45 protein-coding genes, 1 other RNA gene and 2 pseudogenes (1 of these 48 running past the window's edge) are annotated in these 57,671 nt (G+C 54.3%); 19 read left to right on the top strand and 29 right to left on the bottom strand.

What is annotated here, in order from left to right:
• Nucleotides 1–107 (top strand): IS3 family transposase (locus VMW13_07715; protein HUV44701.1); only part of this gene is annotated, 107 nt, incomplete at its 5' end.
• A gap of 341 nt (nucleotides 108–448) precedes the next feature.
• Here VMW13_07715 and ssrA read toward each other — a convergent pair.
• From ssrA to VMW13_07805, 18 genes are all read right to left on the bottom strand, one after another.
• Nucleotides 449–805, bottom strand: a transfer-messenger RNA (tmRNA) gene (ssrA, locus tag VMW13_07720).
• Nucleotides 806–845: 40 nt separating this feature from the next.
• Nucleotides 846–1,310, bottom strand: a complete 465-nt coding sequence (gene smpB, locus VMW13_07725; protein ID HUV44702.1) for an SsrA-binding protein SmpB — start codon at nucleotides 1,308–1,310, stop codon at nucleotides 846–848.
• 342 nt (nucleotides 1,311–1,652) lie between these two features.
• Complete coding sequence (locus VMW13_07730; protein HUV44703.1) at nucleotides 1,653–2,477, bottom strand: SDR family NAD(P)-dependent oxidoreductase; 825 nt, start codon at nucleotides 2,475–2,477, stop codon at nucleotides 1,653–1,655.
• 158 nt (nucleotides 2,478–2,635) lie between these two features.
• Complete coding sequence (locus VMW13_07735) at nucleotides 2,636–3,535, bottom strand: SDR family oxidoreductase (GenBank protein ID HUV44704.1); 900 nt, start codon at nucleotides 3,533–3,535, stop codon at nucleotides 2,636–2,638.
• 39 nt (nucleotides 3,536–3,574) lie between these two features.
• Nucleotides 3,575–4,723 carry a (Fe-S)-binding protein gene (locus VMW13_07740; protein ID HUV44705.1) on the bottom strand — a complete coding sequence of 383 codons (1,149 nt, stop codon included), beginning with the start codon at nucleotides 4,721–4,723 and terminating at the stop codon, nucleotides 3,575–3,577.
• Between the two features lie 70 nt (nucleotides 4,724–4,793).
• A complete protein-coding gene (locus tag VMW13_07745; GenBank protein HUV44706.1) occupies nucleotides 4,794–5,660 on the bottom strand; it encodes a CoB--CoM heterodisulfide reductase iron-sulfur subunit B family protein in 867 nt (288 codons plus the stop codon).
• Entirely contained in the window at nucleotides 5,653–6,240 is a 588-nt protein-coding gene (locus VMW13_07750) for a 4Fe-4S dicluster domain-containing protein (GenBank protein ID HUV44707.1), read from the bottom strand. Before VMW13_07750 ends, VMW13_07745 begins: the two co-directional genes overlap by 8 nt.
• Nucleotides 6,237–7,367, bottom strand: a complete 1,131-nt coding sequence (locus VMW13_07755) for a Coenzyme F420 hydrogenase/dehydrogenase, beta subunit C-terminal domain (protein ID HUV44708.1) — start codon at nucleotides 7,365–7,367, stop codon at nucleotides 6,237–6,239. The genes VMW13_07750 and VMW13_07755 overlap by 4 nt, the downstream gene beginning before the upstream one ends.
• A gap of 11 nt (nucleotides 7,368–7,378) precedes the next feature.
• The gene (locus tag VMW13_07760) at nucleotides 7,379–7,813 is read right to left on the bottom strand and encodes a hydrogenase iron-sulfur subunit (protein HUV44709.1); all 435 of its coding nucleotides are present in this window, start codon (nucleotides 7,811–7,813) and stop codon (nucleotides 7,379–7,381) included.
• 49 nt (nucleotides 7,814–7,862) lie between these two features.
• The gene (locus tag VMW13_07765) at nucleotides 7,863–10,880 is read right to left on the bottom strand and encodes an FAD-dependent oxidoreductase (protein ID HUV44710.1); all 3,018 of its coding nucleotides are present in this window, start codon (nucleotides 10,878–10,880) and stop codon (nucleotides 7,863–7,865) included.
• 27 nt (nucleotides 10,881–10,907) lie between these two features.
• On the bottom strand, nucleotides 10,908–12,887 hold the full coding sequence (locus tag VMW13_07770; GenBank protein HUV44711.1) for a CoB--CoM heterodisulfide reductase iron-sulfur subunit A family protein: 1,980 nt from the start codon (nucleotides 12,885–12,887) through the stop codon (nucleotides 10,908–10,910).
• A gap of 31 nt (nucleotides 12,888–12,918) precedes the next feature.
• Nucleotides 12,919–15,660, bottom strand: a complete 2,742-nt coding sequence (locus tag VMW13_07775) for an NAD(P)-binding protein (GenBank protein HUV44712.1) — start codon at nucleotides 15,658–15,660, stop codon at nucleotides 12,919–12,921.
• 278 nt (nucleotides 15,661–15,938) lie between these two features.
• Nucleotides 15,939–16,907, bottom strand: a complete 969-nt coding sequence (locus VMW13_07780; protein ID HUV44713.1) for a 2-dehydropantoate 2-reductase — start codon at nucleotides 16,905–16,907, stop codon at nucleotides 15,939–15,941.
• Between the two features lie 38 nt (nucleotides 16,908–16,945).
• Nucleotides 16,946–17,767, bottom strand: coding sequence for a class I SAM-dependent methyltransferase (locus tag VMW13_07785; protein HUV44714.1), 822 nt, complete (start codon nucleotides 17,765–17,767; stop codon nucleotides 16,946–16,948).
• Between the two features lie 30 nt (nucleotides 17,768–17,797).
• Nucleotides 17,798–18,364: a CARDB domain-containing protein gene (locus tag VMW13_07790; protein ID HUV44715.1), complete on the bottom strand. Its 567-nt coding sequence runs from the start codon at nucleotides 18,362–18,364 to the stop codon at nucleotides 17,798–17,800.
• Between the two features lie 147 nt (nucleotides 18,365–18,511).
• Nucleotides 18,512–19,324, bottom strand: a complete 813-nt coding sequence (locus VMW13_07795; protein HUV44716.1) for an acyl-CoA thioester hydrolase/BAAT C-terminal domain-containing protein — start codon at nucleotides 19,322–19,324, stop codon at nucleotides 18,512–18,514.
• Nucleotides 19,325–19,530: 206 nt separating this feature from the next.
• Nucleotides 19,531–20,655, bottom strand: coding sequence for an NAD(P)/FAD-dependent oxidoreductase (locus VMW13_07800; GenBank protein HUV44717.1), 1,125 nt, complete (start codon nucleotides 20,653–20,655; stop codon nucleotides 19,531–19,533).
• Nucleotides 20,656–20,662: 7 nt separating this feature from the next.
• Nucleotides 20,663–21,295, bottom strand: coding sequence for a histidine phosphatase family protein (locus tag VMW13_07805; GenBank protein HUV44718.1), 633 nt, complete (start codon nucleotides 21,293–21,295; stop codon nucleotides 20,663–20,665).
• Between the two features lie 276 nt (nucleotides 21,296–21,571).
• On the opposite strand from VMW13_07805, the gene VMW13_07810 reads away from it, so the two are divergent.
• Complete coding sequence (locus tag VMW13_07810) at nucleotides 21,572–22,225, top strand: class I SAM-dependent methyltransferase (protein ID HUV44719.1); 654 nt, start codon at nucleotides 21,572–21,574, stop codon at nucleotides 22,223–22,225.
• Nucleotides 22,226–22,273: 48 nt separating this feature from the next.
• On the opposite strand, the gene VMW13_07815 is transcribed toward VMW13_07810, so the two are convergent.
• Genes VMW13_07815 through VMW13_07825 form a run of 3 tightly spaced genes read right to left on the bottom strand, consistent with a single transcriptional unit; the run spans nucleotide 22,274 to nucleotide 25,026 of the window.
• On the bottom strand, nucleotides 22,274–22,921 hold the full coding sequence (locus tag VMW13_07815) for an SIS domain-containing protein (GenBank protein ID HUV44720.1): 648 nt from the start codon (nucleotides 22,919–22,921) through the stop codon (nucleotides 22,274–22,276).
• Complete coding sequence (locus tag VMW13_07820) at nucleotides 22,922–24,037, bottom strand: NAD-dependent epimerase/dehydratase family protein (GenBank protein HUV44721.1); 1,116 nt, start codon at nucleotides 24,035–24,037, stop codon at nucleotides 22,922–22,924.
• Nucleotides 24,038–24,048: 11 nt separating this feature from the next.
• A complete protein-coding gene (locus VMW13_07825; GenBank protein ID HUV44722.1) occupies nucleotides 24,049–25,026 on the bottom strand; it encodes a GHMP kinase in 978 nt (325 codons plus the stop codon).
• A 197-nt stretch (nucleotides 25,027–25,223) separates the two neighbouring features.
• On the opposite strand from VMW13_07825, the gene VMW13_07830 reads away from it, so the two are divergent.
• Nucleotides 25,224–26,075, top strand: a complete 852-nt coding sequence (locus tag VMW13_07830; protein HUV44723.1) for a PHP domain-containing protein — start codon at nucleotides 25,224–25,226, stop codon at nucleotides 26,073–26,075.
• Here the strand turns inward: VMW13_07830 and VMW13_07835 are convergent.
• On the bottom strand, nucleotides 26,072–27,127 hold the full coding sequence (locus tag VMW13_07835; GenBank protein ID HUV44724.1) for an NAD-dependent epimerase/dehydratase family protein: 1,056 nt from the start codon (nucleotides 27,125–27,127) through the stop codon (nucleotides 26,072–26,074). The genes VMW13_07830 and VMW13_07835 overlap by 4 nt on opposite strands.
• A gap of 252 nt (nucleotides 27,128–27,379) precedes the next feature.
• Here VMW13_07835 and VMW13_07840 point away from each other — a divergent pair, with 252 nt between their 5' ends.
• The 7 genes from VMW13_07840 (at nucleotide 27,380) to VMW13_07870 (ending at nucleotide 36,176) form a co-directional block, all read left to right on the top strand.
• Nucleotides 27,380–28,249: a decaprenyl-phosphate phosphoribosyltransferase gene (locus VMW13_07840; GenBank protein HUV44725.1), complete on the top strand. Its 870-nt coding sequence runs from the start codon at nucleotides 27,380–27,382 to the stop codon at nucleotides 28,247–28,249.
• Between the two features lie 39 nt (nucleotides 28,250–28,288).
• Complete coding sequence (locus tag VMW13_07845) at nucleotides 28,289–29,269, top strand: lysylphosphatidylglycerol synthase transmembrane domain-containing protein (GenBank protein HUV44726.1); 981 nt, start codon at nucleotides 28,289–28,291, stop codon at nucleotides 29,267–29,269.
• A 231-nt stretch (nucleotides 29,270–29,500) separates the two neighbouring features.
• On the top strand, nucleotides 29,501–30,931 hold the full coding sequence (locus VMW13_07850; protein HUV44727.1) for a 6-carboxytetrahydropterin synthase: 1,431 nt from the start codon (nucleotides 29,501–29,503) through the stop codon (nucleotides 30,929–30,931).
• Nucleotides 30,932–31,061: 130 nt separating this feature from the next.
• On the top strand, nucleotides 31,062–33,422 hold the full coding sequence (locus tag VMW13_07855; protein ID HUV44728.1) for a 6-pyruvoyl-tetrahydropterin synthase-related protein: 2,361 nt from the start codon (nucleotides 31,062–31,064) through the stop codon (nucleotides 33,420–33,422).
• The gene (locus VMW13_07860) at nucleotides 33,422–34,249 is read left to right on the top strand and encodes a hypothetical protein (protein ID HUV44729.1); all 828 of its coding nucleotides are present in this window, start codon (nucleotides 33,422–33,424) and stop codon (nucleotides 34,247–34,249) included. The genes VMW13_07855 and VMW13_07860 overlap by 1 nt, the downstream gene beginning before the upstream one ends.
• Nucleotides 34,234–34,845, top strand: a complete 612-nt coding sequence (gene xrtG, locus VMW13_07865) for an exosortase family protein XrtG (GenBank protein ID HUV44730.1) — start codon at nucleotides 34,234–34,236, stop codon at nucleotides 34,843–34,845. Before VMW13_07860 ends, xrtG begins: the two co-directional genes overlap by 16 nt.
• On the top strand, nucleotides 34,842–36,176 hold the full coding sequence (locus tag VMW13_07870; protein ID HUV44731.1) for a TIGR03111 family XrtG-associated glycosyltransferase: 1,335 nt from the start codon (nucleotides 34,842–34,844) through the stop codon (nucleotides 36,174–36,176). The genes xrtG and VMW13_07870 overlap by 4 nt, the downstream gene beginning before the upstream one ends.
• 107 nt (nucleotides 36,177–36,283) lie before the next feature.
• Here the strand turns inward: VMW13_07870 and VMW13_07875 are convergent, their stop codons facing one another.
• Nucleotides 36,284–38,152 (bottom strand): diguanylate cyclase, encoded by a 1,869-nt coding sequence (locus VMW13_07875; protein HUV44732.1) that lies wholly within the window; start codon nucleotides 38,150–38,152, stop codon nucleotides 36,284–36,286.
• A 662-nt stretch (nucleotides 38,153–38,814) separates the two neighbouring features.
• Between VMW13_07875 and VMW13_07880 the strand changes: the two genes are divergently transcribed.
• The 6 genes and pseudogenes from VMW13_07880 (at nucleotide 38,815) to VMW13_07905 (ending at nucleotide 45,623) form a co-directional block, all read left to right on the top strand.
• The gene (locus VMW13_07880; GenBank protein HUV44733.1) at nucleotides 38,815–39,450 is read left to right on the top strand and encodes an HD-GYP domain-containing protein; all 636 of its coding nucleotides are present in this window, start codon (nucleotides 38,815–38,817) and stop codon (nucleotides 39,448–39,450) included.
• Nucleotides 39,451–39,862: 412 nt separating this feature from the next.
• On the top strand, nucleotides 39,863–40,888 hold the full coding sequence (locus VMW13_07885; protein HUV44734.1) for a hypothetical protein: 1,026 nt from the start codon (nucleotides 39,863–39,865) through the stop codon (nucleotides 40,886–40,888).
• Nucleotides 40,885–42,834 carry a [Fe-Fe] hydrogenase large subunit C-terminal domain-containing protein gene (locus tag VMW13_07890; protein HUV44735.1) on the top strand — a complete coding sequence of 650 codons (1,950 nt, stop codon included), beginning with the start codon at nucleotides 40,885–40,887 and terminating at the stop codon, nucleotides 42,832–42,834. Before VMW13_07885 ends, VMW13_07890 begins: the two co-directional genes overlap by 4 nt.
• A complete protein-coding gene (locus VMW13_07895) occupies nucleotides 42,818–44,179 on the top strand; it encodes a sigma-54 dependent transcriptional regulator (GenBank protein ID HUV44736.1) in 1,362 nt (453 codons plus the stop codon). The genes VMW13_07890 and VMW13_07895 overlap by 17 nt, the downstream gene beginning before the upstream one ends.
• A 172-nt stretch (nucleotides 44,180–44,351) precedes the next feature.
• A pseudogene (locus VMW13_07900) lies at nucleotides 44,352–44,921 on the top strand (response regulator).
• A gap of 441 nt (nucleotides 44,922–45,362) precedes the next feature.
• Nucleotides 45,363–45,623: pseudogene (locus VMW13_07905) on the top strand (4Fe-4S binding protein).
• Nucleotides 45,624–45,893: 270 nt separating this feature from the next.
• On the opposite strand, the gene VMW13_07910 reads toward VMW13_07905, so the two are convergent.
• Nucleotides 45,894–46,676, bottom strand: a complete 783-nt coding sequence (locus VMW13_07910; GenBank protein ID HUV44737.1) for an EthD domain-containing protein — start codon at nucleotides 46,674–46,676, stop codon at nucleotides 45,894–45,896.
• 489 nt (nucleotides 46,677–47,165) lie between these two features.
• Here VMW13_07910 and VMW13_07915 point away from each other — a divergent pair, with 489 nt between their 5' ends.
• Nucleotides 47,166–48,446 carry a CoA transferase gene (locus VMW13_07915; protein HUV44738.1) on the top strand — a complete coding sequence of 427 codons (1,281 nt, stop codon included), beginning with the start codon at nucleotides 47,166–47,168 and terminating at the stop codon, nucleotides 48,444–48,446.
• A gap of 185 nt (nucleotides 48,447–48,631) precedes the next feature.
• Here VMW13_07915 and VMW13_07920 read toward each other — a convergent pair whose 3' ends face one another.
• The 3 genes from VMW13_07920 to VMW13_07930 all read right to left on the bottom strand — a co-directional run bounded on the left by VMW13_07920 (nucleotide 48,632) and on the right by VMW13_07930 (nucleotide 51,763).
• The gene (locus VMW13_07920) at nucleotides 48,632–49,888 is read right to left on the bottom strand and encodes a Glu/Leu/Phe/Val dehydrogenase (GenBank protein ID HUV44739.1); all 1,257 of its coding nucleotides are present in this window, start codon (nucleotides 49,886–49,888) and stop codon (nucleotides 48,632–48,634) included.
• 105 nt (nucleotides 49,889–49,993) lie between these two features.
• Nucleotides 49,994–50,764, bottom strand: coding sequence for an imidazole glycerol phosphate synthase subunit HisF (hisF, locus tag VMW13_07925; protein ID HUV44740.1), 771 nt, complete (start codon nucleotides 50,762–50,764; stop codon nucleotides 49,994–49,996).
• A 3-nt stretch (nucleotides 50,765–50,767) separates the two neighbouring features.
• Nucleotides 50,768–51,763, bottom strand: coding sequence for an NrpR regulatory domain-containing protein (locus VMW13_07930; protein HUV44741.1), 996 nt, complete (start codon nucleotides 51,761–51,763; stop codon nucleotides 50,768–50,770).
• Nucleotides 51,764–52,285: 522 nt separating this feature from the next.
• Between VMW13_07930 and VMW13_07935 the strand changes: the two genes are divergently transcribed.
• Both VMW13_07935 and VMW13_07940 read left to right on the top strand, forming a co-directional pair.
• Nucleotides 52,286–55,297 (top strand): hypothetical protein, encoded by a 3,012-nt coding sequence (locus tag VMW13_07935; GenBank protein ID HUV44742.1) that lies wholly within the window; start codon nucleotides 52,286–52,288, stop codon nucleotides 55,295–55,297.
• Nucleotides 55,298–55,641: 344 nt separating this feature from the next.
• On the top strand, nucleotides 55,642–56,496 hold the full coding sequence (locus VMW13_07940) for a UbiA family prenyltransferase (GenBank protein HUV44743.1): 855 nt from the start codon (nucleotides 55,642–55,644) through the stop codon (nucleotides 56,494–56,496).
• A gap of 224 nt (nucleotides 56,497–56,720) precedes the next feature.
• Here VMW13_07940 and VMW13_07945 read toward each other — a convergent pair whose 3' ends face one another.
• Both VMW13_07945 and VMW13_07950 read right to left on the bottom strand, forming a co-directional pair.
• Nucleotides 56,721–57,560: an MBL fold metallo-hydrolase gene (locus tag VMW13_07945; protein ID HUV44744.1), complete on the bottom strand. Its 840-nt coding sequence runs from the start codon at nucleotides 57,558–57,560 to the stop codon at nucleotides 56,721–56,723.
• 95 nt (nucleotides 57,561–57,655) lie between these two features.
• Nucleotides 57,656–57,671 carry the 3' end of a hypothetical protein gene (locus VMW13_07950; GenBank protein ID HUV44745.1) on the bottom strand. It continues 371 nt past the right edge of the window, so the window shows 16 of its 387 coding nt (coding positions 372–387); the start codon falls outside the window, past its right edge; its stop codon occupies nucleotides 57,656–57,658.

Consider the following 57,671-nt stretch of genomic DNA (forward strand, 5'->3'; position numbering starts at 1 on the left):
AGTATATCGAGGTCTTCTACAACCGGCAGCGCCGGCAGGCAAGACTCGGGTTCCTGTCACCGGTGGTCTACGAGCAAAGATACTATGCAGGACTGCTGGCGGCATGAATGGTTTGGTGTCCACTATTGACATCCGACGTCACACCGGCAGAAGAGGCTATTGGAGATGGAGCTTGAGTCGCTGGTAGTACCGGAGGCCAATGCTGCAGAGGAGGCTGGTAGGTTAGTGAGGGACATGCCCGGACTCTGGTCGAAGGCAGACCTTGAAGAGAGGCGGAAGCTCCTGATGGCGATGCTCGATGCGGTCTATTTTGATACAAAGCAGACGAAATCGGTGGTAGCAGTAAGGCCGAAGCCGCCCTTCCGGCCTGTCTTCCGGGTGGCGGCTTCGCGTGAGGGTTCCGATATTCGTATTATTAACGAGTCTCTAGATGGCTCTTCCGTGTTTCTGGTGGAGACGGGGGAGAGTCGAACTCCCCGTCCAGAAGAGACTACCCAGGATATCCTACAGGCATAGTCAACTCTTTGTTCTTACCCGGTGAGCCTCTGCTGACGGAGTCACGCCGGGCCAGTCGATTTTTCTTTCACCACCCTTATCGACGTCCGGGTAGTGGCACCTCGGCATTATTTCACCCAATCCCAACCCACCGAGGAGAGGCCGGGTTGGATGTGCTACCTTTCTTAGTTAGGCAGCGACTAGTACTGGTTCTTCGCCAGTTATGTTTTGCCACCTGTTTAATGAGGGTGATGGCAACCTCAGCCTGCAATCCTGTAGCATACCTCCCCTGTCGAAACCACGCGTCCCCATTCATTGTTACCACGTGTGGCCGTGGAAGGTGTTGTCCGTCACCTCCTATGGCTGACTCTTGCCTTCATAGCACGCTGGATAATTCGGTCCGTTTCGCGTTTATGTATTGCTTCGCGCTTATCATACATCTTTTTGCCCTGGGCCAGCCCTATATCGAGCTTGGCCAGACTATTCTTGATATACAATCGTAATGGTACCAGGGTTAAACCTTTCTCTGCTATCGCGCTGGTTAACTCGGTAATCTCCCTGCGATGCAGCAGCAGCTTTCGGGGTCTCATCGGCTCATGACTCAGGTAGCTGCTGTCCTGGTACCGTGCGATGTGCGCGTTGCGCAGCCATAGCTCCCCGTTCTCCGGCCGGACATAGGAATCACCCAGACTGACCCTGCCGGCGCGGATGGACTTAATCTCCGAGCCGGTAAGCACTATTCCCGCTTCCACGCTACTCAGGATATAGAAGTTATGGTGTGCTTTACGGTTGCTGACTATCGTTTTCTCACTCATTGTTCTACTTAAATGATAGCACAATGATAGCGCAACATGAATATGTCGCGTGGTAGCACCTGAACCTAGCAGGATGCTGAAAAACCCTTTCGACCAACCCCCGTGCGGCCCATCCGGGCCGCCTTCCCCTTCCTGGCCAGGAAGAGCCTTCCTACCGAGGAAGGGGGAAAAAATCATATCTGGGGGGCACCGGCAGAATCTGGTTTCGGATTCTGCTAACGTCATTCTGCAAGAATGACACCCAGACACCCCTGCCATAAGGGGGCTTCGACCCCTCTCGGAAGAGGGGTTTCGCCCCTTCTGAGGGGCGCTCCCTCTGGACTCCCCTTTTTCATCACCCTGCTAGACAAAGGACATGCCGCCATCGACGTTCATGGACTGACCGGTGATGTTCTTTGCCTCCTCGGAGACGAAGAAGGCCACGGCATTGCCGATATCTTCTGCGGTCTGCTCCCGTCCCAGGGGAACTCCGGGTATCAGGGTTTTCTCAAAGAACTCGCGGGGCGTCCAGTTCTCGGCTCCGGGGATATTCTTGGAGAGTTCAGTGCCGCCCCTCTCCCAGAGAGGAGTGTAGATTATGCCCGGAAGGACGCAGTTGACGTTGATGTTGTCCCCGGCCAGGTCTCTGGACAGCATTCGGGAGTAGTGAACGATGCCCGCCTTCATGGTGGCATAGCAGACCAGAGTCCCCGAAGGGCTGGTGGCACTCGCCGACGAAATATTGACGATTTTGCCGCTCTTTTGGGCGACCAGGTGAGGAATAACTGCGCGGCACATCAGAACGGTGGTCTTCAAGTTGAGGTCATAGCAGCCGTCCCACTCGTCTTCACCCCGGTCTGCAATACGCAGGCCACGCTCTGACAGCGAGGACATTCCGGGGTAACCACCGGCATTGTTGACCAGGATATCTATCCTGCCGAAGAAATCCAGCACCTCCTTGACAGCCCTTTCCACCTGGTCGTTATCGGTGAGGTCAGCCTCCACTGCCAGGGTTTTTCTACCCGTGGCTTTCACTTCGTCGGCTGCCTTTCGTGCGCCGTCCCTGTTGATATCGACGATTGCGATGTCGGCTCCGTCGCGGGCCAGACAGTCAACAATACCCTTGCCCAGTCCCTGAGCGCCTCCGCTAACGATTGCTACCTTGTTATCCAGCGTGGTGAACTTCATATGGCCTCCTTCCTTCGTTCTTGACCTCTGTGCGGTATAGGTCTTCTGCCAGTATAGAGAGTATGCCAGTTTCCTGCAAGAAAAGAAAAGCGGCAGCCTCATTGAGGCTGCCGCCAGAGACGTACGGTATACCGATGAGTGGTCCGGACGTCGGTTGTCTACTCCTGGGGAAGGTAGGGATTCACCAGGCCGGATGCCAGTGAACCCGGCATAAACCGGAATAGGTCGTCAATCGTCCAGCCACCCTCCTTGAGTATGGACTTCTCGTAGACTGGCTCCGAATAGATGGCGACCAGTCCTGTCTGCACGTAGAAGGTACGGCCGGTCACGCTGGCGGCATCATCAGAAGCCAGCCAGACCACGAGTGGCGCGATATCATCCGGCCTCAGGCTCTGCTCGAATCTCTCGATGGCCTCCTGAGACCAGGTCCTTCTCATCTCATCGCTGAGGGTGAGTCTCGTGCCGGCGTTGGGACGGATGGCATTGCATGTTACGCCATACCTGCCCATGTCCTGGGCTACCTTTCTCGTCAGGCCGACGATTCCTTCCTTGGCGGCACCATAGTTGGCCTGACCGAAGGTGCTGTTACCCAGTCCGGCCCCCGAAGACGTGTTTATTATCCGGCCGCTTCTCTGCTGGCGGAAAACGACCGAGGCCGGCCTGATGGTGTTGAAGTGGCCGTAGAGGTGCACTTTGACAACGATGTCCCATTCCTCCGGGCTCATGTTGAAGAGCATCCGGTCACGGAGAATTCCGGCGTTGTTGACCAGGATATCCAGTTTGCCAAAGGTATCAATCGCAGTCCTGATGATGTTCTCGCCACCCTCGGTGGTTACCACTGAGTCGTGGTTGGCCGCCGCCTCTCCACCGGCTTTCTTGATTTCCGCCACGACCTCGTCGGCCGGTGAAGCTGAGGCACCAGAGCCGTCAGGAGCACCACCGAGGTCATTGACTATAACCTTAGCGCCCTCCGACGCCAACGCCAGGGCTTCCCCTCTTCCAATACCTCTTCCAGCACCAGTGACTACTGCTACTTTGTCTTTCAGTCTGTCTCCCACTGTTGACCTCCTGAGCCGTCTGACATTGGAGAGGTTAGGCTAGAGTGCTTCCAGGACCAGTTCAGCGATGTCCTTACACTCGATGACTTCTTCCTTGTTCATGGTGACGATGCTATCTTTGAAGTTGGCGATACAATAAGGGCACACCGCAGCCAGGACACTGGCACCGACATCTGCTGCCTGCTCCAGCCTGATATCGGAAAACCTTTCGCCTTTCTTGGTCTCCGCCCATATACGACCACCGCCACCCCCGCAGCACAGGCTATCCTCGTGGTGGTTGGCCATCTCTACCAGTTCCACGCCGGGGATGGCCTGCAGGACCTCCCTGGGCTCATCATAGATATCGTTATGCCGTCCCAGGTAGCAGGAGTCATGGTAGGTGATGGTCTTCTGAAGCTCCCTGGTAAACTCCAGCCTACCGTCTCTAATCAACTCGGCAAGAAACTGGACGAAGTGTACCACCTCATACTTGCCGTCCAGTTCGGGGTACTCGTTCTTGAAGGTGTGGAAGCAGTGTGGCGAGGCGGTGATTATCCTGGTGACCCCGGCCTCATTGAACAGGCCGATGTTGCTCTGGGCCAGGCTCTGGAACAGGCTCTCGTTACCGGCCTTGCGGACACTCTCACCACAGCAGGACATCTCCGGGCCCAGTATGCCAAAGTCAACATTGGCCTTCTTCAGAATCTCCACAGTCGCTCGGGCTGCCGGCTGTAACTGCGGGTCGTAGGTATTGTAGCAGCACGGCACGTAGAGTATTTCCATCCCCTTGGTGAAGGTCTTCACCCCGAGGTCTCTTGTCCAGTCGTTGCGCTTCTCCCGGTCTTCTCCCTGCGGATTGCCCACGCCGGAGATGTTCTTAGACGTTATCCGCAGCGAGTCGGGAATACCACCGATACCGAGTTCGGTGATTGCCCTGCGGAAGGAGCGCCAGACGTCGATAATCTCCACGCCGCGGGGGCACCGCTTGACACAAGCATTGCAGGTCACGCACAGCCACATGTCGTCGTCTTCGAAGTCGGGCAGACCCAACTGGGCCTGGTGCATTGCCTTGCGGACGGGGAAGCCTCTCACCAGGTTCCACGGGCAGGTACCGGTGCAGAGGCCGCACTGGTAGCACAGCTTGGCGATATCGCCGCCTTCTTCCTTGATGATGTCTACCGCTTCCTGGAACGGTGCTACTGCTTGCATCTTGGGTTCCCCCCTTGTCTATCAGTTTCACGGTCCTCGCTTGACGAATAACCGTGGCGGTATCAGGTTATCAGATGAGGTTCTGCGCCTTCAGGACCGGTACCGGGTTCTGGATGTGGCACTTCCACCAACTCTTCATTTCCCCGGCACCGGCACCCAGGGCCAGCGCCAGCAGCTCACTGAAGTAAAAAGTGGGCACGCCGATAGTCTGTCGTAGTTCAAGGTTTGCCTGGCAGAGCGGGCAGGCGGTTACAATAGCTACTGCTCCGGCATCAAGAGCTGCCTGGCAGATGTCATTGCAGAGTTTTACGACGATATCGGTTCGGGCCAGCAACAGGTTTCCGCCGCAGCATTCAACCTTGTGGGTCCAATCCAGAGGCTCCGCGCCGATAGCAGTGAGCAGGTTGTCCATAATCATCGGGTTATTCGGGTCGTCTAACTGGGTAACCTCCGGAGGGCGTACCAGATAGCACCCGTAATAAGCAGCCAGCTTCAGCCCCTTGAGCGGCTTTTTCACCCGGCGCTCGATTTCCTCCAGCCCTACTTCGCGGGCAAAAATATCAAGGACATGCCTCACCTCGGTTTCTGCCCGGTAGGGTGCGTCAATGACCTGCTCTATCCTCTGCCGGAGTGTATCATCGGCGCGAAGGTCATGATTGGTCTGTTTGAAACGGAGGAAACAGGCAGCGCATGATACCGCGAGGTCATGGCCCTCTTTCTCGGCCAGGGCAAGGTTCCTCGCCGGCAGGGCCAGGGAAAGCTCGGGGTCGGTGCAGTGCCCGGAAGAGGCACCGCAGCAATTCCAGTCCTCAAGCTCCACCAGTTCCACGTCCAGTAGCCTGGCGGACGCCTGTACCGACTGGTTGTATTCCTTGGCCGTAGCCTCCAGCGAGCAACCCGGATAGTAGCAATACTTCGATGCTGTGGTATCAGCCATTCTTTTTCTCCGTCTGCTGGAAAATACGCTTGATGTTCGCCGTACCCTTTATCTTGGCGGGTAGTATTGCCAGCTTGCCCCTGGTGAACATATTGAGCCCCATCTTGATGTTACTGGGTAGCTCATTCAGCTTGAAGATATCGCGGCTGATGAGCATGTAGCGCAAGATGAGGAGCAATTCGTGCACCTTCCCATTGCTCTTGATAGTGCTGAGGAAGGTCCTGTGGAAAAGGGGCAGGCCGGTCTGCTGCGTGCGGCCTTCCCTGAGGGCAATGTGCCTCAGGGTATCCATTATCTGCACGATTTCAATGTCATTGGGGCACCTGGTAGCACAGGTCTCACAACTGGCACAGAGCCAGTAAGTCGTGCTGTCCAGCACCCGCTCCTTAAGCCCGAGTTGCACCATCCTCAGTAGCTGGTGTGGGGCGTAGTCAAACGCATAGGCTACCGGACAACCGGAGCTACAGGCCTGGCACTGGTAGCACCGTTCCAGGTGCGCCATGCTGTTCCCCAGTACTTCGCGGGTGAAGGCCGGGTCAGCGCTTTCTGTGCCTTGCTGGCTGACAAGACGGACCGTCATTTCTCTCCTATCCACTGAAGCTCATCTTCCCTGAAGGTGGTTAGCGGTAGCTCATCCTCCAGGCTGCGTCCGGGGATGTAGTCAAAGAGCTTCTGTACGTTGCCGCCGGCTAGCTGGAATATCTTGAGCAGAGGGATACCGCTGGGGCAGGCCTCTTCGCAGGCCCCGCAGCCCACGCACGAGGCACCCATGTGGGTCATCCTGGTCAGGTGAAAGAGGAGGGTATCGACGGGCATCCTCACGGCCCCCTGTTTCTCGGCCACACCGAGGTACTTCTCTGCCTCAAGCTCAAAGGTGGGCGAATCGAAGAAACACTCGCGACAGTAGCAGACCGGGCAGACTGTCTGGCAATTGTGGCACAGGATGCAGGGTCCGAACACCTCGGCAAGTTTCTCGATACCGCCGACTTCTGCTTTTGTCTCCTCGAAGAACTTCTGGCGGATTCCCTTCATCTTCTCAAGGAGCTGAGTAACCGCTGCCTCCCGCTTTGTTGCTGCTTCGCCACCATCCTCGACGGTAAGCCCCAGGCCCTCAAGGAGTTCCTCTCCCTTCTCGCTGCTGGCAATCAGCACCAGCTTCTGCTTCAGGTCCACCCCCACCAGGCCGATGGTGAGGTCCGTCATCAGTGGGACGGGGTACTCGCAGACCCGGCAGCCGGCTCTCAGCCTGGGGTCGTCCTGTCCATTCCAGGCAGCCCCGGCGAATTCGTCCGAGGTCTTCTCCGCAACCAACTCAGGGTAATCACTCACGGAATATGCTCCCGGGCAGTCGATTCCGATGAGATAGAGGTTGTCGAGCGATGCCTGTCGCAGTTTGACCAACTCGACCAGGGCACGCAGTTCACAGGGTTTCATCACCACGGCCGTCTTCCGGTCGGCGGGTGTCAGTCGGGTGATTGACTGGATGATACGGGCCGCATTCACCGGCATCACCGGTGCGAGGACGTCTGCCCGGTCAAGGTAGTCAGGATTGGTTACCAGGGTCTGCACCACGTTATTTCCTGCCGGGTGAGTCAGAGGTACCAGGATTGCGTCGACCACTCCCTTGCTGAGCAGGTCCTTGAGCAGGGTGTTGATACTTGCCCGCAGTTGTCCGTCATTAACGGTCAGGGTCGTACTCTTCGCCATTATCTTGCCTCCTAAAGAGCCCAGTCGGAGGCCAGGGGGTTGGGGCCTTTCTTCCTGGTCTCCTCAGTAATATCTCTTACGGCCTGAGCGAACTCCGGCCCCTCGCTGGCACTTATCCACCTTGTATAGATTCGGTCCGCATCCAGCCCCAGGGACTCGAAGATATTCTGCAGCATGGCCATTCTTCTTCTCGCTTTATAGTTGCCGGATACGTAGTGGCAGTCCCCGGGATGGCATCCACCCACCATAACGGAATCGGCACCGGAGAGTAGCGCCTTTATCAGGTACACCGGGTCGACCGTGCCGCTGCACATCACACGTATCGGGTGGAGATTGGCCGGGTATTGTGCCCTGGTTGTCCCTGCCAGGTCGGCGGCTGCACCGGTGCACCAGTTGCACAGAAAACCAATTATCTTCGGTTCGAATCCGCTATCGTCTTCAGCCATCTATCCAACTCCTTTGTTTCTTCACCCGCCTTGCCGGGACGGCAAGGCGCTACAGCACTGCTTCGAGCATGGAGAACATCTGCTTGTCCCGGAATCCTCTCAGCTTGGCGGCGCTATTCGGGCAATGCGCGACACACGCCCCGCAGCCCTGGCACAGGACTTCATCCACCACGGCTATCCTGTTGTCCTCGTCCATCCAACGGGCATTGAAGGGACAATCGTCAACACAAAGTCCGCAGCCGCTGCACCTTCTTGAGTCCACCATGGAGACAATTCTACCGGATTCAATCTGCTGCCGGGACAGGATGTTGGCGGCTCTCTGTGCCGCTGCCTGGGCCTGGACGACCTCTTCATCGAGGTTCCTGGGAGCATTGGCCAGGCCACAGATAAAGATACCGTCGATAACCGTGTCCACCGGCCGGAACTTGGTATCGACTTCCTTGAAGAATCCGTCTTCGGTCAGGTCAATGGAGAGTGTTTCTGCCAGTTGCCTGTTATCCGCAGCAACAATACCGGTGCTCAGCACCAGCAGGTCGGCATCGATTTCCAGTATACCGGGAAGCACCGGGTCATCAACCCGGACGGTAAGGGTACCACCGTTCACGGATACATCCGGCTTGTTATCCGGCTCGTAGCGGATGAAGAGGACGCCGGCTTCTCGTGCCTTTGAGTAGTATTCCTCACGGAATGCGTAGGTCATGATATCCCGGTTCAGGATAAAGACCTCTGTCTCCGGGTTCTGCTCTTTTATCTTGATGGCGTTGGCTATCGCTGTCGAGCAGCACGTCCGGCTGCAGTACGGGTGCTCTTCGTCCCGTGAACCGACACACTGTATCATGACCACGGCAGACGGTTTTTCCAGGGTGTCTTCGGCGAGTCGCTTCTGGAGCTCTTTCTGAGTGATTATGCGGTCATCCTGTCCGTAGCTGTACTCCGTAGGCTCGTAGTCCCTGGCACCGGTGGCAACAATCACCGCACCATGTCCTGTTTCTGTAATTGTGCCGTCAACTGCGCGTATCATGCTGTGGAAGTCACCGGCGCGGCCGGTTGTTTCAATAACCTCACTCTCCGGGTACAGGTGGATTCTGGAGTTAGCGGCAACCTTCTCCCGAATACCACCGATAAAGGCCTGCGGGTCATCACTGCCCAGCGTATAGCGGATGTCGGTGGCGTGGCCTCCGGTTTCCGCGTTCTTCTCGACGAGGTGTACCTTGAATCCCTGCTCGGCGAGGTTGAGGGCGGAGACCAGTCCGGAAACTCCCCCGCCGATGACCAGTGCCTGGTGGTCGACCGGTCTCGTGGTAACGACGAGCGGTTCCTGGCTTCGCAGTTGGTCCACAGTCATGGCCAGGATGCGGCGGGCTTTCTCGGTGGCCTGCGGCTGGTTGTCGCGGTGTACCCAGGCAAGCTGCTCCCGGAAATTGACCAGTTGCCACAGCGAGGGGTCAATGCCAGCTTCCTGCATTGCTTTGCCGAACAGTCTCTGGTAGTGGTAGGGGGCACAGGCTGCCAGGATAACCCGGTTGACACCGGTGCCGGCCACTGCCTTCTTCACTTTTTCCAGGGTCTCCGGCAGGCAGAGGAAGTCAACTTCTTCAACATGTTTGACTGCGGGCAGACCTCGGGCGAATTCAGCAACCTGGGCGGTATCCACTACTGCCGTTATCTCCTCACCACACTGGCAGATGAAGACGGCTATTCCGGGCTCCTCCCCGCTGACTGCCGGTACTGCAGTGCCCGCGTCTTTGGCGACCGTTTCCCGTTCTACCGGTGAGAGGAGTGTGGCAGCCTCGCAGGCGGCGGCGCTGGCCTGGATAACCGAGTCCGAGATGTCGGCCGGTGCGCCTGCGGAACCGCAGACATAGATACCTTCCTTGCTTGTCCTGGTCTGCAACCAGTCCTGGGTCTGGATAAAGCCCCACTGGTTAGCATCTACTCCCAGCATCTCGCTTAGTTCTTCCATACGGGATGACGGGCACTGGGCGGCGGCGAGTATCACCAGGTCGAATTCGCTGCGGATGTCACTGCCATCCTCGGCTCGGGCCAGCAGGAGCAGGTCCTTCGTAGCCGGGTTCTCCCTCATGGTGGAAACGCGGCACCGGATGAACTGAACTCCCAGTTCCTGTGCCTTGAGATGGTAGCGGTAGTAGTCCTTGCCGAAATCGCGCAGGTCCATGTAGTAGATGGTGACATCGGTCTCCGGGCTTTTTTCTTTAATCAGTATCGCCTCTTTCAGGGCGTACATGCAGCAGGCGGTGGAACAGTAATTCCGCTTCATATCCCGCGAGCCGACGCACTGAAGCAGGGCTACCTTCTTCGGTGCATCTCCGTTCGAGGGACGGAGGAGCCTGCCATCCGTCTTTCCGGTTGATGACAGCAGCCGTTCCGCCTGAAGGTTGGTCAGGACATTGGCGTAGCGGCCGAAACCATACTGGCTCATCTCGGCGGCGTCATACTCCTGAAAGCCCGCGGAGACGATGATTGCTCCCACAGCCAGTTCCTGTGATTCGTCCTTAAGGTCGAGGTCAATCGCGTTTGTCGGGCATACTTCCAGGCATTTGCCACACCTGGTACATGCCTCGCGGTCGATGCAGTAGAAGTTGGGTATTGCCTGGGGGCTCTGGACGTATATCGCTTTCCGGCTCTGGAGGCCGTCATTGTATTCGTCGGGTACCTCAACCGGGCACACCTCAGCGCACAGTCCGCAGGCGGTACAACGCTCGGTCTTGACCCAGCGGGACAACGTCTTTACGGATATGCCGAAGTTGCCGGCTTCACCGGTTACCTTCTCCACTATGGTGTTGGGTAGCATTTCTATATTGGGGTGGGCGAGGTCACGGCGCAGGCAATATTGGGAGCATTCGTCGCGAGAGAATACGGGCAGCAGCTTGCACAGCTCACACTGGTTATCCGGGAACCACTTGTCCAGTTGGGGAACAGTGCCACCGATACCCGGGCTGGTATCGACAAGATAGGTCTGAAAGCCTGATTCAGCCAGGTCCAGGGCAGCTCTGATACCGCTTACTCCGGCACCGATGACTAAGACTGCACCAACCTTATCCTGCATTCAAAGCTCCTATCCGGCTCAACTGGTCTAGCTTGCTAGACCGGCATATTCCCTGGTTGCCGTATTAATTACGTCAATCAACTGCTTTGGTGAAAAATTCTTGAGTTGCATTGCCTTGGAGGGACAGTTCACCGCACAGGCACCACAACCCTTGCAGATTGCCTCATTGACCTTGGCCTTCTTTGTCCTGGAGTCAACTTCGACGGCGCTGTAGGCACAGATAGCCTCGCATACGCCGCAGCCGCTGCACACCTCCTCGTCAACCATTGCGGTGGCTGCTTCCATCTCCACCTTGCCCTTGGCGATTAGTTCTATCGCCCTGGCGGCGGCCCCGGTAGCCTGGGCAACAGTATCGGCAATGTCCTTGGGTCCCTGGCAACAGCCGACGGCGAATATGCCGTCCAGCATGGTGCCTACCGGGTCAAGCTTGGGGTGCCGTTCCATGAAGAAGCCGTCCCTGCTCCGCCCGAGCAGCAGAGTCCGCGCCATCTCATCGGTGTCGGCACGCGCTTCCATAGCCACACTGAGGATGACCATGTCTACCGGGACCCGAATCAGGGTGCCCAACAAGGTATCCTCGCAGACCACTATCAGCTTGCCCTTCTCCTCGTCCTCCTGGGTAATATTGGTAACCTGGGCTACCTTACCCCGGATGAAGTTCACCCCTTCATCTCCGGCCTGTTTGTAGAACTCCTCGTGCCCCTTGCCGAAGCAGCGCATATCGATGTACATCTGGTAGGCATCTATGCCCATCTCATTGAGGAAGCGAGCATACTTGAGGCCGTACATGCAGCATACGCGGGAACAATACTCGTGGTAATTCTCATCCCGGCTGCCTACACAATGAATAATGGCCACACTCTGCGGTGTTGAGCCGTCCTTGAGCGTGATATTACCACCGGTGGGCCCGCTGGAGTTGACCATCCTTTCGAACTCGGGGCTGGTCACCACGTTGTCGAATTTCCCGTAGCCATACTGTGTTATCGGGGATGGGTCGAAGGTATCATAACCGGTTGATACGATTACTGCGCCCACCTCGATTTCCACGTCTTCGTCCTTCTGCTCGTAGTCAATCGCGTCCTTCGGGCAGGCTTCCTGACAGATACGACAGTCGCCATTGGTAAAATGAAGGCAGTTCTCGCGGTCAATCATCGGGACATTGGGCACCGCTTCCGGGAATGGCCGGAAGATTGCCTTTCTCTTGCTCAGACCGCGGTCGAACTCACTGTCTACCTCTACCGGGCATTTCTCCCAGCAGGCACCACAGCCGTCACATTTATTCTCATCGACATACCGGGCCTTCTTCTTGACTGTCGCACGGAAATTGCCGATATAGCCGCTCAGCTCGCTCAGTTCGCTACAGGTCATCAGGTCAATGTACTCGCTGGATGCCACCTGCTCTAGCCTGGGAGCAAGGATGTCCATGGCGGGTTCGAGGTAGGGGAAGGTCTTGCCAAGCTGGGCCATACGACCGCCGATGCTGGGTTCCCTCTCCAACAGGTAGACATTGCGCTCCGAACCGGCGATTTCCAGGGCGGTCTGGATACCGGCGATGCCCGCCCCGATAATAAGGGTGTTGGGATTGACCGGGGCGAATTTAGTTTCCAACGGGTCACGGTACAGAACACGTGCCACGCCAGCGGCTACCAGTGCCATAGCCTTCTCGGTAGCCTGTTGATTATCATGGCTGTGCACCCACGAGCAGTGTTCGCGGATAGTGGCCATTTCGCAGAGGTGGGGGTTTAGTCCGGCGGTCTGGCAGGCTTCCCGGAAGGTGCGGAGGTGCAGGGTTGGTGAGCAGGAGCACACCAGTACACGGTTCAGCCCCAATTCCTGGATGTCATTCTTGATGAAGTCCTGTCCCGGGTCGGAACACATGAAGGAGTAATCGCGAGCAATGACTACAGAATCAAGGCTCTGAGCGAATTCAGTGACTTTCTTACAGTCAAGATAACCGGCAATATTAGACCCGCAGTGACATATATATACTCCGACTCTTTTCTCCATATATCTATTCTATTCCTGCTTTCCCTCAGTCTCAGCCGACGGCCACGGTCTCGGTACCGACCTCGCCCTTGGTGACCAAGGCCAGGGCTTTGGCGGCAGCTCCTATCGCCTGTGACACTGTATCCGGGATATCCTTGGGTCCCTGGCAGCACCCGGCCATATAGATTCCGTCGGTCTGTGTTCCCATAATATCAAGCTTGTAGTGTTTCTCTTCAAAAAAGCCATCGCTATCCTGGTCCAGCCAGAAGAGCCTGGCGACATCACCGGCATCGGCGCGCGACTGGATAGCCACGTTGAGGACGACCATGTCCACCGGCACCCTTATCAGGCTCCCGAGCAGGGTGTCCTCGCATACCACAACCAGTTTCCCCTTCTCTTCGTCGGTCAGGGCAACATCGGTTACCTGGGCAACCTTGCCGCGGATGAAGTTGATGCCTTCCTCTGAAATACGTTTATAAAACTCCTCGTAACCCTTACCGAAGCAACGCATGTCAATGTACATCTGGTAGACATCTGCACCGGTCTTTTCCTTTAGCTGGTGGGCATGTTTGAGGCCATACATGCAGCATACGCGTGAGCAGTACAAGTGGTAATTCTCGTCACGGCTGCCTACACAGTGAATAATGGCGGCGCTCTTCGGGGTGGAACCGTCCTTGAGCATCACCTTACCCTCCGTCGGGCCGGTGGAGCTTATCATGCGTTCCATCTCGAGGCTGGTGAATACATTTTCAAATTTCCCGTACCCGTACTGCGTCATCGAGGTGGGGTCGAAGAGGTCATAGCCAGTGGTGACGATAATAGCACCGACCTCCAGATTAACGAACTCGTCTTTCATATCGTGGTCGATGGCCTCCCGCTCACAGGCAGGGATACAGGCAAGACACTCGGAGCAGACACCGCAATTCAAACACCGTTTTGCCTCTTCTATCGCATTCTCCTCGGAGAAGCCCAGTTCTACCTCAGGAAAACCACCCCGCTGGTCCTTTTCGAGCATAGGCATTTGCTGCCGTGCCTTTTTAACGACACCGGCTTTGTTGACGTTCTTAACTCTTTCTCTCGGTTCCGACCGGCCCTCTTTCAGGTCGACATTCCTGAGATAGCGGTCAATTGAAATGGCCGCTTCTTTCCCGGTGGCAACCGCTCCGATGACGGTATCCGGACCGGAGACGGCATCACCACCGGCAAATACTCCGTCGATATTCGTATGCAGCGTCAAATCGTCGACGATAATCGTTCCAAACCGGGTGTACTCAAGTTTGTCCGGGAGCATTTCCTGGTTCACCCGCTGGCCGATTGCCATGATAACGGTATCGACTTCCATGGTGAACTCGGAGCCTGCTATTGGCACCGGTCGTCTTCGGCCGCTCTCATCGGGTTCACCCAGCTCCATACGAATGCACTCGATGCCGGTGACCTTCCCGTTCTGGGAGAGGACCTTGACCGGATTCACCAGTATATTGATTGCGATGCCTTCTACCTCCGCTTCATCCACCTCGGTCTTATCGGCGGGCATCTCAGTTCGTGAGCGGCGGTACACGATGGCAACTTCCTCAGCCCCGATGCGGTTGGCTACCCTGGCGGCGTCGATAGCGGCATTGCCACCGCCAATCACAGCCACCCTGTTTCCTAACTTAACCTTTTCGCCGGAGTTTGCTCGCTGCAGGAAACTGAGGGCATTCAGCACGCCATTGGCATCTTCACCGGGAATACCCATCGTCTGGCCGATACCGGCCCCGGCAGCAATGAATACCGCCTTGTAGTCATCTTTGAACAGGTCTTCCAGCTTCGTGACGGTGGTATTGGTGCGTATCTCGACGCCCAGTTCCTGGACGTAGCCAATCTCATCGTCCACTATGCTGTTGGGCAAGCGGTATTCGGGAATACCGTAGCGGAGGAGGCCGCCTACCTTCGGAGCAGCTTCGAACACCGTCACCGGGTAACCCATCCGTATAAGGTCATAGGCACAACCGATTCCGGCAGGTCCGGACCCGATGATGGCCACCTTCTCTTCATGGGTCAATTCGACGGGTGTTGCCTTTTCCCGCCCGTTTTGCATTTCATAGTCAGCCATGAAGCGCTTCAGGTAACGGATAGCGACTGACTCGTCTACCTGACCACGCTCACATTCCGATTCGCAGGGGTGGGTGCAGACCCGGCCACAGACCCCGGCAAAGGGCATGGTGCGCCGTAGCACTCCAAGGGCTTCCTTGAACCGTCCCTGTGATATCAGGGCTATGTAACCCTGGGCGTTCACACCGGCAGGGCAAGCCACACGGCACGGGGGCAAACCTCGCTTGTCGATCGTATATACGTTGGGGACCGCCTGGGGAAACGGGCGGTAAGCCGCCTGGCGATCTACCAGGCCCAGTTGCCACTCGCTTGGAAAGGAGACCGGACACACCTTGGCGCACTCCCCGCAGCCGGTGCATTTACTGATATCGATATAACCGGCTTTCTTCCTTACCTTGACATTGAAGTCGCCGGCATGGCCTGAGACCTCTTCTACCTCGCAGTAAGTCATCAGCTCAATGTTCTTATTCGAGCCTACCTGACTCATCTTGGGGGTACCGATACAGGAGGCGCAGTCCATGGTGGGGAAGGTCTTGTCAAGCTGCAGCATGCGCCCGCCCACGGTGGGTGACCTCTCCACCAGATACACACGATGGTCCGAGTCTGCAACCTCAAGGGCTGCCTGCATACCGGCGATACCGGCACCAACAATCAGGACATCGGGTTTGCTACGGGCTTCACTCCTTGCAGCTCTTTCCGCCAAAGTCGAACCTCCCGGCCGAGTTCCGCACCTATTCTATACCAATCACTCCTGTGGTGCAATCCTGATAACAGGTTATTTCCCGGTTACTCAGGTGGTAACCGGACATAACGGAACTGTAATCACAGTAAAACAGGGTGGTCGCGTGATGCGAAACACCCTGTAATAGTAGTCTCCACAACACTATTATAGCTCAATTCTGTTTTTGATGCACGTGACTTTGATCACACAGCTTTTTCTGTGTGCGGGTGCCCTGATAAGGAGCGTTACCGGGGAAGTGACTAATCGAGCCCGAGCATTCGGCACAGCTCGGTGGGGTTGTACTTTCCCGGAGTTTCACCGCTGGCTGCCATCTCCTGTGCGATACGCAGCAGCATCTGGTTGACCGGAGCTTTGAGGCCCAATCGCTCTGCCTGGCGGACAATTTCGCCGTTGAGGAAGTCGGTCTCGACAGTACCCTGCCGGCGGGCCAGGCTCTGCCAGGTGGAGCTTTGAGCCTCGGTACGCAGGCTGTTACGCGGTCGTTCGGTGCTCTCCGGCCATACCTCGGCCAGCTCCTCGTTGGACACCCATCGGATGCCGGCCTGTGAGAGAATCTGCTGCGCTTCCTCAAAGGCTGCGCTGTAGATAGGGGCTGTCTCTCTGCCTCGGGCGTTGGTGATGGCACCGATGGCATTACCCAGGTTGGTCATCAGCTTACCCCATTTGAAGGGCATCACCTCCGGGGTGACCAGCACGAAGAACCCGGCGCGACGCAGCCTGTCAGCAACTTCCTCGGCGAGGTCATCCTTTCCTTCAGGATACTGTCCGATGATGAGCCATCCGGGAGGGTCGCGACGGGCAATTGCCTCTCCATCGGTGACATAGACGCCACCGACCCTGACCATGACCCCATACACCCTGGGGAAATACCCTACGGCGATTTCCTCATTGCGGGTGCCGTTCTGGAGACAGAAGACGGGGATGTCGTTCACTACCTTGCGCAGGTCACCGAGAGCCTCATCCGTGTTCTGGCCTTTCACACAGAGTAGTACGACATCCTCCGGGCCAAAATCAATCTGGTCAGGTGCGGTAACTGCGGGTAGCCGCAGGTTGTGTGTCTCCGTGGGCGTGACGAAGCGCAGGCCTTGTTCGTTGATGGCGTTGACGTGGCCGGGTCGGCCAATCAGGACCACTTCCGTACCGGTCAGGTGAAGGTGACCGGCGACCACTCCTCCTATTGCTCCGGCTCCGTAAATTATTATTCTCATGTTGAAGCTACTCCTTCTGGTTTTTGGTTCTACGCCGCCTACTTCAGCACCATTCGGGCTACCAGTACCGGTGGGATATGCTGCATCCGGCTGTAGGCCATCGGACTGGCGGACTGGCTCTGGTATCCTTCGGGGAAAAGGGGTTCTTCCATGCCGTCAAGAACGAAGCCGTGCTTGAAGCAGATATTGAAGAGCAGGCTGACAGGGCGGTGGAAATAGTGCTGTGGAACAGGTTGGCCCGGGATGCCCACACCCATATGGTGGAAAGGCTCTGCGTAGTCGGTTACCGTAACGCCTGCCCTGAATACCAGCTTGTCACCTGTATCGAACTCCTCAGCGACCAGGCGCGTTGTTCCCGAGTTGAAGGCAGGGTGGAGCACACTGAATACGAACCGCCCGCCGGTCTTTAGCAGCTTTGGTAACGTTGAAATCAGCGGCTCGATGGAAGACATGTCCATCAGGGCCATGGTGCAGACGGCGGCGTCAAAACGCTTCTCACCGAGTGACAGCAGGGCTTCGGGGTCGGTGGCGCTGAGTACCCGGTAGGTTATGCGGTCCGCGTTCTCGGTGGTACGCTCCCGCGCCCGCCGGATGAACATCTCCGAATGGTCGATGGCGACAATCATTGCCCCGAGGGCTGCCATACGACGGGCGAAACGCCCCGCCCCGCAGGCAATATCCAGCACCATCTCGTCGGGCTTGAGTGCCAGCAGTCTCTCTGTAGCCGGTTCGATGAGGTAGTCCTGGAACTCGTTGCCGTCGCCGATTTTATCGTCCCACCACCCGGCGAGAGTGTCCCAGACCTCGGCGGTCTGGCTGTCATATTCCGGGAAATCGGGAGAGAGTTCTTCTGCTGTCATTCCGTGCTCCGATTAACACCAGTTCAACCGTCAGGTGATTAACGCCATGCTTCGTAGCGCTGGCGCACTATATCCTCGGCAAGCTTCTGCCGTATACTGAAGGTACGCATTGTACCAAATGACTGCTGGGGTCTGTGTCGAGGGTTTGGTATCCGACGGTGGCGGCTTCAATTCTTCCTCAGGTTCGGGGCCCTTGATAGTGAACATCCCGGAAAGGCCCCCGATATTCACCGTGTAGTTGCCGCCAAGCTCCCTGATGATAGTAAAATCTACCTGTTCGCTGGTCCCGCCGGTAAGCGTTATTTGTTTGCTACCCTCACCCTTACCATTCAATGTGAGTGTGACTTCGTGTTTGCCGGTCTCGTCTCCGGTGTTGCTTACCAGTACGCTTACGGTTACCTTCTCATTGCTCTGTACTTCAAGCGGCTCTAACCGCAGGTCCGATACGAAAAAGGCGGCTGGTTTCTTCGGTTCCTCCGTCATCTGAGCAACGGGTGTGGTGGGTGTTTCTCCTTTGCAGCCGACCAGCAGTACCGCGGTCAACAGGACACTGAGAACCAGAGACCACGCTACGTTTTGAAAATGACATCGACCCATCACATGCACTCCTTGCTTGTGCGATGTCACAGTCTAGCAGGTGATGGTTATGATGACAATAAGTGGGGTGGTGCCTTTTCTTTCGGACATAAGGATAGAAATACCCTGCGGATAGTGGAATCCTATTTCGAGTTGTGAGATCAGAGCCTACATAAAATTATCATTCAGAAAACTGAACACGGTGCGCCAGCAAGTCCTGTTCCACAAAACACTGCTATGACCGCTTTCGAACACGATATGCTGATAGTAGTTCTCGAACCCCTTTTCTTCAAGCCTGTTTACTATCTGATTGCTCATAGCAGTTGATGGCCAGATCCGGTCCTTTTTCCCTGAAACCAGCAGTATAGCGCCCTCTGTTCTTTCCACGGGTATTACTGCTTCCGGGTGCCGTTCTACTTCTGCCAGGTCCTTTTCCATTATATTCCGCATTCGCATTGATAGCATGGCAAGAATATCACGTGATGATAGCGAACTGGGTAAATATGGTAGACCGGCTCCCCGGTACGACCATGACGACCTGGGTTGTTTCCCGGTAGCTAATATACTTCGGGGAATTCCCTGCCAGACAACCGAACTGGGCAGAAGTCCTACCACTGCCTTGATGTTCGCGAACATTGAACCTAGTAGCAGACTTAGCTCACCCCCTTTGGAACCCCCGATAAGTGCGTACTTATTAGATACTACCTCTGGCTGGGCAGCTAACCATTCAAATGTCTTTTCGAAATATTCCAGCGGAATCTCTTCCAGCGAACCGGGCAAGCCATTTGCTTTAAAATAAGCCAGGGAGAGCACATTATAACCCCGCTCAACAAGTCGTGTTGTTACTATTGCCAGCGGCCACGCGCTCCAGCGTTTTCCTCCTTCGGAACCGCCCAGCAGGATAACTGCCTTACGTGGTTGCCCCGAGCCATCGTGGAAGAAATCAGCTACCAGACCATCTTTCGCAGTTCGTTTTTTCACAATTCAATCACCCGGTCAGTAGTTAACCAGTATTTGTATGAACACTAATCCGTGCAGTATCGCGGACACTGCACTACAGGAGGTGACACTTTGCGTTCAAGTACAAACGCCCTTTCAGATAATGCCTCAGTCTAGCAGGTGATTGGTATCATGGCAATCATGATATGGATGGGGAGGGACTGTTACGGTAAGTACAAACCCGGGTCTTACCCCTTCATTTCTCTCACCATCCCGGCCACGTACCTGCCGATGGCGATGGCACCGGTCAGCCCCGGCGATTCAATACCGACCATGTTTATCAGGCCAGGCAGTCCCCTGTGCTCTTCGTGAGCGATGACGAAGTCACGGAAGTCGTCCTCCGGTCCCTGGAGCTTGGGACGGATACCGGCCATCTCCGGTTCCAGGTCTTCCAGCCTGAGTCCCGGCAGGAACTTCCGGACGGACTGGTAGAATTCTTCTCTATCAGTCTCGTCCACGCCGTAGTCTATCTCGTCCACGTAGCGCGTGTTGGGGCCGAGTCTCATCCGGCCGTCCATGGTAGGGGTGACGTGAATGCCCTTGCCGGCATGCTCGGGGAGGGGATAGACCAACCGGTTCACCGGAGGCATATCCGGCGAATTGAGACTGAAATACTCGCCTTTGCAGTAGTGGAGTTGGTACCCGGCCTGTGGAAGGTCGATTCCGGCCAGCCCGGCAACACGGTCCGAGTTCAGCCCCGCCGAGTTGATTACAATATCAGCATGAATCGACGATGTACCTTCACGGTCACTTATCTCGACCTCGTATCCTGCCCCCACCTTTTCCAGACCAACTACCTCAGTCTCGAATACGAAGTCGGTCCCTCTCTCCCTGGCGAGCCCGTACAGTGCCCTCATCAGGGAATAGGCATCAAGTATGCCCGTTGAGGGGGAGAGTATTGCGGCAACCGCCTTCACGTTCGGTTCTGTGTGCCTGACTTCATTCCGGGAGATGAGCCTGAGGTCGGTAACGCCGTTTCTGTGCCCGAGTTCGAGAAGCTCTTCCAGCTTCTCGAACTCGACATCATCAGTGGCAACGATAATCTTACCCAGCCGGCGGTGGTCCACGCCGTACTTCTCACAGAACTCGTAGAGCAGGGGATTTCCTTCGATACAGAACCTGGCCTTGAGAGAGCCTTCGGGATAGTAGATACCGGCGTGGATGACCTCGCTATTCCGGCTGCTGGTCTCCAGGCCGAAGGTCTGGTTCTTTTCGAGGACGAAGACCCCTTTTTGCTGTCGTGCCAGTTCGGCGGCTACCGCCAGACCGACAACACCGGCCCCGATGATGGCTACATCTACCTCAATCGACATGATGTCCTCAGAAATCGCTCAGGGCATTATTCCGGGTCTGCCCGAGGTGGGAGGTATCGTTGTGCCGGGTGAGTATGAACCGACCGTCCTCGTATTCGAAGATGGTCATTCCGGCCACATCCTGCCTGATATTCCAGAAGTTGGAGTTGTCCAGACCCAGCAGGCTGCATATCAGGACCTTGTTCACCACGCGATGAGATACCAGCACCAACGTGCCTTCGTGGCTGGCCACAACTGTTTCAACCACTTGCCTGGCTCTCTCCGCGACGTCGTCCAGGCTCTCGCCGTCCGGCATCGTCACCAGGTGCGGTTCTGCCAGCCAGCGGTGATAGAGTTCCGTGTGTCTCTCCTTGACCTCCTGGTGGGTCAGACCCTGCCATGTTCCGTAATTGAAGTCCACCAGACCCTGAGCAACACTGACATTAAGGCTATGGTGCGAGGCAACGGCACCGGCTGTATCCAGGGCGCGCTTCAGGGGGCTGGAGTAGACGGCTTCCACACTGAAATCTGCCAGGTGCTGCCCCAGGGCCTCTGCCTGGGCAAGGCCGGTTTCGTTTAAGCCGATATCCAGTCTGCCCCGGAACACCTCGCCCACGTTCCAGTCGGTCTCACCGTGGCGGGCAATGATTATACGGGTCATAGCACTATTCTGCCTTCAGAGGGTGAGTGAAGTCAATGGATGGAAGTAGATTAACAGGTAGTGAGACATTTATCTGTGCTCTCTATTCGTCCATTACATCAGTGGCACTCCAGTCCACACCACGCTGCTTCCCACACCAGAAGAAAGCTCCCCCTGTATCAGCCTTCTGCCTGAACGAGACTGTACTCCATCCGCCGCGTGGCTTCCCTTGACAGCGGAAGAGCGTCGGGCTACTCTGAATGGCACTACCCTCCGAGGCAGGTGGGGTGTTGTACTGTGAACGAGAAAGAAGACACTACCGGAAGGACAGAGCATACCTATGACCACATCGCACCGGCCTATTCCTCCAGGGTGGAGGAGCTTCTAGCTGACTCCTGGATAGGGGAGCATGAGAAGGGGCTGCTTGACAGGTTCCTGCTGGCGGTACCGCGGTCCGGGGCCGGCATTCTCGATATCGGGTGCGGGAACGGGAAGGATACCGACTACTTCCGGCGGAAGGCGGCGTTTGCCGTAGGGATGGACGTTTCGCGAGGTATGCTGGCCGAGGCCAGGAAACGGGTACCGTGGGGTACATTCTGCCGTATGGATATGAGGGGCCTGGGCTTCTCCACGGGCGTATTTGACGGGGTGTGGGCCAACGGGTGCATTTATCATGTTCCGAAGGCAGACCTTCCCGCTGTGTTCCGAGAGGTCATTCGGGTACTGAGGCCTTCGGGGGTATTCTCCTTCAACTATAAGGCCGGTGCTGGTGAGGGGCTGGATGACGAGCCGAGGTCGTTCGGCGGTGGCCCCCGTTACTATGCCTACTATCGGCGTGGGGAAATGAAGACCCTGCTCCGCCGGGCCGGTCTCCGCGCGCTCGAGCTCGAGTCCTATCCGGGAAGGGTGTTCGGGGAGGAAATCGTCCAGGTCTGGGCGCAGAAACCCTGAAGTTGCCGGGAAGCTGGTCTACACGTTTCCGATTGCTCACCATGACTGTTACCGTGTGAGTATGCCGGAATGTGCCCGCACCGCTTCCATAACCTCGGTCTGCTTCTGCCCGGTCTGGCGCAGGCAGGTGGTGATTACGTGCCCTAGCAGGAGGTGTACGTCCTCCACCTGCTCCATGACGTGGTTGTTGACCACGATGGCAATGTCCACCAGCGATGGTAGTCTACCGCCGTCAAATCCGGAGAATCCAATTGTCGTGGCACCCCGTATCCTGGCGGCCTTGACGCCGTTGAGCACATTGGGGGAGTTCCCGCTGCCGCTGATTGCGATGACGACATCACCGGGGTCGGTTATTCCAACTATCCGGGCGGAGAATATGTTTTCGTAATCGGTGTCATTTGCCCAGGCTGTGGTCAGTGGAATGCTATCGTTCAGTGAGAAGGCTCTTAAACCGGGTCTGTCATTACCAGCAGCCCCCTTTGCTAGGTCGCAGGCGATGTGTGAAGCTGTTGCCGCCGAGCCGCCGTTGCCGAATGTGAAAACCCGCTTGCCTTTTTCCCGGGCATCATTAAGGACCTCAACAACCCTGATTATACGGTCGACAGGGAGGTTGCCCAGTGTCAGGGTCATATCAAAGAGATAGGTGTGTATCGCATTAACGGTCCCTCGCTCCGTGTGCCGGTCCTGGTCTGTCATTTACTTCACCGTCCTTACTACCTCAGTCTGCCTCATTACGCGAGAGGCGGCCGCATAAGACTGGTACGGGACCTCGGGCTGGGCCTGTGCCCATTCCACGTACTCCCGGATGATTCGTTCCAGCGGTGTATTCGATTCCCAGCCGAGGTCTGTGAGGCTTGAGCTGTCCGATATCGTGTGGCGGCTGTCGCCAAAGCGGAACTGACCGGGAATCTCCGGGGGGATGTTCCTGCCGGTGATGCTGAGCAGTATCCGTGCGTATTCCAGTACAGTGATGGGATTGCGCCCGCCGACGTTGAAGGCACGGTAGTCGGCGGCTTCATTCTCCATGACAAGCAGGTTTGCCCGAACAATATCACCGACATAGGCGTAGTCGCGCAACTGCCCGCCATCTTCATAGACGACTGGCGGCAGGTTCTCCAGCAGCCGGATGGTGAAGCTCCGCAAGATGCCGGAATAGGCGTTGTAGAAGCTCTGGCGCGGTCCCTGGGTGATACTGTAGCGCATGGCCACGGTGGGAATCCCATATTTCCTTCCCAGGGTCAGTGCGTATAGCTCCTGGCAACACTTAGAGACTGCGTACTGGTTGTGGGGGTTGGTGTGCGACTCATCGAGGAGCTGGGGTATCATTGGTTCCCCGCAGACGGCGCATTTCACCTCCCAGTCGCTACATTCCAGTTGTTCCAGTGTGCGGGGTGGGGGGTACTGCACTCCGTGCTCTTCACAGGAGTACTTCCCTTCACCGTAGACCGCCTGCGAGCTGGCCAGTACCACCTTCTGCACCGGCAGGTGCTGGTTGACTATAATCTCGTAAAGAAGCGCCGTACCAACGTCATTCACGGAGGCAAAGGTGCTGAAGTCGGTCAGGTAGTCCTGGTAGGCTGCCATGTGAAACACCGCGTCAATGCCCCGCAGCGCCGTCACCATGTCGTTCCGGTTGCGAACATCGCCCAGAATGAACTCCGCGTCGTCCGGTATGTAAGCAGGTTTGCGTCCGTCCGGATGGACGGGGGATGCCAGATTATCCAGGATACATACCCGGTGCCCTCTCTCCAGCAGGAGGTCAACGGTGTGAGAACCAATGAAGCCGGCACCACCGGTAACCAGTACTCTCATATCATTACCACCTAGTTCCTGTAGTTGAAAATAACCTTGCTGCCGTCGTTGTGAAAATGGAAGGGGAACTCGCGTAGTTGTCCCAGACTGGCGCGCACGTCATCTCGCTTTGCTACGGGGCAGTAGAGAAGGAGGAAGCCCCCACCGCCGGCACCGGCAACCTTGCCGCCAATAGCCCCGGCCTTTCTTGCCATCCGGTAGACGTCATCGATATCGCTGTTCGTAATCTTGCTGGATAGTTGCTTCTTGAGGGTCCAGCCTTCGTGCAGTAGCTCGCCGAACTCATTGAAGGCTCCGCTCATAAGGGTCTGCTTTGCCTGGAATGCGAGCCTGGTCAACTCCTTGAGTAAGTCCATTCTCTCGCTGATGTTCGCCTTCTGTTCGGTGAGGATTTCACTCGACTGCCGGGTGCGGCCGGTGTAGAAGAGGAGGAGGTTTTCATTCAGCTTCCGCTTGTACTCCCGGCTGATGCCGACCCTGTCTGTCTTGACAATATCCTTAAGGAAGGAGATAAACCGCATGTTGCCGTATGCAGAGATGTACTGGTCTTGCTTGCCGATGGGCTTGCCCAGGATGTCGATTTCAATTTGACAGGCCTGCCTGGCCAGGTCCTCGGCGGTTACGGAGTTGCCCCGGTAGGTGTGAAGCGCCTGTAGCAGTCCCACGGTAATGCTGCTGGACGAGCCTAGTCCGGTGCCTTCCGAGGGGATGTCGGCCATAGTGGTTATCTCGACGCCGCTCTCCACGCCGGTCATCCTCATTGCTTCCCGGATTAGCTCGTGCTCGATGTCATCCACGCGGCTGACGATTTCTTTTTTGGAGTAGTTGAGGTATATCATATCGTCAAACCGCTCTTTGACGATGACGAAGGTGAACTTGTCTATTGCCGAACTGAGAACGGCACCGCCGCCGTTCACACTGTAGAAGTCCTCGAAATCGGTCCCGCCGCCAAGAAAGCTCAGTCGGAGTGGAGTCTGCGCAATTATCATCTATGACCCCCGGTATGTTTCTGCGTTGTCGTCAGCATAAGGCTATGTCCCGCCATGTGAGACAAGACTATTCTCACACGTTGGAAGGTCCTAAGTAAGAACCCACTGAACCAGAAGATGGGGCCATTAAGGCAAAGACAACACAGGCCAGATGGCTCGAATTGCATGGGTTCCGGTGAGTCGTAGGTATCAGGATAATGGTACCAGGGGGTCATGGTTGTGGTGATTTTGGCTCTCCCGGCGGCCTGCGGCGCCAGCCGGAAGCGTGGAATCCAGCCGGGCACGCGGATTCTGACGAGGCTCGGGCATTGATGAGCAGTGACGAGAGTACTATAATCAGCAGAGAGCGATTCCTGATGGAGAATCCTAGCGTGGACATGTCAGTGAGGAAAGCGATAAAGATAGACCTGCACATCCATTCCAGGTATTCTTCCGATGGTTGCCTTGAACCTGTGGAGATAGTGAAGATTGCCCGGAAGAAAGGGCTGGGCGGTATTGCCGTCACTGACCACAATACCATCAGGGGTGGAGTGGAAGCTAAGAAATATGAGACAGAGGATTTCAAGGTTATCGTTGGCTCGGAAATAATGACCGGCCAGGGTGAAATAACAGGGCTGTTCCTTACTGATGAAATAAAGACGGGCACTGTCTCCGAAGTAATAGCTGAAATCAGGAAGCAGGGGGGACTGGTCTGTGTACCTCATCCCTTTGATAAGCTCAGGCATTCAGCTTTTCGTATTACACCCGCTTACGTTGACCTGGTAGATGCCATAGAGTGTATGAACTCCAGGTGTGTGTTCCCGCGGTTCAACCGGGAAGCTCTTGAGTTCGCTACCAGGCATCATTTAGCACGCGTGGGTGGCAGTGACGCTCATTACGCAAGTGAAATAGGGCTCGGCGGGATAATCACTCACTCTGACGACATTAGAGAAGCCATCATGCATGGTGAGGTCGAGTTGTTCGGTAAGCGCTCACCTTTGATGAGCCATGTTAGAACGAAAATCGGGAAATACCGCAGGAAACTAAGCTCTCGTATAGTGAGACCTTAAAATAAATGTTTCACCAGTTTCAATATGCCCTGGTCCCAGGCAACGCGGTGACTTACACCGGTTTCAATCCGGCGCGTCTTATATTCATCCAGGTACCAGCGGTAGGTGTCAATCCATACATCGGCGGTAGTTTTACGAGCGGACCAGCCCAGCTGGCTTTGCAGTTTATCCACTGACACATAATGGTCTTTACCAGCGGTTTCATAGACCCATTCGTAGAGCGGCGAGAGATGGAAGCGCTCCAGCACTTTCAGGACCGGTATCACCAGCCACGAGGGAATAGGCTTAACGCGCTTGCCAAAGCCTGCAAAGTCCAGTAATGCCTGCAAGTCTTCCCGCATTGTCTGGAACTGCGTGGCACCGACATTGTATGTATCATTGGCCTTGCTAACCGGTGCTGTGCTGACAAGGTAAATTGCCTCCACAAGGTCATCGATGTGCAGTAGCTGATATCGGTTACGTCCGGAGCCGATGATGGGGATGTTCCTGCCATCCCTGACCCAATCACATAAAATCTGGAAAACACCCAGGCGCTGCGGCCCGGCGAAAGTCTTGGGTCTCAAGACAGGGACACATAGTCCTTTCTCTCTAAAGCTGAAGCAGGTAGCCTCGGCGGCGATTTTGCTTTCTCCGTAGGGCCCCACTCCCTGTACCGGATACTCCTCCGTTACCGGATGTTCTTCGGGAATCCCATAAACGGCGGTTGATGAGATGAAAACAACCCGCGGCACGGCAAGGTCGAGTGCGGTTTGCAGAATCATGTCTGTACCGTCAACATTGATGGAATAAATCTCTTCTCTCGACCAGAGGGGGAGGGCGGCGGCGCTGTGGATGACGGTATCCACGCCTGCCATGGCTTTCGCCATCAGTTCCCGGTCCCGTATGTCTCCTTTGAGAAAGGTAATCTCTTCCTGCAAATCGGGGTAATCAAAGTCGGCAATATCGACACCGGTAACCGCGCAGCCTTTCTCTACAAGACACCTGCAGGTGTGATAGCCCAGAAAACCAGAGGCACCGGTAACAAGATAACGTAATTTTTTACCTGTTTTCAGTCTACTAAGGCCTCTTTAATACTGGTGAAAACATGCACTCCGGACAGTATTCTGCTGGTATTATCGAGTAGCTTCACCAATGTCATTCTAAGGAAGGTGAGATATACTGTCAACTTCAAGGCTTGTTTGTAACCCTGCTTATACTGTGCTCGCCTGGCGGCCTGACTCACACACCTTCTCCTCCATTAGCTTCATGGACAGCCTGCCAGATTCATGTATAATGGTAGCAATATCAGGTATTAAGGTGACAAGATGGTTTTTGCTAGAGATGTGTTGATTTCGCTGCGCCCCAAGCAGTGGTACAAAAACAGCCTTCTTTTTGTCTGTCTTGTTTTTGCCGGTCATCTTCAGAACGCCTCAATGTGGACCACACTGCTGCTGTCAGCGGCATTTTTCTGTCTGCTCACCAGTTGTGAGTATATTATCAATGATATATTTGACAGGGAGAAAGACAGTAAGCACCCCGTGAAAAAGAACCGTCCGATTGCTGCCGGAAGAGTGGGTGTGCGGACGGGAATTCTCATTGCATCGGCACTCGGAACCATAGCGCTGGTCGGCTCTTATTTCATGGTGAACTTCAACTTCTTTTGCATTGCCGCGGGTTATCTGGCGCTGCTTCTTCTCTATACCCTTGTCCTCAAGCACATAATTATTGCCGACGTGATAACGATTGCCATGGGGTTTGTTATTCGCGCAGTGGCCGGGTGTCTGGCGATAGATGTGACTATTTCTCCCTGGCTGATTATTTGCACCTTCTTGCTGGCGATGTTTCTGGCGTTGGAGAAACGCTGGGATGAACTGGTACTGCTGGCCGACGATGCTGAAGACCACCGCCCGACATTGTCCCAGTACTCTACCACACTACTGGAGCACTTCACGACGATTACTGTCGCCGCTACCATCGTGGCTTACCTGATGTATACTACCCTGGCTCAGCACTACGCTACGATGCTGACCGCACCCTTTGCCATCTACGGTCTTCTCCGCTACATGTACCTGGTCCATTATAAAAAACAGGGTGGTGACCCGGTTGTCCTCTTCCGGGATAAAGCCCTGATGGTTAATCTGGCAATCTGGGGTCTGCTGATGTTGGTAATGAGCCTGCGGGGAATTCTGGTCTAGTATCATACCGGTAATATGCACCGGGCAAAGCCAAAAAGTATGACCGAATTGAAATCCGACATAGCTGAGGAGAATCCTCCCGGCAAGTTCTGGCGCAGGATTGTCATCACAGTTCTGGGCGGTATCATCGTCTACGTTGCCCTGTCTTTCTATGCAGACTTTTCCGCCGTGGTCAATACGCTGGCCGGTTTTCGCTGGCACCTGGTTCCCGTCGTGCTGGCCCTGACCCTGCTGAATTACCTGCTCAGGTTCGTGAAATGGCACTATTACCTGCATGTAATCGACGTATCTATCGGTGCCAGGGAAAGCCTGGTGATTTTTTTGAGCGGGCTGTCAATGTCGGTGACGCCGGCAAAAATGGGGGAAGTATTCAAGTCCTATCTGCTGAAACGCCGTACAGGCACGGAGATAAGCCGCACGTTTCCCGTAGTCCTGGCGGAGAGGATTACTGATGTACTCGGTCTGCTGATCCTGGCATCAATCTCCTTTTCTTTCTTCCAGTACGGCATAGAGGTCCTGCTGGCAGTGCTGGCGGTGCTGCTGATGCTGATAGTAACCCTGCAATCGCGGCGTATCTGCTTGAGACTGATTTCCCTCTCGCAGGGGTTGCCGCTGCTGCGAAAGCTGTCTGGCAGCCTGAAGACCGGCTATGAGAGCGCTTACAGTCTTTTTCGGTGGCAACCTCTGCTGACAGCACTGGTAATCAGCGTTGTCTCGTGGGGGTTTGAATGCCTGGCACTCTACTTCGTGCTGGAGGGTTTTGGCATCAGCGCCTCGGTGCTGATGAGCACCTTCGTCTTCTCCTTTTCTTCGCTGGCAGGAGCCGTATCCCTGATACCGGGGGGGATGCTGGTAGCGGAAGGGAGTATTACCGGCTTACTCGTTCTAAACGATATCACCAGGGATATTGCCGCCGGGGCTACCATCATTATCCGCTTCAGCACGCTGTGGTTCGGTGTCATACTGGGTATCTTCACACTGCTCTATAGTGGATTCAAAGCCAGAATCAGGAGTACATGACCTCGATATCCCGCCGTTACCATCCGGACCATCTCAGGGATGTGGCTCCCACAAGAAGACTACCCGGAACCCCGGGATACCGAACGGGGATTTTTATGAAAGCTTTACGATATCTTTACGCAATGTTTATATTCTTTATGGTTAATTTTCACCCTGGTATGTTCTAATAAAGGTGGGAGAGTATACTTATTATGTTCGAGGATACACCACGCGTTCGTTAGAAGTGCATGTATGGATGGAAATGTTGGCCACCTGGTGGATAGCGTGAAGTCCGTTATCAGGCATGGTATGACGTCGGTCTTTAAGCATAGAGGACTGACTGCAAACTGGCGCCTGTGGCTGCTGGCGTGCGTGATGATAGCCTTTATCGTTGTCATGACAATCGACCTCGCCAATGCTGAAGTCAACTCTGCTCGCACCTTCGCCCAGATACTCCTGTTCTTCGTTACTGCCCTGCTCGTCACGGCGCAATACGGCTTCTGGTGGGGCCTGTTCACTTCATCCGTGCTCGGAATCTTCATCGTTTGGCGCATACTTGGCAGTGATAATCCGGGTGACTACCTGCCCCTTTTCGCCGGGCTGATGGTAATACTTTTTACCATTTGCTGGTTGCTTGACCAAACGGACAGGGCGCGGAAGCAAATGGGGGATAGCACTGATATCCTCAAACAGCAGGCAGACAGGCTTGTCGAACTGCTAGATGGCCGCTCGCAGGTAGAAACAGCCATGATGTTCTCGGAAGGCAGGTTACGGGTGATACTGAAAGCGCTTGAGGGTTGGCAGCAACAGTGGGCACAGGTAAAAGATACTGAGGCCCTGAGCTCTATCCTGACACAGTCCATGGTCATGCTGCGGAAGGTGGTTACCGATATCGATGAGCAGGGCAAAGCAGGCCCAGTGGCAGTAGAGCCGATGCCTGATGAATCTACCAGCACACTGGTCGTATCGCCGTTTCACAGCCTGGCGCTTGTGGAGCTATATAGCCGGCTACTTGAAGAACTGCCGAATATCAGGCACTGCGTTCTGGACACCTTTGCAGAGGTCACAGCAACCTTTCGAATTTACGGCCCGGATGCCGCTCAGTTGTCCAAAGCACTGTTGATAATGAGATACCCCCAGGCGGACAGCATCAGCATGCGTGACGACCAGGTGCAGGTGGTGCTCAAAGAGGGTCTGGTGCCATCGGCGGTCACTACCGGTGACAGGGGAACCGGTGCTGTACCGGGTGTACGGGCACCTTCGGAGGAGCTTCCGTACGAACTCGGTGTAGACGTGTTTTTCAACGCACGGCACTACGTGATGACGAGTGGGAATCGTGGTCCGGTGCATTCTCATAGCTGGCGGGTACAGGCGAGACTGGTCAGTCGTGATGTTACCAGTGAGGGTATCACGATTGGTTTCGCCGAAGCCAAGGAAGTGGTCCAGCAGCAGGTCAGCCGGTTCGATGGGGATATCCTGAATGAAATGGAACAGTTTCGAGAGATACAGCCCACTACGGAGAATGTCGCCATGGTCCTGTATGACGGCATCAAAGAAGCAGTCAGGCCGCTCACGGTCAGGCTGACCTCGGTGTGTGTATGGGAGAGCCCTACTAATTATGTGGTGTATTCGGGGAGCAGGGATGTCACGCCTGTGGAATCGGCTGCAAGCCATACTGAATAGGCCAGGCGTTCGCTTTTTTCTTGCTCTTCTGTTAATGGTGGGGGTGGCGTTAAGTGTCTACCATAACCTGCTTTTCCCTGCCGATGCTTTAGAGAAATATCCCTGGTCTTCAGACGGGTGGGGTCACCTGATGAAGGCCGACTTCCTCAGCCAGCAAATTGAAATGGGAAACGCTTATCCTGAACTTTTCCCTGGCTGGTATAACGGTGTTCAGCTATTAAGATACTATGCCCCGCTGCCATATTATGCACTCGTCGGTGTCTTCAGGATTACGGGGGACATCTTTATTGCCGGGAACTGGTTTCTTTTTCTCTGCGGTCTTTTCGGTGCTGCTTCCTTCCTGCTCTACCGTAAGTGGATGGGGTGGCTGCCTGCTTTCCTCGGTGGAGTACTGTTTCTGCTCCTGCCCGATAATCTGCGAGTCGCCTTTGCCGAGGGTAATATCCCCCGGGTAGTGGCCACGGCACTACTGCCGCTGACGGTCTATTTCCTGCTCAGCGTATTGCAGAACGAAAAACGTGTTTACCATTTGCTCTGTTTGACACTACTGGTAGCACTGATAACGCTGTCCCACGCCATGATGGCGGCTATCTTCGCGGTCTGCATGGGTCTCTTCGTCATTATCTACTGGTTCATGGCGCGCACCACCCCGGCAGTAGCAGGTAAATCCCTGGGTGGCATAGCCTGCGGGGTGCTTCTGGCCAGCTGGTGGCTTATTCCCAGTCTGGTGGGCGGCATTGCCGAGATTGACCAGGCTGCCGCCAGTGAATCCGTGGCCCGGATTCCGCTTATCATGTCTCTCAATCCCCTGACCCGCCTTGCCAATAAGGAAGCCTTCTATCTTGGCGTGTCGCTTATTATCGGTATTGGCGTGTTTCTCTACTTCTGGCGCCGCATTACGCCGATGGTAAAAAGCTGGATGCTGGTTGGTATCTTTGCCACACTGCTGGGTTCCACACTGGTATCCGGTATCTATCAATTCATGCCGATGTCACATCTCCTCTGGCCCATCCGCTTTATAAGTTTTGGTGGGTTCGCTCTGGTACTGGGGCTGGCATTCTTCGGTGCCTGGCTCCTGGAAACGATGCGGCCCCGGGTCTGGTACCTGCGGCATGTTGCCTTTGCCGCCCTGGCAGTGATACTGATTTTAGATTTTGCTCCTTCCACGATTCTGGCGGTGGGACGTACCGTTCCCGACGACCTGCTGGAGGTCTCCGGGCAACTCAGCGAACTGGAGGGGTGGCGCGAGGCTACCCTTGACCTGAGTCGGTTCGGTTCGGCCCCTTCCTACCTGGTGACGGCGGTCGGGGGCCGGGAGCAGGTATTCGGCTGGGCCTACCAGGGCTGTGCCACCGTGCCGATTATCGCCAGCATTAATTCCGCCTTTGAGGAAGGCTATGACGCCTACGCAGTTGATCGTCTGGACCGTCTGGGTGTGGATGACGTCATTCTGCTGAAGGGAATCAGCATATCGGAGACTGTCCAGACCAGCTTGCCCAACCATGGCTATCAGCTGGTGTATGATGGCTCCAGGGTGAGTCTATACCACAAGGATGGTGTGCCGCGGGCTTCCGAACTGGGACATGGTATTCTGGGGATTGGAGATGGGACTTACAACCTGGCACTACTATTCCCGCAGACGGAAGCGGGTAAATCGGCCTATGTAGATGATTACGAGCTTGATTTCCTGAAGCAATATGACTGCGTTGTCCTTTCTCGATTTAACTGGCACAATAAGTCCAGGGCAGAAGCATTAGTGACCGCCTATGCCGGGCAGGGTGGCAAGCTCGTAATTGACCTGACCGGTTCGCCTCTGGATATCCTGGCAAAGGAACCGCGTTTCCTCGGTGTCTACGGGGAGCCGGTTAGTATACTCTATCAGGCTATACTGCATACAGACGGCAGGGAAGAACCGCTGCTGCCTTTCCGCGCCGATTGTCTACCCTGGCACTCCTTCACGCCGCAGGGTCTTGATGAGGTGATGGTAACCTTCCCGTATGCCGGTGTCGATGGTATTGCCCTGGGTTACAAGACGATAAATGGTGGCCGCGTGACTTTTCTGGGGCTGAATCTTATCTATCATGCGATTCTAACGGACGACCCTGTGGCCATCCGCCTTTTGGAAGATGAGCTCGGTATGGCTACCGAATCCGTCGTGGAACGCCGGTCAATTATCCTGGAAGATTACCGTGCGGCTGAGGATGGCTACCGTTTCAGTATCGAGCTGGCGAAGGAGACCGATATTGTCGTCCCGGTAGCTCACCATGACGGCACCGTAGTAGAGATAGACGGTGTGGCAGTGCCTACGGTATCTATTGACCACATGGTGTCTTTCACGGCGCCGGAAGGCCAGCACAGCATCTATATCACCGTTATGGGCGTACCAGCGGAGACCATTGGTAAAGTAATCACCGGTGTGGGTATACTTGGTTTGGTACCCCTCCTGGCTGGTAGGAGACGCCTGCAGCGTTTCCTGGGGAGGCGAAGCTAATGAGAAAGGGAATACCGGGCGTTTGCCGGATACTACTGGCCACCATCCTTACCGTGGCTCTTATCACGACGATGTTTGGCATCACCCCGGGTGCTGCCTATGCAGCTGCGCCGGTGATTACGCTTGATAGCGATTTCTCTGACTGGACCGGGCAGATGTACATCACCGACCCAACAGGTGATGCCACTGATGGTGACAAGGATATCACCGCTTTCTACTGGGCGAACAACCCTGATGACGAGATGTGTTACTGGATGATAGCCCGGGTAAATTCAACAAAAAATGTGAACTATCAGGTGCAATTTGATGCCAACAACGATGGTGATTTTGCTGATCATGTTGACCGGTTGGTAGAAGTGGATTACAAACCGATGAATGACGATAGCAAGGTGACCGTAACCGTGCTATATGCGGACAACGGTAGGAAGATAAGCGAGACCAATAACAATGACTGGGGTGAATCCAAGAATGAAGGTGCCAGCAAAGTGGAGTTTGGCGCAAGCTTTGAAGACCTCGGCATCAGCATCGGGCAGACGATAAGGATGTACGGTATCAGCTATATCGGCAAGTGCTACGGCGGGGATGTATACAGGAATGACGGAGATGAGGGAGATGAGGGAGATGAGGATGATGAGGATGAGGACGACCCAGGTCTTCGGGGGGAGAGCAAGAATAGCTGCCACATCAGTGACCGCGTACCGGATAGCGGAGATGTCCAGTGGGCACCTGTTCCCGTACTGGGATACCCGCTACTGGTGGCGGTGATGATGCTGGGAGGAACGGCTATCTGGTATTTCACCGGGAGGCGCAGGTGGAGCTCTCTGTAATAGTCTCTCTGGCGGCAGTCTGGTTGCTGGTAGTATACTTCTTCTACCGGAACCGTATCTGGCTGCTATACTACCTCGTCGGGGCTATCGGCCTTGCTTTCATCATCATTTTCGTGGGCAGGGCTTTCTTCCTGGAAGCGGCCATGGAGCAGGTCGTGGCGCAGACAGTGCACCAGATATGCAAGCTGGCGGGCATCCCGACAAAGATATTCGAGTCGGCACCGGGGGCATTGCTGGTGATGGTTATTGCGCAGGACATTGGCTGGACGGTAATACAGATAGGCATTGAGTGCTCCGGGTTGCTGGAGACCTCCGCCATGCTGGGTATGGTGCTCTTCTACCCCGGATGGTCATGGGGTAAACGGTTAATCCTGACAGCTATCGGCGTTATTGCCATTTACTTCGCCAACATCATACGCCTTTTCTTCATCGTGGAAATACTCCATCACGGCGGGAAGGATACCATTTTCATTTCCCATACCATTGCCGGAAGGGCAATATTCTTCATTATTGTGGTCGGTATTTACTGGTTTGTCATCACGCGTCCAACTCTGAGTACAATACGCAACAAACTCCGCAAGGAGATGGCAGTATGACCGATACCCTGCTTTCCTTTTTGCTGTTCTGGGCGATATGGTTACTTGTGCCGCTTGCGATTGACGGCACCACAGCGCTGGCCTATTTTATCAGCGTCTGGCGGTCAGAGCGTCACAAACTGCGGCAGCGCCTGGCTGTCGAGCAGACTTACTTCCCGCTGGTGAGTATACTAATACCGGTACATAATGGCGCACCCTATCTGCAGAAGTGTATTGAATCAATCAGGCTGCAGTCCTATCCCCATGAAAAGCTGGAGATTTTCGTGGTGGATAATATGAGCGATGACGGCAGCTTCGATGTTTTTAAGGTGGAGCAAGACAAGCCTTTCAAAGGCAGCCTGCAGTGGGTCTCCATACCCAGGCGCGGTAAGGCATATGCACTAAATGCCGGCATACATATGACTCGCGGGGAGTATATCGCCAATATTGACTGCGATATCAGGATGCACACGGACGCGGTGCTGAATATGGTAAAGGCTTTCACCGCCGACCCTGAGCTTGCTGCTGCTACCGGCAGCGTGGAAATACTACCACATAACGGTAATGGCTCTGACCCCTTCCGGCACCTGCTCGCCGAATGCGAATTCATGGAGTATTTCACCAGCTTTCACGTTGGGCGCCAATACCAGAGCAATGTGAACAGTCTGTTCACGCTGGCGGGGGCGTATTCCATGTTTCGCCGCGATATATTGCTGCGAACATTCCTTTATGATAAACAGACGGTATCCGAGGATACCAAGATGACCTTTGACCTGCATAAAATCTTCAGTAAAATGAAAAAGAAGTGTGTGGGAGAAGCAGTGGTCTATTCGGAACCTACACCCTCGCTATCCGCATTCTATTCGCAGAGAGTCCGCTGGCAGCGGGGGCAACTCGAAGTAGTCTCGCTTTTCCCTGAATTTGTGCACACTCCCTTTCATCTCCATGGGCTGGCGTCATCAAAATCGATGGTCGTAGACCATACGCTCGCTTTTGCCCGCGCGGTATGGACATTCCTCCTGCCTATGTTGTATTTCCTCGGGTACTCGATGGGCATGGTATTCACCGCCAATGTAGTAATGTACGTCTGTTACATAGGTGTGGAGGTAGCTTACTACATTACTGCCCTTATGCTTGCCGATAATGTCGTCAGAAAGCGGTTGCGGCACAACTGGTGGCTCTGCGCCGTGCTGCCCATGTACCGGTTTATCCTCTTCTGGTTCCGCTTCGGCGGTTTCCTTTCCGTCCTTACCGAGCCTGCGGAATGGAAAGTGAAAGACCCTGTCGCCCAGGTACGTGAGGGCTTACACCAGTTGCGTCAGGACCTGGGCCGATGGCGGTTTATACGGTAGTGTGAGATAATCAACCGGCTTTTGCGATAAGGGGACTCTGCCTGGTACGCCCGTCACACAAGGCGAGAGGGGACAGAGCAGTGCTTGTTGCGACTGGGACGACGTCACTATGAGGATTGGGGTGGCACTACGGTAGTTACCGGTGAGGTTGCCAGGCACACCCGATTCTTGCCGGCTCTCTTGGCTTCGTACATGGCTTCGTCTGCCTTCTTGAGCAGACCTTCGGCACTGGCAGCATGGGACGGATATGAAGCTATCCCGATACAAACACTGAATCCCACCTCCCGGTCGTCCATCCGTATCCGGGAAAGGTGCGCTTCTGACCATAGCCTTTGCCCGACTTCGCTAGCGCCAACCAGGTCTGTGTCGGGCGTTAGCACCACAAACTCATCGCCCCCCAGGCGGGCGGCTACATCCGCAGCTCTGGCCCTGGTTTTGATAATCCTGGCCAGTTCCTTCAGCAGGACGTCACCCTGGTCATGGCCAAAACGGTCGTTGACAGTCTTCAGGTCATCCACGTCAATCATTATCAGCGATACAGCGGTCTTATTCCTCTTCGCACGGGCCAGTTCCCGCCGTATTTGCTCCATCAGGTACCTGCGGTTATAAAGACCGGTGAGACTGTCGGTGAAGGCAACTTCCACAGCCCTCTCATACATCTGTGCGTTCTCAATGGCGACGCCTATCTGACTGGCAATTGAACCAAGTAGCCGCAGGTCTCGCTCTACAAAGTCTCGTGAATCATGGCTGCCCATGCAGATTGTCCCCAGTATCTTCTCTCTCGCTATTATAGGTACAGAATAGAGTGAACGAAGCCCCATACTCTGCAGCACTATCAGGTCAGACTTCATGCCGGCCGAGGTATCGCTCAATATGACCGCTTTCCCCGAAAGTGCCGCCCGACCTGCAAAGCCCTTGCCGAGTTTCATTCTCGCCATCTTGTACACAGAGTTGGCAGAGAACCCGTGGTGAGCTTCCAGCACCAGTTCATTGGTCTGTTCATCAAGCAGGTGTATCCCTGCCGCTCTTACCTGGATGGCTTCGGTTATACTCTCCAGCACACCCTGTAGCAGTTCGGCCAGATTGAGGCTCTGCCCCAGCTTGGTGCTAATCTCCAGCAGTGTCTCGATTTGGTCGGTGTATTCCCGGGACGTGGCCTCGGCAATCTTTCGTGTAGTGATGTCCATCAATGTGCCCAGCACTGCCCTATTCCCGCCGTATTCGATTGATGTGACTCGTTCCGAGACCCAGAGAGTTTCCGTGTCCTTCTTAAGCACCCTGAACTCGTAGGGAAGATTGCTATGGCCCTTCAGGGACGCTATCGCCTTCGCTCTGGCCTCCTCTTTATCCTCGGGATGAATGAGGTCGGTAGAGCGCATCCCTAGCAACTCATCGTTCGTATAGCCCGATATCTCTACCATGACACGATTGACGTATGTGAAACGTCCATCCTGCACAAGGTATATCACTGTGGCCGCCGACTCTGTCATCCCTCTTAATAATTCCTCGCCCTGCCGCAGTGCTTGTTCCGCTTTCTTTCTCTCTGTTACGTTGGCGATTACGCCTATCGAACCGGTCACCTCTCCATCCGGCCCCTTGAATACGCTCAGCGAGAGGTCAACATCGATGATTCCCCCGTCCTTCCTGATAACTCTGGTCTCCATGTGGTGCTGCATACCTTTTCGCCTGGCATTCTGCGACCCTATTCTCCGCCACTCTTTCTCCGGGTAAAGAGACCGGACAGGCCGCATGTGCAGGTCAGCGGCATCCATCACCAGCAGGGACTCGGCAAATTTGTTCCAGAAGACTATGTTCTCATTCTCATCAGTTACTATTATGGCCACCGTCGAGTTCTCAAAGATAGTCCGGTAGTTTTCCTCGGTTAGCAGCGGGTGTCCACTCGGTCTCTTGCTGCCGGTGGATTCACCGGCCGCTGCCTGCGTCTTGCCTCGCACTAACCTGGATTTATTTGCCATACCTCATTCCCTCAATGTGCAGCCAGCGTGTTACCCTGATACGCCTGTAAATTGTCGCCCAGAATTGCCCCGGCTTACCACATGACAAACCCACTCCGGGCAAGAACCAAACTACCACATACCAGGCATTTCTTCAACCTCCTTGTCACCAAAGAGCGTTATCGGTCGTCAGGTACGAATAATCAACAGCACACGAGCAGTCATAATATAATGAAAATTGCCAACCTCTGGAGCGGCGCGAGTCTTCCCTCCCGAAATGACACCTGACAGACGTCCTCAGGATTCTATTACCGACTGGCTGTCGGGTGCAATGTTGACCTGGTTCAGAGAAAATATCCATTTGGCTCTCGTTTGTTGCCTCTCTACGCCTTATAGCCAGTGTAGATTGTAAGATAGTATGAGTTTAGAGTCTGCCGGGATGACTGGTTTATTGCACGTTGGGAAAGTGAAACGTGGTAGCCAAAGTCGGGTCGGCGTGAAGCAATATGCAAGCGGCAACTGATGAATCGAGATGGGGAATGTTGGGTTGACATTTTCCCATAGCGCTTGCTTTTAGGGTTTTAATTGGCACCACTGCCGTATAATGAGCGAAGGACTGCAGCTTAGACGTGTTCGGGTATGCAGTGAAATTTACGAGCCCGGCGCAGGTAACGGAGGATAACGTGAGAAGCGCCCTTGCCTATGAAAGCATCCGGCAGAAACACGGTGAACTGCTAGGGGCTATGGACGGAATCATCCATGCCATGTCAGTGGTGGTGGAAACACGAGACCCATATACCGCCGGCCACCAGAAGCGGGTAGCCGTTATTGCCTGCGCCATCGGGAGAGTGATGGAGCTCTCCGAGTGGGATATAGAAGGCATACGTATTGCCGGACTGCTCCACGATATCGGCAAGCTGGCAGTACCCGCCGAGATCCTCACCAAGCCGGGCAAGATCAACACCACCGAGTTGAGCATCATCAAGAGCCACTCACAGGTGAGCTACGACATCCTCGAACTGATAGAATTCCCCTGGCCGGTGAAACAGGCCGTTCTCCAGCACCACGAAAGACTGGACGGTTCAGGCTATCCTGATGGCCTGTCCGGTGACGACATCATTATCGAGGCAAAGATATTGAGCGTGGCCGACGTCGTGGAGGCAATCTCATCTCACCGGCCCTACCGTCCCGCTCTCGGTCTGGAGTACGCCATGAGAGAAATTATCAAGCAGCGCGGTATCCTCTTCGACCCGAGGGTGGTTGATGCCTGCCTGAAGCTCTATGAAGAGAAGGACGCTGACCTGGAGCAGCTCCAATAACCTACCACAGTTGGTAAACAGACTGCGGGAAAGCTGGCCTGAGAGATACCAGAATTCGTGACCTGCAGCACAACCACCACCAATCCCTCCCTGGTAATAACCATCCCGCTCGGGTCTGCCTCCGGGACAACTCGCCCTATCTTGATTACGTCTGGAGCAAGTTCTCCATCTTTTCCTCGGGGCTTTTTAGCTTCCTCTATTATGTCTGTGTTCTGAATCACCACAAGCCTCCTCGCGGTGTCCGTCAGAGGTTAGCGATTATTATTAGGGTGATAATAATATTGACAACACCTCACAACAATTGTAAAATAATTATACGATGCCTGGCTTGAAAATAACACAAGTGCAATCCCAGCAAATGCGGCAGGAATTAAGACAGATCCTCCGCATAGAGCAGGCCAACCTGCTGCAAATGTCTGAGGGAGACTTTCATAAGATTCTCAACGAGATAGAAAAGGCACCTCTTTTTATAAGGCTCTGTCAGAGAGATAAGATAATCCGACAACAGAAAATTCCCAGAACCGATATTTCGACCCGCTTTTTTCAGCCCAAAGATGAGTTAGTAGCCGATGGAGGTTCTCTTGATGCTGAGTCCCTGGTACAGAACAAGGAACAAATCGTTCGTCTGATAGAAAAGCTGGGAATAGAAAAATTCAAGCGCTACTTCCTGTTTCCTGAATCAGGAATGACCCCGGAAGAGATTGCTGAGGAATGCAGTCTGAATATCTCGGAAGTCCAGGAGATTAACAGCCTTATCGATGACTTCTCTATACTAAGCGAGTTTTACCACCCTTCCGCTTTAAGCTCAAAGGTAATTCATTATTCAAAGATTGCCTCGATAGAGAGGCAGGGTGATAGCTTCATAATCGGGTACTACAATGCATCTTCTGCCCGAGGACGGTATTTGATTGATTATGAGAGCTTTGAAGAGTTGAAGACTAAAGGGGCTCTTACCAGGGATGAGGCCAGGGAAGCTAAGCAGCTATTCAAGAGGCTGGAACTAATCAATAGCCGCCAGGACACGGTAAATCAGATACTGCAAGGCATTATTGATAAGCAGGCACTCTACCTGGACTGTGGTGCTCCGAACTCGCTCTTACCCTTCAGCCAGAAGGAACTGGCTGAAAAAATCGGTATTGCTCCCAGCTCTATTAGTCGCGCTATAAACAGTAGAAGCCTGGAAACACCCTGGGGTGCAGAGATTCCCCTCAAGGATTTTTTCCCCAGGCCGAAGAAGTTTAAAAAGGAATTAATCAGAAAGGTCCTTGAAACTGAGGAGGGGCTTTCTTCAGATGAGGCAATCAGGGCTAAGCTCCAGGAGAAATATGGTGTGGTTCTTTCTCGCCGCTCAGTGGCTAATCTGAGGAAAGAGTTGAAAGTCCCCGCCACCCGGAGCAAGAATAAGTATCTTCCCTATGAAAGCGAGGGGGTTAAATGAGTATAGTTCATACCGACCGGGCAAAGTGCCAGGGTTGCTATGTATGTGTACGCAACTGTCCGGCCAAGGCAATCAAGATAAGAGACGGTCTGGCTGAGGTAGTAAGGGAACGTTGTATTGACTGCGGTCTCTGTATACGTGTCTGTGTCACGAATGCAAAGCAGGCGAAGAGCGACGTGGAAGAGGTCCGGCAATTATTAGCCCATCATCCTGATGTGATAGCTGTGGTTTCATCCTCCTTCCCTGCTGCAATACTCGATTGTACACCCGGACAGCTTGTAACCTCTCTTAAAAAATTGGGATTTACTGATGTGATGGAGGCAGCCTTCGGCGCTGAGCTCATTAGCAGGGAATACATCCGCATCATTAATGAAAGTGAAGGTAAACCTGTCATCTCGTCTAACTGCCCGGCGGTGGTATCCTACATCGAGAAGTACTACCCCTCAATACTCGGTAATTTAGCACCCATTGTTTCGCCCACTATTGCCATGGGTAGAATAATCAAACAACGCTATAATGCGCAGGCTAAAGTGGTCTACATTGGTGCTTGTATCGCCAAAAAAACGGAAACCACAGATGATAATATTGACGGTGTGGTAGATGCCGTACTGACCTTTATGGAATTAGAGCGTATGTTTGCTGACGGGGGAATTAACCCGGGCGGTGAGGAGGAACAGGAATTCTCCGGTCCCAAATCTAACCTTGGCCGGCTGTTCGCCATATCAGGGGGTCTGCTTAAGGTGATGGGGCTTAATGATGACATATTGAAAAATGATGTTATCAGTGTTCATGGCAGGGAGTATGTCCTCAAGATTCTTGGGGAGATTGCTCGAGGTGACATCACTGCCAGATTTGCCAACCTGTATTTTTGCCATGGGTGTATTGATGGACCATTTATTAATAATGAGCTCAGCGGTTTCAGCCGGAAGGGACTCATTGCCAGATATACCAGAAATAACGCAGACCCGATTCAAACCGAGAAAGATATCGAACAATATGCCGATATCGACCTCAGCCGTAAATTTAGCGGGCAAAATATCTATCTACCTACTCCCAGCGAGGAGGAAGTTCAGAATGTCCTGGAGGTGATGGATAGGGCAGACCCCAGTGTCCAGATGGATTGCGGCTCTTGTGGTTACGCCTCCTGTCGGGAGTTGGCTGTCGCCGTTTGCCAGGGTCTGGCAGAGGTTACTATGTGCTGGCCTTATCTGCTGCAACAATTGGAGGGGACTCAGGAAGACCTTATCCAGGCGGAGAAGCTTACCTCTCTGGGTCAGATGGCAGCTTCTATTGCTCACGAGGTCAATAATCCTCTCGCTGGTGTCCTTATCTATACCAAGTTGCTGGCTAAGAATATATCCGCTGAGAATATCGGTAAGGAAAAATCGCTGGACTACCTGAATAAAATGGATACGGAACTCACGCGCAGTTCCAAGCTAATCCGTAATCTCCTGGATTTTGCGCGCCAGTCGGCGCCGACCCTCAGGCTGGTAGATATTAACCAGATTATCGAGCAGACCTTTAGCGTCGCTGGTCACCAGGCTGATTTGCAGAATATTAAGGTGATAAGAGAACTGAGCCCTGACATACCTGAGGTTATGGCTGATTTCGACCAGCTTCAGCAGGTTTTCACTAACCTTATCATGAACGCTATCCAGGCAATGCCAGAGGGAGGGGAATTAACCATTCGCACCTCGATAGGTAATAGCGGCCAGCTCAAGATGGAAGTTGAAGATACGGGTAGTGGTATTTCTCAGGAGAACATGCGTAAGCTCTATACCCCCTTCTTCACGACCAAAGAGAAAGGGAAAGGCGTAGGTCTGGGACTGGCTGTGGCCCATGGAATCATCCAGCGACATCACGGAAGGATTGAGGTACAAAGTAAGCAGGGAAAGGGAACCACCTTTACTGTTTACATGGAGGCTAACCATGCAGGAAAAGGCTAAAATCCTCGTTGTTGATGATGAGACTATTGTCCGCGAATCACTTAGTGACTGGCTAAACGATATCGATTATCGGGTATTCGCTGCAGAGAGTGGTTCTCAGGCCCTGGAAATCCTGGAAAAGGAAAGAATGAGCATTATCATTGCTGATTTAATGATGCCGGGGATGGACGGGATAGAGCTCATGAAGAGAGCCAAGGAAATCGTCCCTACTGTAGAGGTAATCATTATTACCGCTTTCGGGAGTATCCCCACTGCCATCAATGCTATGAGGGAAGGTGCCTATGACTATGTCGAGAAGCCCTTCTGCCCGGAGAGGGTATCGCTGCTGGTTGAGAAACTGGTGGAGCATCAAGGGCTAATCGAGGAGAATATTTCCCTGAACAAGAAGCTGGAGCAGCGCTACGAGTTTGAGAATATCACTGCTAAAAGCCCCAAGATGCAACAGGTGATAGAGCTAATAAAAGTTGTAGCCCAGAGTAATGCCACTGTATTGATTACGGGTGAAAGCGGTACCGGCAAGGAGCTGGTGGCCCGTTCCATTCACTCTCAGAGCTATCGTCGGAAAAAGCCCTTTATCGCTGTCAATTGTGCCGCTTTACCTGAGAGTTTGCTGGAGAGTGAGCTGTTTGGGCATGAGAAGGGTTCCTTTACCGGGGCTTATGCTCAGAAGAAGGGGAAATTTGAGGTGGCTAATAGAGGGACCCTTTTTCTGGATGAGGTTGGCGATATGAGTACCAACATTCAGGTCCACCTGCTCAGGGTACTGGAGGAGAAGGAGTTCACAAGGGTTGGTGGTAATGAGCTGGTCAAGACCGATGTCAGGGTTGTTACAGCAACCAATAGGGATATTAAGAAGGCGGTGACCAGTGGGGCATTCCGTGAAGACCTCTATTATCGATTAAACGTAGTCACTATTGAATTACCTCCATTAAGGGAAAGAAAAGAGGACATACCTCTCCTGGCCCAGCATTTTCTGGAGCAGTTTACCGTGGAGAACCAGAAGAAAACTATCGGGTTTTCCCCTGAGGCTACCGATTTTCTTTTGAAATACGAGTGGCCTGGCAATGTTCGGGAACTGGAGAATGCTGTTGAGAGGGCAGTCATACTAACAAAGAATTCCTATATCGAAGTGGGAGACCTGGCTCAGGACAATCCGATGTTAGTTCATTCCGCGCTGTCAGGAAAAAGCCTGAACGAGGTTGAGAAGAACCATATTCTGGATGTACTTACTAGAACTAACGGGAATAATAGCGAAGCTGCCAGAATCCTGGGGATTACCAGGATGACTCTGTATAATAAAATCAAGACATTTGGGCTGACTGTAAAGAAATTAGACAACGGCTGATTAATTCTTTTACATATAGATAGTCTGCTTCAAGCAAAGAGTAAGGCTGTCCGGGATATCCTGGGCAGCCTTTTTATTTGGCAAGATAATTGCACCTTATTAGTGTAGAGGTAGTGAAATGGTCGAGCCAGCAATCTTAAAGAGTCAAGTAATAAATGAAGGAGGTCGGAACATGAAACCCATACTGATTGTCGAAGACGAGGCTATTATGAGGGAGTCTCTGGAAGACTGGCTTAAGAATAGTGGCTATCAAGTGGAAACCGCAAAGGAAGGGGACGAAGCACTAAGAGTTCTCGGGGAACGGGACTTTGGTATCGCCGTCCTTGACCTGAAGTTGCCGGGTAAGGATGGACTTGAGGTGCTACGTGAGGCAAAAGAGAGAAATCCAAAGATTAAGGGAATCATCATTACCGCTTATCCTTCAGTGGAGACAGCCGTAGAGGCAATGAAAATGGGGGCTATCGATTACCTGCCCAAGCCTTTTGACCTTAATGAACTGGAGGAGCTAATCAGTAAGACTCTGGGGCCGATCCAGGTTGAGATAAGACCCAAGGTAGCCGTTGAAGAAACTGTAGCTGAGCCGGTTGAATTAGAGATGGTTGAAGTTGAGGAGGTTGAGGTAGAGGAGGATATTACCATTGCTCAAGGGGAAGCCCCGGTTCACTTCAAGCAGGGCAAAGCTCATTTTGAGGCCGGTAGGTATGCCCAGGCACTCAGAGAATTTCAGGCTGTTCTGGAAATTACACCGGAGGATATCGAGAACAGGGTATGGGTCCAGAAGGCGAAAAAGGCGTTAGTTGAACCGCAGGGTGAAGCTGCAGTACAGGGAGCAGTGAAAACCAGGAATTGTGTCTGGGTGGGCATGGGGATGGTGTCACATCGTATCTGCACCAACAACTTTAATTGCGTAACCTGTGAGTTCGACCAGGAGATGCAGGACAAGCTGGCTCGTGGCGAAACTTCAGAGGCTGGGACTTCAGATGTTGATGCCGCCATGGAAAAGCTTCTGTCATTACCCGGTAATAAGAGACTCTGCCGTTATGCTCTTAAGGGTGACGTCTCTTTCCGGCTATGCTCCCGTCTATACGCTTGTGATACCTGTGAATTCGGTCAGATGATGGAAGATATCCAGCAGCAGAAGCTGGAACAAAAAGCAATTGCGCTGGCTGCCCGAAAAAAGGTACTGGTATCTTACTACATAGACCCGGAGAAGTGCCAGGGGTGCATGATTTGTCTCCGGAAATGCCCGGTGGAGGCTATCATCGGTGACAAAAAACTGGTCCATGTTATTGACCAGGAGAAATGCACCAAATGCGGGACATGCCTTGAAGTTTGCCCACCACGCTTTGGTGCCGTTACGATGTTATCTGGCGTGAAAGTGCCCGAAACCATTTCGGGTGGGCCCGAAACCGTTCCGGAGGGGACAGAAGCAGTACGCAGCTGATTTGATGAAGAAATAAGGGAACAAGGCACCGATAGTAATCGAGGAGCAGGTCTCTGGCCTGCTCCTCCTCTATTTATAATTACCGGGAGACGATTGGCTTAACGTATTACGTGAGGCAATGAAAGAGGGCATTATCGATTACCTGCCCGAACCCTTTGCTCCGGGTAAGTTCAGGGAAGGCACACATTTGATGCCTGTCGTGGGGAGCATTGCCCGGCCGGTCTTTGTCCGGAGCGAAGTGGGCAGGGTTCTACCTCCTTGCTGGTGGCCTCAACGGTAATCGACGAATACGCGCTCTTTCGCCAGAAACGTGGTAGACCGGGCGAAGTCGATAAACTTGCTTTCATCCTCCGCCGCAAGCTGTCCACTTCGGATTCTCTCCGGAGTAGGTACCGAGGTACCGACCCGATCGAGCCAGAGCTCGGCGTGGCCGGTGTAGGGCTCGACAACGGTGCCCCGGGCCTCGCGCAGTGTGTCTTCGAGCTCGTCCTCATAGCGGTGCACCTGGATGTAGCGCTTGATGTGACCCGCCGCGGCAGTCCGGCGGATGAGGGGTCCGTGGGAAGTACGCCAGTAGAGCTGGGCTTCCTCCAGGGACAGGTTCGCCAGGTGTCGAAGAGGATAGTATAGCTTCACCAGGGAGCTCATTTCTGTGGCGACCAGATTCTCCGGTGAAGGGTTTACCTGAGGGTACTCGTAAGCGAACCACAACGGCGACTTGGGGAGGTCGATGAACTTTGCTTCGTCCTCGAGTAGTTCCTTGCCAGCCGCCTGACCCCGTGGGGATTCGTTGGCGGCAACCATTTCCTCGCGGCGGTTCCACCACAGCTCGGCCACGCCGTCGTACGGCTCCTCCATCTTACCGCGTGGCCCCCAGCGTTGCGTTGCGCTCGCTTCGTCATCTTCCAGGGTATGGACCTGGACGTAGCGGAGCATGTTGAGGCGTTGGGCGTGGCTGGCCACCAGCGGTCCGTGGTTCTCCCGCCAGTACTTCTGGAACTCGGCCAGTGACATCTCCGGCTTGCGCCGTAGAAGATAGGTAAGACGAATCATGTTCAAGCTCCTTTCGAGGAGGATAACCTCTCTCATTGTGATATTCGTGGACGGGAGCCCGGCGGTTGACAGTAGAATGAGCCTACCGGGGAGCCCCGCATGGTTGTCTCTTACAGTACCTTAATCGTATAGGAAATGTAAACACCCTGCACTCGTCCGGTAGGTTAGTGATACTCCAGTACAGCCGATGCTGCTCGCTACCGGATATGTATACGTGTGGGAAGCAGGCAAAGCCTGCTTCCCACATAAGAAGAAAACTTCCCCTTCGCAGGGAGTTGTATCACCCTTCTATCTGAACGAGAGCATACTCAAGCAGTACCCGAATTGACGATGTAGTCGGAGGAGAGCAGTCTAATAGATACGGTTACAGCCACTTTATAAGTATCACCTTGACAAAAACATCTCACCGGACTAGATTATCCACTATCCAGTGGGTAATATTGCTATTTGTAGTAGCGCACACCAACCTAACCGGGAGGAGGAGATAGTATGGCTGCCGTTCTTGAGGGTATAAAAGTGATTGACCTTTCTCAGGTGGCCGCCGTGCCGCTGTGTGCCCGGCACCTGGCTGACTTCGGAGCGGACGTGCTCCACATCGAAAACCCCGTGACAGGGGACTCCTTCCGTGGCTACCAACTCTCCCAGGAGGAACTACGTGCTGCTGCGCCATCGGAGTTTGGCTACAACTGGGAGAACTACAACCGTAACAAACGCAGCGTTACCGTCGATGTGGCACAGGAGACCGGCCGGGATATTATTTATCGGTTCGTAGAGCAGGCAGATGTACTCGTCACGAATTTCAGACCGTCCGAACTGGAGCGCTACCGGATGGACTACAAGACGCTAAGCATGCAAAACCCCCGGCTCGTCTGGGGTTGCGTAACCGGTTACGGAAGAGAAGGGCCGGAGAAGGATGCACCGGCCTATGACGCCACTGCTCTCTGGTACCGTTCGGGTATAGCCCACATGCTGACGATGCCGGGTTCTGTCGGGGCTGCGATGCGCCCGGCCTTCGGGGACAACATTGCCGCGCTGGTCCTGGCTTATGGCGTTATGCTTGCCCTTTTCCAGCGTGAGAGAACCGGCGTCGGGCAGGAGGTGGATGTTTCCCTGCTGCATACCGGGTTATACCAGCTTGGTTTCGACATTGCCGGGGCCCTGGTCACAGGGCTGGACTACGCTGACTGGCGGGCCGAGCCTCCGGCGGAGCTGGTTGAACAGGCCCGGGCAGCCATGGTGCCAATAGCTGCCTTCCACCGCAGCAGGTCGAATAATCCGCTCGTTGGCGCCTATATAACCAGCGATGCGCGGGTGATTGTTATCGTCGCTTTACAGCCGGACCGCTACTGGGGGCGTGTCTGCCGTGCCATCGGCCGCGAGGATATGGTCGATGATTCACGATATAGCACCTTCGAAGGACGTGCCGAACACTGCAGCGAGCTACAGCAGCTACTTGCCGATGCCTTCATAAACAAGACGCTCGAAGAGTGGAAGGTGCTTCTGGCAGGAGTGCCTTTCGCTGCTTACCAGAGCCTCAGGGAGGCGGTAAACGACCCTCAGGCTCGTGCCAATGGATTCTTCATTCCCTGCGAGCATCCCACCCAGGGGTCTATCGACGTTATCGCCAGTCCAGTCAAGCTTGGTAAGTCTCCGGCAACCTACAGGATGCCGGCGCCCGAGTTTGGCCAGCATACTGAGGAAGTCCTCCTTGAGTACGGTTATGACTGGGATGACATCATCCGTTTCAAGGAGCAAGGCATTATCGCCTAGTACGCAGTTGTAGAAAGACCAGCCAGTATGTTCCGCGGGGTGAGACCCTTCAGCTTCGGCCTGCTGGCAAAGCCAGCAGGTAATCTCAGGGTGACACGCTGTTGACATGTCATTCTGAGCCGGGGCTCCGAGCGTAGCGAGGAGACACAGAATCCGAATGTTGTGCGGATTTGTGCAACTGAGTACTAGACCCAGCCGCGGAGCTTCATTGCTTCTACCACGCGTTCCACAGCCCGCACGTATGCTGCTTGTCGCATATTTATCTTGTATTCACGGCTGGTATTCAGCACAGAGTGATACGCCGCGGTCATTCTCTTATCAAGTCGTTCGCGGACTTCAGATTCCTCCCAGGAGTACATGGAGAAGTTCTGGACCATCTCGAAATACGAAACTGTCACACCACCGGCGTTGCACAGGAAATCAGGTATGACATGAATGCCATTACGGAATAGAATCTCATCCGCCTCCGGTGTAGTTGGGCCGTTGGCCAGCTCAGCAACAATCCTGGCCTTGATATTTGGAGCGTTCTTTTCGGTTATGACGTTTTCTATTGCGGCTGGAATAAGAATATCCACGTCAAGTTCCAGGAGTTCTTCAGCGGAAATCGATTCCATATTCGGCAGGTTACAAACTGTGCTGGTTGTGGTCTTAATTGAATAAGCGGCTTCAGGGTCAATACCATCTTCTTCAACCTTGCAGCATACGCCGCCTTTGCTGTCACATACAGCGATTATCCTGGACCCGAAGAGCTCATTGCATAGCCTGGCAGCATGATATCCGGCATTACCGTAGCCATGCACTGCGACTGTAGCCTTGCTCAGGTCAATACCAAGTGTGCTGGCAGCTTCGCGGATAGTAAACATCCCACCACGAGCTGTAGCGTCACCCCGTCCGGGAGAACCACCAATTGACAGGGGTTTTCCTGTAATAACGCCGAATTGCGGTTTCCCTGCAATTGCAGAGTATTCATCCATCATCCAGGCCATGATTTGCGGGGTGGTATAGACGTCAGGGGCAGGTACATCTTTTTCGGGGCCAATAAAATTAAACATGCTCCGTGCGTAGGCCCTGCTCAAACGTTCCAGTTCGCCCGGGGACATTTCCTTGGGGTTACAGATGATGCCGCCTTTTGCTCCTCCAAGCGGTAGACCAAGTAAAGAACACTTCCATGTCATCCAGGCAGCCAGTGCTCGAACAGTGTCGATTGTCTCGTCAGGGTGAAATCTAATACCTCCCTTTGTAACGCCCAGGGCGTCATTATAGTGGACCCTGAATCCCTGGAATACTCTGATGGAACCGTCGTCCATGCGGACCGGTAGCGCTACGTGGAGTTCCCGCATAGGGGTTTTGAGCATTGCGGTTACATCCGGGGGTAGATTCATAATCTCGGCGCACTTGTCCATCTGTCGCTTTGTGATTTCAAACGGATTTATTTCGTCCACTTTTATTCTCCCACTACTTATTTTCCGGATGTTTCTTCTGACCCAGCAACTTCATCTGTTGGTAGATTACCTTCTAGCCTGATGGCAAGATGGATAATACCACAGCTAGCTTTTCATCTCTATTCCTTTCTCTTTCAGGTATTTCCTCGCTTCAGGTATGGATATCTCCCCGAAATGGAAGATGGATGCTGCCAGCACCGCGGATGCTTTGCCGATTGCCACAGCATCATAAAGGTGCTCCAGCTTGCCGGCACCACCGGAGGCAGTAACCGGAATACTGACGGCTTCGGCCACAGCCTTAGTCATCTCCAGGTCGTATCCTTCCCTGGTCCCGTCGGCATCCTTGCTGGTGAGCAGAATCTCACCGGCACCCAGCCCTTCCACCCGCTTCGCCCATTCGACGATGTCGATACCGGTACCCTCATTGCCGCTCTTGACGACCACCTCCAGACGGTGGAGTCCGCTGTCAGGCGAGTTCTTCCTGCCGTCAATGGCAACAACCAGCCTTTCTTTACCGAACTCCCTGGCTGTCCTCTCAATAAGCTCCGGGTTCATGACTGCGGCCGTGTTTATGGATACTTTATCAACCCCCATATCAAACAGGGCTTTCATGTCCTCCATACTGGCTATACCACCGCCCACGGCGAAGGGTATAGTCACCACGTCGCAGACTCTCTTCACCCACTCGAGTCTTGTCTTCCTGCTCTCGACGGTAGCAAAGATGTCGAGGAAAACAAGCTCATCAGCCCCTTCCCTGCAGTAGGCCTCTGCCGCTTCCACCGGGTCTCGGGCATCCTGCAGGTTGACAAACCTGACTCCCTTGACCACCCGCCCCTCTTTCACGTCCAGACAGGGAATGATTTTGACCTCGTTCATGCTCTACAACTCCTGGAATTTAATTAGCTGTTGGTAGTCCATGACAGTGCTCATGCCCTGGTTCTCGACATCCAGACCAGCTTCCATAGCAGCGGCCACCGGATTCAGACCATTAACCAGGATTAAGCCAATTCGATTAAGTTCCACCGGGACTTCACATACCGTCTCGCTGGCATTCCCCATCACCAATACACCACCTAATCCGGCTTCCCTCATTTTGGCCACCACATCTTCCACTATCGGTCGGCAGAGCGCTGGTATCTCACGGTAGGTGGCCAGTATTTTACCTTCCCCCGTTCTTATTACCTGTGTTACCGAGGTCATCCTGGCCCTGATGAACACCTCGGAAGGGTCAAGGGAACAACCGGCATACTGAATGAGCTCCACGAAACGGATAGGCTTATTATTTCGAACCTGAAGGATGCCGGAGAATCCGGAGGCCATAGGGACACCAGCCTTGAGTGAGGTGCCATTGAACACAATGCTGCAAACCGTAGCCAGTCCTACCTTGCCATTGGGAACTACTAAATCACCAAGTCTCTCACCCTCTTGAGCTATCGCTACCAGGTCGCTAACGCAAATCTCTCTGGCGAAAGCAGGTCTCATTGCCTGGAGTGCCTTTTGGAACTGTCCCTTCGGAAAGAGTGAGATATTGACCGGGACAGAACCGGTGCGATTCTGTGGATTGAAATCAGTGCGGAAGGCAAGTAGCTCAATTCTGGAGATGGCGTAGCCTACCTTGTCCTTGACCAGAGCGGTCCTTACCTCTTCAATTCCCTGTTCAGTGAGCACCCGACCATCCCGACGCCCCAAAAGCCTGGTCAACCCGCGCTCGTCCATTAGCTTGAGGTGGTATCTGACAGCTCTTTCTCCGAGTTCAACCCCGTAGTCTTTCAAGCGGCGAGAAATGACTCTGGCTCCAACCGATTCCTGAGAGTCACTCAAGACCTTCAATATGGCAAGCATCTTTCGCTCGACATTCTGCGTTTCAAAGCCCATCACAATACTCCGTCAGTCACCAGATTATAAGGCTAGAGGAGACCGTGTTCCGTATTATATCTTTATTAAGGCAGCCTGTCAATCCGGTGCTGTGCGGGGTCCAGTACAGCCGATGCCGGTTACCACCGGAGAGTGCCTGCAAGAGTGCTTGCAAGAGTGCTTGCACAAGAAGAGGACTACTCCTCCCTTATCTGTATTGCCCGGTTTACACCGCCTTCGTCCTGCTATGGAACAGAGAATTATAGACCGACAAGTGGTACAATCTCTGGAAGAGGTCGTACCTTTCGTCAGGTTAACAGTATACCACGAGAGAGGTAGTCGCCTTCAGGTACTTTTGGTTTAGTGATGTCTACATTTGCTCAGCATGGAAACAGAAGTGGAGATTGGGGCCTCGCACGGGTCGAGAAGGAACTCAGGCTATCATCAGAGCAACTACTGAGTCAATTCCGGACTGCCTGTGCACGAGCAAGCCTCCTGCTATCGCCTGATGAATTGGGCAGATGGGCAAACGAGGGTCTTGCTATGTCCCGCCATTCCCCACCCCTCTCGTTGGAAGCAACAGAGGAGTATTTTCGGGTCACGCCCGAAGTCCTGGGTATTCTCCCATTCCCGCGTTTTCTCGATTGGGTCAGTAGAGGGAAGATGCTCTGCCGCGATAGTCCCGGTCTTGCTGCTGCCTACTTTCGAGCCAGCCCAAAGGCTCTGGCTATGCTTCCCGGGAGACAAATCGAGGTCTGGCTGGCAATGGGGCCGGGTCTCTATAAGAGAAACTCAGAATCAATGGAGCTGGCCTGCCGTTTCTTCGACGCCACCCCCGCTCTCCTGCAGAGTCTGAGCCTGATTAAAATGGAGCGATTTGCTCTGTTCCTTGAACGTCTGGCAGGGACCTCCTACGACCTGGCTGCCGAATGTCTGGGCTCAGCTCATCGGGTCCTGTCCACGTTAGGAGAGGAAGAGCGTGGGCCTTTCCTGGCTGTGGCCCTGGCCCTTGTTCGTCTGAATCCGAGGGCATCTGCTACCTTCTTTCAGAGAGGTACCGGGACCTTGGCCGGTATCGCTGGTGGGCAAAGGAGAAGGTTCCTTACACTAATGGGGAGAATAGCCCGATACAGCGGTCAGCTTGCTCTCTCTTTTTGTACCGATTGCTCGCAGGCCTTCGGTAGAATCGATAGCAGTCTGCATTCCCGCCTCCTGGACCGGGGTGAGGCCGTACTGGCAATATCAACCATTGCCGGGATAGAGTTTCTCAAGAGCTGTCCTGCCGTACTGGCAGAGATTGGCATTCCCGGACTGGAACGCTGGTTTAGAGAAGGGGTCAGGCTGCTGGGAAAGGATGAAAAAACGGGCCTTGCCTACTTCCGCCTTGAGTTTGCGGAAGAAAGGGCTCTGGAACGATTGCTGGTTACAGTCGAGCTTGACCAGGTCAGGGCAGTGCTGCTCATGTACGGCCAAGCTCTGGGAGGAACCGAGATAGAGATTCGGCCCAGTGAGAGCCTGGCGGTATGGAGTATGGGAGCCATACACCCGGGCACACCGACTACAGATGGGACCACTATCTTCCTGCCATCGTTAATGGACCAGTACGATTCGAATGAGGAGAACTTCACCTGGTACAAGGTGGCTGTCACCCATCAGGCCGGTCATATCGAGTTCGGCACCTTCGACTTCTGCTTTGAAAAGGAAGCGGTACTGTTCCCTGACCGGCGACACCGGTTGCGGTCAACAGATGGAGCTGGCCTGACCGATATGGAGAGGTTCCTCAGCCTCTTCGACGATAGGAGGCTCGCTTCCGATATATACTCCCTGGTGGAGGACGTCAGGGTTGACTATCTGGTGAAGTATGGATACGCGGGAATAAGGGCCGGGTACAAGTCGGTCCAGCAGGAAACGGTGTGGAGACGTCCTTCTCCGGACCATCTTCCGCTGAGGGAAGCATTCCTCGAAATACTCATCCGGCTTAGCCTGGATGGCGAGCTTCCCATAATCCCTGATATCCTGCGTAGTCCAGTTGAATCAGCGGTGAAGCTCTTGCAGCGTTTACAGGCGTCGCGGGCAACCGTCGAGGATTCCGCTGAGGCTGCTCTTCGACTGTACGAGATTGCCGGCACCATCGCCAATACCTATGGACCGGAGTGGGAATGGGAAATAGCTAATCCTGGTGAAAGTGGGCCTGACATGGCAGTGAAAGCCTATCGCCGTTCTGATAGTGACAACGTCACCCTTGAACCGGGCGTGGAGGTACCATACCAGTCCCCGACAGATGTAGAATATCGTGGTGATTCCCATCCCGACACACTTCACATACTGCCAAAGGCTGAGGATGATTCCGACCAGGGGTTTCCGTCTCCCGTATCGCCTCCCGGCACTGAAGTGCAACTCAACGGGATTATGCAGGCAAGGAACGTCCTGTCCGGTCAGTACACGACAGACCTTCCCGGTGAAATCCGTGCCGAGGAGACTGTCTCTACCGGACAGGACGGAAACACAGGGCTGTCTGATACCGATTACCCAGGGGAGGGTGCTCTCCTGAGAGAAGACGGACAATCGTACCTCTATGATGAGTGGGATTTCCATGCCGGCTGCTATCGACCAAAGTGGTGCCGTGTGAGGGAGAAGCTGCTGCCTGAAGTTAGTACCGATTTCTTCGAGGAAACCCTGGCCCGTAGTCACCTGCTGGCCGCCCAGGTCAGGAAGCAGTTCGAGATGATAACCCCGGAACTTCTCAGGAAGGCGGACAGACTCTATGACGGTGAAGAACTGGACCTGGATGCTGTGGTCAGAGCCGTTGTGGATAGGAAGGCAGGGTGCATCTCTGACGAGAGGATATACTGGAAGAGGAGGAGGGTACAAAGGGACGTGGCGGCAATCCTGCTTCTTGATATGAGTGCCTCCACCAGTAACATAATCAAGGATACCGATGATGAATACCCTGAGTGGTACCTCGACCTGGTGGAAGGCTCCCCCAGAATGAGAGCGCAGGGGGGTGAAGTGCTGATAGGAGCATCACGGCGCGTGATTGATGTGATGAAGGAAAGCGTGGTGTTGATGATGAACGCCCTGGAAGGTGTCGGGGATTGTTACGGTGTCTATGGCTTCTCCGGTCACGGTCGGGATAATGTGGAGATACTGGTTATCAAGGGAATAGACGAAGGATTCTCCGGCACTGTCAAGAGCAGGGTAGGCAGCATCGCACCGTTACACGGTACCAGAATGGGTTCGGCTATAAGACATGCCATCTCGAAGCTGGACACACATGATGCGAAGACAAAGCTACTCTTCCTGGTCAGTGATGGCTATCCTCAGGACGAGGATTATGGCCAGGACGATGGCGATGAAGAATATGCCCTCCAGGATACCAGAATGGCCTTCCTTGAGGCCGAGCGAAAGAGCATTATGCCCTTCTGCCTTACGGTTGACATAGCCGGATACGATTACCTGAGGAGAATCTGCCACGACATCAACTACGAAGTAGTCAATAACATCGAATCTCTACCGCAGCGTTTGCCCATCCTCTACAAGAGGCTGACATCCTGAGCATTGGCTTCTAGCGGAGGCTATCAGCAGCCTCCCTCGGAATCAGCCGCATGAGTGACCAGGTTGTTCTGCCTATCGTCGCCAGATGTGCTGTCTGCCGGGCCTTCCAGGTAGCTTGCCGTCAGCACCATTGGGAGGTTGTCAGCAACAGGGGGGCCCTGTATACTCGTAGTTACAGGCAGGAGTTGTCGGTCGAGGCGAGAATCCGGTATAATCACTGTTGCAGAGGCCTTTGAACACAGATACCCTGCGTTTGCATGCAAACCACGAGAGGTATCCCGAACCCCTGCCCGACCGGAAAAGGATGGGTGTTTCCACCCGGACTGGAGATGATGCTGGTACGATTGAGCACAGTTAGAGACTACCTGGGAGTCCTGAAACCTCGCGAGAGCATTCTGCTGACTTTTATCGGCGTTTGCGCGGCAGTCGTAGCCGGAGCAGGGCATCCACCACTCGGCAGGCTCATGATTGTCCTCATTGCGGTCCTGCTTGCCAGTGGTGGCTTAAACGGACTCACCAACTACCTCGACCGTCATATCGATGCCCGAATGCAGCGTACCAGAAACCGGGCTTTGCCCTCGGGACGGATAGTGCCTGCGGAGAAGGTGCTACCACTGACTATCACCCTGGTTCTCACCGGTATGGTGCTGGCCTGGATTATGCATCCCCTGTGCTTCTGGGCTGGTCTGGTGGGTGTAATAGCAGCCCTGGTATGGCGGAAGAGGTGGACATGTGTCTTCCCCCAGGGCATTCTGGCCAGTTGTGCACCGGTCCTGATCGGCTGGCTGGCCATTGACCCCTCTTTTAGCTGGGAGCTGTTGTTCCTCTGCCTGCTTATTGCCATCTGGCTTCCTATCCATCTATGGAGTGTCATGATTGCGCGGCGAGATGACTACCTTGGAGCCGGCATCAGCTACTTTCCTCTGAGCCGAACTCCCCGCGAGGCGGTCAAGCTACTGGTGGTACTCAGTCTGCTGCTCTATGCAGCGTCCCTGACCTTCTACTTCGTGGCTAGCTTTCACTGGGTATACCTGACACTGGCCAACCTTCTTGGGGGTGTCCTGGTATATACCAGCATTCGCCTGGCCATATCTAACTCTTCAGAGCAATCCTGGCGACTCTACAGGATGTCTGCGTTTCCCTACCTCGGTCTGGTATTCGCGGCAATGTGCCTGGATATGTTTGTACTGGGCGGGTGACACTTACAGCTATCTCCAGCTCGGGTAACCTGGCTGCACGAGTGACAACGGCTGTAGTCTGGTTGTGTTCCTGATACTAATAGCCCGTGGGTATCTAAGAAGTCAATAAGAAACCAGATGGTGATGTGGAAGGTGCCCTCCATACCTTCGGCAAAGAATACGCCCAGCGTCATTGCCGGGGCGGCAATCAATTCATTAGACCGTTGCCGGCGGACGCCGGGCTCCTATACCCCCAGCGTTCCCTTCATCACCTGCTCATACATCGCGGCGACGGTAGATGCCACCTGTTGTCTCACTGTCTCGTCCGTTGGTACCGGCAAGCACGCGGTCAGATCCGTTTCGCTCACGACTTCCTCTCTGGTTGCGCCGGCACCAATCAGACTGCTCACACGGTCACGCATTGCTGCAAAGTAGAGGCGGGTGTTCGTCACTGTCTCCATGCCACAAACCGGCCCGTGTCCCGGCGCGATGATGTCGACCTCCATCACCTCGACGCGGTGCAAGAAGTCTATCCACTCACCGAACAGCGAATTCGGTGTCACCAGAGGCATACCACTCACGATGTTGTCTCCCGCGAAGAGTACTCTTTCCTCGGGCAGGTACACAGCCAATGAGTCCGCAGAGTGTCCGCCCGCGTAGAACAGTACCAGTGTCCTGTCCCCCATACAGAGCTTCAGCTCCCTGTCAAAGACCACCTGTGGCAGAGCAATCTCGGCATTGTCGAAGGCTTCTTTGTACTGTTGATAGATGTCCGGGACGTAGCGACTGACTTCTGCGGGTAGATTCTCCTTGAGGTATGCGATCTCATCTGCCGCCCCCCGGTGCGCTATTGTCCGGCCGGTCAAGTGGGCGCCGCCAATCAGATGGTCGAAATGGCCATGCGTGTAGACCAGATACGCGATATCGAGTGGGGACAGCCGGCGGAGTTCATTGCGCAGGTCGCTTACTTCGTGGGGAAGAGTTGGTGCATCTATCAGCACCGGGCCTTTCTCTGTGACCACGCAGCCGATATTGCAGCCAAGATACTCCGTCTCGATGAATACGCCATCCGTAATCTCTTTCATTACTCCTTCTCATGTGAATCTCCTGACGTTGGCTACGGTGATACATGGTGTCTGCATTGACGGAAATACGCCAATGGAATCACCGATGTGCACCGTCAGGGGTCCTGCCTT

It is taken from the genome of Dehalococcoidales bacterium (assembly GCA_035529395.1).
In the GTDB taxonomy this organism is placed as follows: domain Bacteria; phylum Chloroflexota; class Dehalococcoidia; order Dehalococcoidales; family Fen-1064; genus DUES01.

Excerpts from the sequence above, each read along its gene's own strand:
- VMW13_07930 (HUV44741.1), bottom strand. The coding sequence starts at position 51,763 with ATGGGCTTTGAAACGCAGAATGTCGAGCGAAAGATGCTTGCCATATTG.
- smpB (HUV44702.1), bottom strand. The coding sequence starts at position 1,310 with ATGAGTGAGAAAACGATAGTCAGCAACCGTAAAGCACACCATAACTTC.
- VMW13_07770 (HUV44711.1), bottom strand. The coding sequence starts at position 12,887 with ATGGAGAAAAGAGTCGGAGTATATATATGTCACTGCGGGTCTAATATT.
- VMW13_07750 (HUV44707.1), bottom strand. The coding sequence starts at position 6,240 with ATGACGGTCCGTCTTGTCAGCCAGCAAGGCACAGAAAGCGCTGACCCG.
- VMW13_07800 (HUV44717.1), bottom strand. The coding sequence starts at position 20,655 with ATGTCGATTGAGGTAGATGTAGCCATCATCGGGGCCGGTGTTGTCGGT.
- VMW13_07825 (HUV44722.1), bottom strand. The coding sequence starts at position 25,026 with ATGATAATTGCGCAGACTCCACTCCGACTGAGCTTTCTTGGCGGCGGG.
- VMW13_07860 (HUV44729.1), top strand. The coding sequence starts at position 33,422 with ATGAGAAAGGGAATACCGGGCGTTTGCCGGATACTACTGGCCACCATC.
- VMW13_07815 (HUV44720.1), bottom strand. The coding sequence starts at position 22,921 with ATGACAGACCAGGACCGGCACACGGAGCGAGGGACCGTTAATGCGATA.
- VMW13_07740 (HUV44705.1), bottom strand. The coding sequence starts at position 4,723 with ATGCAAGCAGTAGCACCGTTCCAGGAAGCGGTAGACATCATCAAGGAA.
- VMW13_07845 (HUV44726.1), top strand. The coding sequence starts at position 28,289 with ATGACCGAATTGAAATCCGACATAGCTGAGGAGAATCCTCCCGGCAAG.
- VMW13_07890 (HUV44735.1), top strand. The coding sequence starts at position 40,885 with ATGAGTATAGTTCATACCGACCGGGCAAAGTGCCAGGGTTGCTATGTA.
- VMW13_07910 (HUV44737.1), bottom strand. The coding sequence starts at position 46,676 with ATGATTCGTCTTACCTATCTTCTACGGCGCAAGCCGGAGATGTCACTG.
- VMW13_07820 (HUV44721.1), bottom strand. The coding sequence starts at position 24,037 with ATGAGAGTACTGGTTACCGGTGGTGCCGGCTTCATTGGTTCTCACACC.
- VMW13_07745 (HUV44706.1), bottom strand. The coding sequence starts at position 5,660 with ATGGCTGATACCACAGCATCGAAGTATTGCTACTATCCGGGTTGCTCG.
- hisF (HUV44740.1), bottom strand. The coding sequence starts at position 50,764 with ATGAACGAGGTCAAAATCATTCCCTGTCTGGACGTGAAAGAGGGGCGG.
- VMW13_07785 (HUV44714.1), bottom strand. The coding sequence starts at position 17,767 with ATGACAGCAGAAGAACTCTCTCCCGATTTCCCGGAATATGACAGCCAG.
- VMW13_07945 (HUV44744.1), bottom strand. The coding sequence starts at position 57,560 with ATGAAAGAGATTACGGATGGCGTATTCATCGAGACGGAGTATCTTGGC.
- VMW13_07765 (HUV44710.1), bottom strand. The coding sequence starts at position 10,880 with ATGCAGGATAAGGTTGGTGCAGTCTTAGTCATCGGTGCCGGAGTAAGC.
- VMW13_07780 (HUV44713.1), bottom strand. The coding sequence starts at position 16,907 with ATGAGAATAATAATTTACGGAGCCGGAGCAATAGGAGGAGTGGTCGCC.
- VMW13_07830 (HUV44723.1), top strand. The coding sequence starts at position 25,224 with ATGGTACCAGGGGGTCATGGTTGTGGTGATTTTGGCTCTCCCGGCGGC.
- VMW13_07935 (HUV44742.1), top strand. The coding sequence starts at position 52,286 with ATGTCCCGCCATTCCCCACCCCTCTCGTTGGAAGCAACAGAGGAGTAT.
- VMW13_07730 (HUV44703.1), bottom strand. The coding sequence starts at position 2,477 with ATGAAGTTCACCACGCTGGATAACAAGGTAGCAATCGTTAGCGGAGGC.
- VMW13_07805 (HUV44718.1), bottom strand. The coding sequence starts at position 21,295 with ATGACCCGTATAATCATTGCCCGCCACGGTGAGACCGACTGGAACGTG.
- VMW13_07755 (HUV44708.1), bottom strand. The coding sequence starts at position 7,367 with ATGGCGAAGAGTACGACCCTGACCGTTAATGACGGACAACTGCGGGCA.
- VMW13_07760 (HUV44709.1), bottom strand. The coding sequence starts at position 7,813 with ATGGCTGAAGACGATAGCGGATTCGAACCGAAGATAATTGGTTTTCTG.
- VMW13_07885 (HUV44734.1), top strand. The coding sequence starts at position 39,863 with ATGTCTGAGGGAGACTTTCATAAGATTCTCAACGAGATAGAAAAGGCA.
- VMW13_07850 (HUV44727.1), top strand. The coding sequence starts at position 29,501 with ATGGATGGAAATGTTGGCCACCTGGTGGATAGCGTGAAGTCCGTTATC.
- VMW13_07840 (HUV44725.1), top strand. The coding sequence starts at position 27,380 with ATGGTTTTTGCTAGAGATGTGTTGATTTCGCTGCGCCCCAAGCAGTGG.
- VMW13_07790 (HUV44715.1), bottom strand. The coding sequence starts at position 18,364 with ATGGGTCGATGTCATTTTCAAAACGTAGCGTGGTCTCTGGTTCTCAGT.
- VMW13_07895 (HUV44736.1), top strand. The coding sequence starts at position 42,818 with ATGCAGGAAAAGGCTAAAATCCTCGTTGTTGATGATGAGACTATTGTC.
- VMW13_07870 (HUV44731.1), top strand. The coding sequence starts at position 34,842 with ATGACCGATACCCTGCTTTCCTTTTTGCTGTTCTGGGCGATATGGTTA.
- VMW13_07855 (HUV44728.1), top strand. The coding sequence starts at position 31,062 with ATGAAGGCCGACTTCCTCAGCCAGCAAATTGAAATGGGAAACGCTTAT.
- VMW13_07875 (HUV44732.1), bottom strand. The coding sequence starts at position 38,152 with ATGGCAAATAAATCCAGGTTAGTGCGAGGCAAGACGCAGGCAGCGGCC.
- VMW13_07915 (HUV44738.1), top strand. The coding sequence starts at position 47,166 with ATGGCTGCCGTTCTTGAGGGTATAAAAGTGATTGACCTTTCTCAGGTG.